Origin of the sequence: Pseudomonas sp. PA-6-3C (genome assembly GCF_021605825.1) — a bacterium.
GTDB lineage: Bacteria > Pseudomonadota > Gammaproteobacteria > Pseudomonadales > Pseudomonadaceae > Aquipseudomonas > Aquipseudomonas edaphica.
Window position 1 is genome coordinate 1 of sequence record NZ_WKDV01000011.1, and the last position, 54,660, is coordinate 54,660.

The following is a 54,660-nucleotide window of genomic DNA, read 5'->3' on the forward strand; positions in this document are numbered from 1 at the left end:
AGTTTGGGGTGATGTTGGGGGTGGTGGCTGGGGTGATTCACTGGCTCGGAGCGCCGCGCCGCATTCAAGAACTGGCGTAAATCTCAGATCAAATGGAGATCAAAACTGTGGGAGCGGGCTTGCCCGCGATAGCGGTGGACCAGGCAATACCTAGCCAGCAGGTGTACCGCTATCGCAGGCAAGCCAGCTCCCACAGGGGATTGCGTTTCAAGTCAGGTAATGCTCGTTCCCACGCTCTGCGTGGGAATGCCGCCTGGGACGCTCTGCGTCCCCAAGTGGGCCTGACGCAGAGCGTCACCGCATGCATTCCTTTGCTGCGCGTGGGAACGATCAAATTCGAACGATCAAAGGGGATCCACTGTGGGAGCTGGCTTGCCTGCGATAGCCGTGGGTCAGTTGGCAGATGGGTAGCTGATACACCGCTATCGCAGGCAAGCCAACTCCCACAGTGGATTGCATTTCAAGTTGAGTAATAAAAAAGGCGACCTTTCAAAGGTCGCCTTTTGTTATTGCGCGTATTGCTTGCTCAACCCCGGCGGCACGCCATGCACATCGGTGTCTTCCCACGGCCCGTTCGGGCTGATGGAGCGGCTCCAGCCGTTGCTCCAGCGGTAGTAGGTGCGCTGGCGGTAGAAGGTGTCGGGCTGTTCGTCCAATACATACACCTGCATCTTGCCGTCCCAGTGGCTGGCGGCGCCCGGTGGAGGGGCGAAGGTCGGCGATTTGCTTGGCACAGGTTTCGGCGACGGTGTTACCGGGCCGGAAGGCTTGGTGCCCGGTTGGGTCGACGGGCCAGACGGTGGGATGGTCGGGCCGGTGGGTGCGGGAGGCCGATGGACCGCACAAGCGCTCAGCCCCAATACCAGGCTGAGCAAGGTGATACGTGCAAATGCGGTCATAGGCGTTTCCTCGATTTACTTGTCCGGAGTGTCAATGGTCAGTTGCTGCAGCGCAGTGGTAGTGCTGGCCAAAGGTTGGCTGCGGCCGATCCACTCGCCAGTGGTCGGCTGACCGGCCCGGGATATGCGCGCAACCAGTTGGACTTCGGGGAAGTTCGACAGTTTCAACTGCGGCATCATTGCGTCCGCATCGCCCAGTTCGACGGTGACCGGCAGTTCAGCCACGGTGACACGCTTGGCTGCCAGCGGTGCCGGCGGGCCGTTTACCGCACGGGCGAAGATGAACACGCTGTCGGTGGGCAGGGCTTTGGCCTTCACATCAGGTGCCAGGTCCACGCGCACTTTCATCACGGTTTTTGCCGCAACCGTGCCACCGCTTTCCTTGAGCTTCTCGGCCGCGCGGTCGATACCGCCTTGCAGCGCGACACGGGAGTTGTCTTGCGCTGGCAACTGGGCCAGCAGGCGGTTCCAGTAATCGATGGCTTCCTGATAACGCTGACCTTCAAAGGCGGCGATACCCAGCAGGCCAAGGCTGGTGACTTCTTTGGGGTCGAGCTTCAAGGCTTCATCGGTCAGCGCCTGCACCTTGGGCGACCATTGTTTATTGTCGGCAAAGTACTGCGCCTGCGCCCATTGGCCGAGCAGTTCGGGCTGGCGACCGGCGAGTGCGACGGTGCGCTCGAAGATTTTCGCGGCATCGGCGGAACGGTCCTGAGCCATGTAGGCGCGACCGAGGAAGTACAAGCCTTCCGCCGAGTCAGGCTGGGCGGCGGCGGCGCGCTCCAGGCGGCGGGTCATGTCTTGCATCGACACCGGCGGCTGGGAGAATTCGCGGGTCAGCTCGACCTTGTCGCTCGCCCCGTAATGCAGGTACAGCGCAACGCCCAGGACCGGCACGAGAAACGCCGCCAACAACGGCAGTGGTTTGCCCAGGCGCGATTCGCGGGGCTTTTCCACGCCCTCGGTGTCGGCCAGCAACTCACGCGCAGCCTCGGCGCGGCCGGTGTCGAGCTGGGCGGCATTCAGCACGCCTTCGTCCTGCTGCACTTGCAGCTCGGCTACGCGTTCCTGGTAGAGCGCCACGTTCAGTGCGGTGCGGTCCTCTTCACGCTGGGCACGGCGGCCGCGCAGTACAGGGATCAACAGAAAACTCAGGGCAATCAGGAGCAGCAACCCTGCTGCGAGCCAAAAATCAATCATCAGTCTTGGTGTCCAGCAATTGGTCGAGGCGTTTGCGTTCATCCGGGGAGAGCGCATCGGAACCATCAGTAGGCGCAGCGCGGCGACGGCGCACGATCACGGCCATCACCACCACGCCGGCCAGCAACAGCCCGGCGGGGCCGAACCAGAGCAACGCAGTCTTGCCGGTAAGGGCCGGTTTGTAGCGCACGAAATCACCGTAGCGGTCGACCATGAAGTCGATGATCTGCTGGTTGTCCTTGCCCTCCCCCAGCATGCGGAAAATCTCTTTGCGCAGGTCGGCGGCGATCGGGGCGTTGGAGTCGGCGATGTCCTGGTTCTGGCACTTGGGGCAGCGCAGTTCCTTGGTCAATTCGCGAAAACGCTCACGGTCACCGTCCTTGGCGAACTCGTAGGTGTCGATGGCCGCATGGGCGACGCCAACCAGTCCAAGTGCAAGAACCGCAGCGGCTAACAGACGCTTCATGGCTTGGCCTCATCGACCAGTGCCTGGTACTTGGCGGCCAGTTGCTCGCGCCAGACCACTTCGTCGATCACGCCAACATACTTGTCGCGGATCACGCCTTTGGCATCGATGAAGAAGGTTTCCGGCGCGCCGTATACACCGAGGTTGAGACCGAGGTTGCCGTCCTCATCGCGGATATCCAACTGGTAGGGGTTATGGAACTCGGCCAGCCACTTCAAGGCGGCAGCATTGTCGTCCTTGTAGTTGATGCCGTAGATCACCACGCCCTGCTCGGCCAGTTTGTTCAGTACCGGGTGTTCAACGCGGCAGGAAATGCACCAGGTGCCCCACACATTGACCAGCGCCGGTTTACCCAGCAGGTCGGCCTGGGTCAGGGTTTTGTCGCCCTGCACGGTCTTCAGGCTGAACGCAGGGAAGGGTTTACCGATCATCGCCGAGGGCAACTCGGCCGGATCGAGGTACAAGCCGCGATACAAGAACACTGCCATCACCAGAAAGGCCGCCAGCGGCAACACCATCAACCAACGCTTCATGCCGCCGCTCCTTGCAGGCCGAGGGCTTCACGCACACGGCTTTTGACCTTGACGCGATAACGCCGGTCCAGCGCGGCCAGCAACCCGCCGAAACCGGTGAGCAAACCGCCGAACCAGATCCAGCGCACAAACGGTTTGACGTGCACGCGCACCGCCCAGGCGCCGTCGCCCAGCGGCTCACCCAATGCCACATAGAGGTCACGGGTGAAACCGGCGTCGATACCCGCTTCGGTCATCATCGAGCTTTGCACGGTGTACAGGCGTTTCTCCGGGTGCAGCACCGCCACTTCCTTGCCGTTGCGCACGACACGAACAGTGCCTTTGTCGGACGTGAAGTTCGGGCCTTCGAAGTGCTTGGCGCCTTCGAAAATGAAGTGGTAACCGGCCAGGTCCATGGACTCACCCGGCGCCAGGCGCAGGTCGCGCTCAGCGCTGTTCTGGCTGGACAGCACCACGCCGAGGGCGCACACGGCGATGCCGATGTGGGCGACTTGCATGCCCCAGTAGCTGCGGGTCAACGTCGGCAAGCCTTTGATCAGGCCTTTGTGACGGGTCTTGTCGAAAATATCGCGAACGCCGGCCAGCAATACCCAGGCAGCCAGCAGGAAAGTGGCGAGCACCGCCCAATTGAAATCGCCGTAGGCGAACCCGGCGATCACTGCCAGGGCCACGCTGCCCAGCAGCACCGGCATCAGCATGCCGGCCAGCCATTTGACCGGCGTGTCTTTCCAGCGCACCAGCACACCAACGGCCATGACCACCATCAACAGGCCCATCAACGGGATAAACAACGCGTTGAAGTACGGCGGCCCGACGGACAGCTTGGCGCCGCTCAAAGCGTCCAGCACCAAGGGGTACAGGGTGCCGAGCAGGATCATCGACGCGGCCACCACCAGCACCAGGTTATTGCCCAGCAGCAGGGTTTCCCGCGACCACAGGTTAAAGCCGACCTGGCTCTTGACCACGGGTGCGCGCAACGCAAACAGGGTCAGCGAGCCACCGACTACAAACAGCAGGAAGATCAGGATGAACACGCCGCGCTCCGGGTCGGACGCAAACGCATGCACCGAGGTCAACACGCCCGAACGCACCAGGAAAGTACCCAGCAGGCTGAGGGAAAACGCGGCGATGGCCAGCAACACGGTCCAGCTTTTGAACACGCCGCGTTTTTCGGTGACGGCCAGCGAGTGAATCAGCGCGGTGCCCACCAGCCAGGGCATGAACGAGGCGTTTTCCACCGGGTCCCAGAACCACCAGCCGCCCCAGCCGAGTTCGTAGTAGGCCCACCACGAACCGAGGGTGATACCGATACCGAGGAACGCCCAGGCCACAATGGTCCATGGCCGCGACCAGCGCGCCCAGGCCGCATCGAGGCGCCCGCCGAGCAAGGCGGCGATGGCAAACGCAAAGGCCACGGAGAAACCGACGTAGCCCATGTAGAGCATCGGCGGGGGCACGATCAGGCCGATGTCTTGCAACAACGGGTTGAGGTCATGCCCATCCATCGGGATCTGCGGCAGGATGCGCGTGAACGGGTTGGAGGTCATGATCAAAAACAGCAGGAAGCCGATGCTGATCATGCCCATCACCGCCAACACGCGGGCCAGCATGACCTGCGGCAGTTGGCGCGAGAACACCGATACGGCAAAGGTCCAGCCGCCAAGGATCAAGGCCCACAGCAGCAACGAACCTTCGTGGGCGCCCCACACGGCGCTGAACTTGTAGTACCACGGCAGCGCGCTGTTGGAGTTATTGGCGACATAGGCGACGGAAAAGTCGTCGGTCATAAAGGCGTAGGTCAGGCAGCCAAACGCGAACACCAAAAAGGCAAACTGGCCCCAGGCGGCCGGCTGCGCCAGGCTCATCCACAGGCGGTCGCCGCGCCAGGCGCCGAGCAACGGCACCACGGCCTGGACGATGGCGAAGCACAGGGCGAGGATCATCGCCAACTGGCCCAGCTCCGGAATAAACAGTGCGGACGTCATGGCTTAGCCCTCCTTGGCAGGTGCTGGGGCCGATTGGCCGCTGTCTTTCAACGCCTTGGCCACTTCCGGCGGCATGTACTTCTCATCGTGCTTGGCGAGTACTTCATCGGCCACCACCACGCCGTCGGCGTTGAGCTTGCCCAGGGCGACGATGCCCTGGCCTTCACGGAACAGGTCCGGGAGGATGCCGCGATAGGTGATGGTCACGGCTTTGTTGAAGTCGGTGACCACAAAGGTCACGTCAAGGGAATCACCGGAACGCTTCAAAGAGCCCTTCTCTACCATGCCGCCGGCGCGGATGCGCGTGTCGACAGGCGCTTCGCCATTGGCGATCTGGGTCGGGGTGTAGAACAGGTTGATGTTCTGCTGCAAGGCGCTCAGGGCCAGGGTCACGGCAATGCCGACGCCGGCCATGATGGCGAGGATGATCAACAGACGCTTTCTACGCAGCGGATTCACTTATCGGTCTCCCGGCGCAAACGACGCGCCTCTTGTTGCAGGTAACGCTTGCGGGCCAGGATCGGCGCGGCAACGTTGAGGGCCAGCACTGCCAGGCAGATGCCATAGGCCGTCCAGACATACAGGCCGTGATGGCCCATGGCGAGAAATTCACTGAACGAGTTGAAGTTCATCCGCGCGCTTCCAGGCTGTTTTGCACTTCGGTCTTGACCCAACTGGTGCGGGCTTCACGCTTGAGCACTTCGAGGCGCATGCGCATCAGCAGCACGGCGCCGAAGAAGCAGTAGAACCCCAGCACCATCAGCAGCAGCGGCGCCCACATTTCCACGGGCATCGCCGGTTTTTCGGTGAGGGTGAAGGTGGCGCCCTGGTGCAGAGTGTTCCACCACTCCACCGAGTATTTGATGATCGGAATGTTGATTACGCCGACAATCGCCAGCACCGCACAGGCCTTGGCCGCGCTGTCGCGGTTGCTGATGGCATTGCCCAGGGCGATGAGGCCGAAGTACAGGAACAGCAGGATCAGCATGGAGGTCAGTCGCGCATCCCACACCCACCACGAACCCCAGGTGGGTTTGCCCCAGATCGCGCCGGTGACCAGCGCCACGGCGGTCATCCAGGCGCCGATGGGCGCGGCGCATTGCAGGGCCACGTCGGCCAGTTTCATCTTCCACACCAGCCCGACGATGCCGCACACCGCCAGCATCACATAGCAGGACTGCGCCAGCATGGCGGCGGGCACGTGGATATAGATGATGCGAAAGCTGTTGCCTTGCTGGTAGTCCGGCGGCGCGAAGGCCAGGCCCCAGACCAGGCCGATGCCGATCAGCAAAATGGCGGCGATGCTCAACCACGGCAGCAATTTGCCGCTGATGCCGTAAAACCATTTGGGCGAGCCGAGCTTGTGAAACCAGGTCCAGTTCATTGCTGTTTCCATCACGGTGGCTGTGCGTCATTGCGCAAAGCTCAGGGTCTTTACTGGCCAAGGCATAACACTTGGCCAGACCTCATTATTCGCCGACGCTGATCTTCAGGCCAGCCGCTATAGCAAAGGGTGTCAGGGTTACCGCCAGGGCGGTCAGGCTGCCAAGCCACAGGAGGTAACCGGTCGCCGGCATGCCCATGAGCGCGGCCTGCAAGGCGCCGCTGCCCAGGATCAACACCGGGATGTACAAAGGCAGAATCAGCAGGGCCAGCAACAGGCCACCCCGCTTCAAACCGACGGTCAACGCTGCGCCCACCGCCCCCAACAGGCTGAGCACCGGCGTACCGAGTAACAAGGACAGGAGCAACACCGGCAGGCACTCGACGGGCAAGCCGAGCATCATCGCCAGCAGCGGCGAGAGCAATACTAGCGCCAAGCCGGAAAAAACCCAGTGTGCCAGCACCTTGGCCAGTACCAGAAGTGGCAAGGGGTGCGACGAAAGGACCCACTGCTCGAGGGAACCGTCTTCAAAATCACTGCGAAACAGCCCGTCCAGCGAGAGCAGCACCGATAAAAGCGCGGCCACCCACACCAGTCCCGGGGACAAGGTTTGCAACAGTTTAGTCTCGGGGCCGACTGCCAGCGGGAACAGCGCGATGACGATAGCGAAAAATACCAAAGGATTGGCCAATTCGGCCGGGCGACGGCACAACAGGCGGGCTTCACGGGCGACTAACAGCGCGAACACACTCATGCCGACCACCGCCCTAAATCCAGGTCGCAGTAACCGGCGGGCCTGCGCGCCAGCGTGTGGTGGGTGGTGAGCAGCACCAGGCCACCCTGTTCACAGTGCTGTGCCAGGTGTTCTTCGAGTTGGGCGACGCCCTGCTTGTCGAGGGCGGTGAAGGGTTCGTCGAGAATCCACAGCGGCGGGCCAGGCAGATACAAACGTGCCAGCGCCACGCGGCGCTGCTGGCCGGCGGACAAGGTGTGGCAAGGGACATCTTCGAAGCCTTTAAGGCCAACAGCGGCCAAGGCTTGCCAGATGGCATCGCGGGGCGCCGGATGATGCAGGGCGCTGAGCCAGCTGAGGTTTTCTTCCGGCGTGAGCACGTCCTTGATGCCGGCGGCGTGGCCGATCCAGATCAGGTTGCGCGCAAGCTCGGTGCGTTGTTCGTTGAGGGGCTTGCCGTTGAGTCGAACCTCACCGGCCGTCGGCTGCATCAACCCGGCCAGCAGGCGCAGCAAACTGGTCTTGCCGCTGCCATTGGGGCCGCTGATCTGCACCATGTCGCCGCCCGCCAGCCGCAGTTCGAGGTGCTCGAACAGCAGGCGCAGGTCGCGTTCACAGGCAAGCGCTACGGCTTCTAGAAGAGGGCTGGTCAAAAGATCGCGGGCCTTTACGGTTCAAGTCGGCGGTGCAGCGGCCGTTATAGAGAAGTGCACAATAACGGCTTTGGCGACCGATTTTAGAGAGCTGGATCAAATAGTTGTGAGGTTTTTACCGCTCTCTTTGCAGACGGGCGGCATTATACATGTGATGCCCTACTCTAAAGAGGGCAATTTCCCCAGAGACGACGCGCACGATGACCGGTGAGATCAACCTTCCTACGCTGCCGCCAGCACCGACGCCCGGGCCTGCCCCGCTGCCGCCGACCGGCGAGTTGTTGAAACTGCTGGAGCCGCAGACCGGCCTGATCGACCCTGGCAAAACCGCGAACGCCGAGGTGATAGCGCTTAAACAAGGCGGCGATGCATTTCAGCTGTTGCTCAAGTTGACCCTCGAAGGCGGCCGCCAGACATTGGTACAGGCCAGCAGCGCCCAGCCGTTGCCGCTGGGCAGCAACGTGGCGGTGAGCCAGACGCCGACCGGCAACCTGACCATCACCTTGCAGCAAGCCCTGAGCGCCAATGTGGCCGCCCTGACCCGCATCGACACCACGCAACTGCCGGTGGGCACGCTGTTGCAGGCCAAGGTGCTGACCACCCAGATGCTGCCGCAAGGCACCGCGCAACCGGCGATCTATCGCTCATTGGTCAGCGTACTCAATAACGCCCTGGCCGGCACCACGTTGAGTCTGGAAAGCCCGCAGCCGCTGCGGGTCGGCAGCTTGCTCAGCGCCGTGGTGCAAAATGCGCAGACCCTGAATTTCGTGCCGTTGAGCGGTCTCAAGGATCAACTGGCCGTGGCGCAACAGTTGTCGACCCAGCAAAGTCGCCAAGGCTCGCTGGATGTGCTGTTCAACGCGCTGCAAAGCCTGCCTGCCGACGACACCACCTCCAGCGACCTGCGCGCCGCCGCCGCGCGCTTGCTCAACGCCCTGCCCGACCTGGCGCAAGTCAGCAACCCCAAGGTGCTGGCGCAGTTGGTACAAAGTAGCGGCGTGTTTCTTGAAGCCAAACTGCTGGCCGGGCAAGACCCGCAAGTGCCACCGCTGGACATGAAAGGCAGCCTGCTGCGGCTGGTCGCCGAACTGCTGCCGGCGCTGCCCGCCGCCACTAATCTGAACGCCATCCTCGCCGCCAATACCCTGGCCCAGGTACTGCCCAACTTCGTGCGCAACCCGCTCAGCACCCTCGGCCAGATCGGCGCACGACAAGCCCCGGCGGGCTTTCCGCTGCCGGACCGGCTGATGGCCAAACTTGCAGGCGAAGGCGACCTGGAAAACCTGCTGCGCCTGGCCGCCGGGGCCATTTCCCGGCTGCAAAGCCACCAGTTATCGAGCCTGGAGCAAACCGGCACTACCGCCGATGGCCGCCTGCAAACCACTTGGCAGTTGGAAATCCCCATGCGCACCTTGCAGGACATTGTGCCGTTGCAGGTCAAGTTCCAGCGTGAAGAACCGCCGCCGGACAAGGACCAACCGGAGCGCAAGGACAAGAAAGACCCCAAGCAAATGCTCTGGCGCGTCGAGCTGGCCTTCGACATGGAGCCGCTGGGGCCGTTGCAGGTGCAGGCGCAACTGACCCAGGGCAAATTGTCCAGCCAGCTGTGGGCCTCGCGCCCGTTTACCGCCAGCCTGATCGAAAGCCATTTGGGCAGCTTGCGCGAGCGCCTGGTGACCTCGGGCATCAATGTCGGCGACCTGGACTGCCACCTCGGTACGCCGCCACGTGGGCCACGAACCGGATTGGAGCAACGCTGGGTGGATGAAACCGCATGAAAAACTCCCTTCCGCCACGCCAGGCGATTGCCCTCAAGTACGACGGCCAGCAAGCGCCAACCCTGACGGCCAAGGGCGACGATGCCCTGGCCGAAGCCATTTTGAAGTTGGCGCGGGAAAATGAAGTGCCGATCTATGAGAATGCCGAGTTGGTGAAACTGCTGGCGCGCATGGAATTGGGCGACAGCATTCCGGAGGAGTTGTACCGCACGGTGGCTGAGATTATTGCGTTTGCGTGGACGCTCAAGGGCAAATTCCCGGTGGGCTATGACCCGAATGCCGAGCCGGTGGAGCGGGATGTGACTGCGCGTGGGGATGATTACTAGCTGCACACAAATCCAAATGTGGGAGCTGGCTTGCCTGCGATGGCATCAACCGGGTGTACCTGACACTCCGAGGTGTCTGCATCGCAGGCAAGCCAGCTCCCACAGTCGGTCTCTATTGTCAGTTCAGGACTTCACTCAAGGGAATGAAATTGACGCGGTCGCCAATATCGAGTGTCGTCCCCTCCAACACCTCCACAAACCCTTCGGCCCACGCCGCGCTGCGTAGCACGCCGGAGCTCTGGTTGCGGTAGATAATCGCCCGGCCCTGCTCGATACGCCCGCGCAGGTACTCGCGGCGGTTGCCCGGCTGAGGCCACACGAACCCCACCGGCACTTCGAAGCGCAGCGGCGCCACGTCCTGCACGCCTTGGCGGCGCAGCAGATAGGGCCGGGCCAGCAGCGCAAAGGTCACCAAAGTCGACGCCGGGTTGCCGGGCAGGCCAATCACCGGCACACCGCGAAAGTGCCCGAAGGTCAGCGGTTTGCCCGGCTTGATCGCAAGTTTCCACAGGGCCAGTTCGCCCTCTTCGCGCAGGGCGATGCCGAGAAAGTCCGCCTCGCCGACCGAGACACCGCCGGTGGACAGGATCAGGTCGACACTGCCCAGGCTTGCCAGGCGTGTGCGGGTCTTTTCCAGGTCATCCGGAAGAATCCCGGCATCGATCACTTCACAGCCCATGCGCACAAGCCAGCTGCATAACACACGCCGGTTGCTGTTGTAGATCTGCCCCGGCCCCAGCGGCAGGCCGGGTTCGATCAGTTCATCGCCGGTGGACAGCACGGCCACGCGTACCCGGCGCACCACACTTAAACAGTCATGCCCGAGGGAAGCAGCCAGGCCGAGCTCTATCGGGCCAAGCCGGGTGCCTGCGTTAAGCACCAACTCGCCGACCGTGGTTTCCTGGCCTTGGGGGCGGATGTTCTGGCCGGCCCGCAAGCGCTCGGTGAAGCTCACGCGGTCGTCGGCGTGGACCACGGCGTTTTCCTGCATCTGCACACAATCGGCGCCTTCGGGCACCGGCGCGCCGGTAAAGATGCGCGCGCAAGTGCCGGCCGCCAGTGGCTGCGGTGCCTGGCCGGCGAAGATGCGCTGGCTCACGGGCAGCGGCTCGCCGGTCCAGTCCGACAGGCGCAGGGCGTAACCGTCCATGGCGCTGTTGGGCCAAGGCGGCAGGTCGAGGGTGGAGACCAAATCTTGCGCCAATACGCGGCCATCACACTCGGCCAAGGGCTGCACGTCGTGCTCGCGAATCGGCGTTGCTTCAGCCATGTCCAGTAGTTGCTGCAGCGCTTGTTCCACCGGCATCAGTGCACCGGACTTGCCAGGCTTATCCACGGGATTCGCAGGGTTCGGCCTGCTTCAGGTGCGGCACAAAGTTGCACGGGCGGTGGCGGTTATCCAGTTGCTCGGCAAGGATGCCATCCCAACCGGTGCGCACCGCGTTGGTCGAACCCGGCAGGCAGCAGACCAGCGTGCCATTGGCCAGGCCGGCCAGGGCGCGTGATTGGACGGTGGAGGTGCCGATATCAGCCACGGAGATCTGGCGGAACAGTTCGCCAAAACCATCGACCTGCTTGTCCAGCAGGCAGCTGACGGCTTCGGGCGTGCTGTCGCGGCCGGTGAAGCCGGTGCCGCCGGTGATCAGCACCACTTGCACCACGTCTTCGGCGATCCAGTGGGCGACCTGGGCGCGGATTTTGTACAGGTCGTCCTTGAGCAGTACGCGCTCGGCCAGGTTGTGGCCGGCGGCGGCCAGGCGATCGACGAAGACCTGGCCGGAGGTGTCGGTGTCCAGGGTGCGGGTGTCGCTGACAGTCAGCACAGCGATATTGAGGGGTACGAAGGGCGCATCAGCCTTGGCTTTCATGGCTTGGTCCGGTTGTCGAATGAACAGCCCGATGTTATATCACAGGCCCCTATTTGCCTGCCGCTGCGGAACCACCATGTCGCTTGATTCTTCGCCCCTGCCTTACTCGATCCTGCTGCTGGCCGGCGGCCGTGGCCAACGCATGGGCGGCCAGGACAAAGGCCTGCTGCCCTGGCACGGCCAGCCATTGGTTGCACATTTGCAGCGCCTGACCCGACCGCTGACCAATGACCTGATCATCTCGTGCAACCGCAACCATGAGCAGTACGCGCCCTATGCCGACCAGTTGGTGAGCGACGACAGCCCGGACTTCCCCGGCCCGCTGGCGGGCATCCGCGCGGGCCTGGCCGCCGCGCGCCATGCGCATGTGCTGATACTGCCGTGTGACGTACCCAACATCGACGTGAGACTGTTGGCCGATTTGTGTGAGACGGCACACCGCAACCCGCAGGTGCCGGTAATGGTACGCCATGGCGAGTTCTGGGAACCCTTGATCTGCATCATCCCCACCCACCTCAAAACCCAGGTACAACAGGCATGGGACGCCGGTGAGCGCAGCCCGCGCAAGATATTCCTGCAGTTGGGCGGTGTGGGCCTGGAATGCCAAGCTGACGACCCACGCCTGGCCAATCTGAATACACCCGAGCTGTTGCACCCTGGGTCTGGCGTGTCAGAATGAACCTCGCACAAGGAACTTTGTCGACGCCATGCGCGTCACAAGGTCAGCTATTTAAAAGAATTCTCTTGGAGACAAACTCATGACTCAACGGACCATCGCCGCTCTCATGCTTGCACTGGGCCTCGCCACTCTCGCCGGTTGCGCTTCGCCTACAGTGATCACCCTGAATGACGGTCGCGAAATCCAGGCCGTCGACACCCCTAAATACGACAAGGCTTCGGGCTTCTACGAGTTCGAACAACTTGACGGCAAGCAGACCCGTATCAACAAGGATCAGGTTCGCACCGTTAAAGACCTGTAAGTCTTAAGCGTTTGCCCACAAGGCCCGCCATGTGCGGGCCTTGTCGTTTCTGGCGGTTACCAGTCGAGGGTGATGCGGCTGCGAAAATGGCGTTGTTCACCGGTCACCGGGTCAATAAAGCGCACGCCCTGGGCCAGCAGTTTGAGTGGGTTGGCGTAGTCGTCCTCGGCATCTTTGAGCACATCGGGGTAGAACGGGTCGTTGCAGATACTCGCCCCCAGCGCCGTCATGTGCACCCGCAGCTGGTGCTTCTTGCCGGTCACGGGGAACAGGCCGTAGCGCCACAGACCGCCATTTTTCTCGCGCACTTGCACCGCCGTTTCGGTGTTGCTGGCGCCCGGCCCTTCCTGCATGCGAAAGAACGGCTGGCCATCGACCAGGCGACTTTTATGCACCAGCGGGAAGGTCAGGTCGGGTAAGGCCGGGGCAATGGCTTCGTAGAATTTATCGATGCGCCGTGTGGGAAACAGCTGTTGATACGCCGACCGGGTTTGCGGGTTGGCCGAGAACAGCACCAGCCCCGCCGTGTGCCGATCAATGCGATGCAGGGGCACCAGCGCGGGGTTGTCCAGGCGACGAATCAGGCGGCGCAACAGGGTTTGCTCGACGTATTCGCCGGCCGGGGTCACCGGCAGAAAGTGTGGTTTGTCGGCCACTACCAAGTGCTCATCGGCATACAGGATGCTTTCCTGAACCGGGATCACCTTCTCATTCGGCACTTCGCGGAAATAATAAATGCACAGGCCTTCCTTGTAGGCGAGGTCCAGGCTGATTGGCAGGCCATTGATGTCCAAGACGCGGCCACGGGCGACGCGGTCCAGCCAGTGTTCACGGCTGATCGCCGGAAAGTGCTCGCACAGGCAATCGAGCACCGTCGCCCAGGGGCCGGGCGGCAGGTACAAGGTGCTGGCTTGATGCTGGGACGCAGAGAAAGCGGATGTGGACATGCAATGCTCGAAACCTGGATAAACCGGCAGGCATTATCCCGCATGGAACGCGATTGGGCCTAGGGCGGATCTCAGGCCTTGGCCAATTGCGCTCGCAACACCGGCGAGGCGCTGGCCGCCTCGGTAAATTCCTTGAGCCAGCGCAACACGTCCACCGCTTCCCAGCGGCCGGGATCGTAGAGCGCGTACAACAAGCCCTGGTAACCCACCACGTCCAACTGCTTGTGGTAACCGGCGCGCTGGAACAACGCCTCGATCTCGGCAAAGCAGGTATTGAAATGCACTTTGTTAAACGGCGTCTTGCCTTCCGTGACCAGGCCGTCGAGGCGCAGCTCATTCACCGCGTCGCGCACGACGTCGGCGGACATGCGATTGACGCTGCTTTTCAGTTGTTCAACATTCACCACGGGCGTTCCCTCTATTCAATCGCTGTACAAACATACAGTAACTTAATATTCGGAAACTCGCCATCGCGAAAACGCGCCCGGGCGATCAAGAGCACCCGTGCACGACCAGTGGGCCTGCTCAGAGGTTCTGCAACTGAGCACTTATGCGCTGACAATGGCTGCGCAGCACATCCACAAAGTGAATGACGCTGGACGATTCAGGGCGGTGCAACGGCCGCACGACACTCACACAGTAAGAAATCGAATGGGAAAAACGCCGGATCTGCAAACCTCTGCTCACATAGTCCAGCGCAGTGAGCGGATTGACGATTGCAACGCCGACACCCAGGTTGACGGTCGCACACACAGCGCTGGCGTTATGCGTTTCGACCACCAGCCGTCTCTCAATGCCCGCCTGCTGAAAGATCGCGTCGGTTTTGATCCTGTAGGGGTCATCCGCCGCAAGGTAAACAAAGTTTTGCCCATTGAAGTCCTCTGGCGTGAGGACTGCTTTTGCATTAAGCACATGATGAGAAGGCAATACACACACCACATCAAGGTTTAACAAGGTTTCGCTGTGGGTTCCAGGTGGTGTCTCAAGGGTTTCAGTCAGCCCCAAATGATAACGCTGAGCCGTCAGTGACTCTTCCAAGGCAGGAGATTCCTGCGGCGTGACATTGATGCTGACACCCGGGAACTTAATACAAAAATCCTGGCAGACCTGTGGCAGCAAGGCATTCGAAAACGCAGGCTGGCAGGTCAGCGAAATTTGCCCATGGCGAAAGTGCCGGATGGCCTCAGCGGCGTTCTTGACGCGAGCCAGGCCCACATAGCTGCGCTGAACTTCATCGAAGAGCATCAGGCCATGCTCGGTGGGAATCAGTTTCGCGCCCGCGCGTTTGAACAAGGTCAACTGAGTCAAAGTTTCAAAACGACTCAGCTCGCGGCTGATAGTGGGCTGCGAGGTATGCAGCAATGCCGCGGCAGCGGTCGCACTGCCGGTGGTCATGACCGCCCAGAACACTTCCACATGGCGAAAACTGAAATTCATGAGCACACCCACGCGTTGAATTGAAGGGGGCGAACCATATCAGAAATGAATAGATGGCCATCATTTTGATATTTTTTCTTTATTTTTTCGCCATGCACACTTCATCGTCTGCGCCGAGAAAGTTGTCAGTGCGTTTAGTCGGAGTCATCCAATCGAGGTAGGAAGATGGACCATTTTAATTTTATCAACGGCCATTTACATGTAGAGCAAGTGGATGTAAGTGCCATTGTCGAACAGCACGGCAGCCCTGTTTATCTCTATTCAGCACAGACGCTGAAAAATCACTATGCCGTACTACAAAACGCATTTTCTGCACTGGCGCCTTTGATTTGCTTCTCGGTTAAAAGCTGCAGCAATCTCAGCGTCCTCAAGCTCTTGGTCGACCAAGGATCCGGCCTCGATGTGGTCAGTGGCGGTGAACTGTACCGGGCACTGATGGCAGGCGTGACCGCAGACAAGATAGTGTTCGCGGGTGTCGGCAAGTCCCACGAAGAAATCAGCTATGCCGTTGACGTGGGCGTATTCCTTTTCAATGTGGAGTCCGAGGCAGAGTTGCTGCGCCTGGATGCGGTAGCGTCGGCGGCCGGCAAGCGTGTAAAGGTGGCCATTCGGGTCAATCCGGATGTGGTGGATGCCGGTACCCATGAGAAAACGGCCACTGGCGGCCGCCAGACGAAATTTGGCATACCGATTGAACGCGCCTATGAACTGTTTACCCCAAAGCGTTACGCGAGCGTCGATGTGGTTGGCATCCATATACATCTCGGGTCCCCGATCCCATCGGCCCACACCTACTTGTCTGCCATCGACAAGATTGAAGAAATGGTCAACCGGCTTCAGGCCGCTGACTGCCCGATTGAGTTCATCAATATCGGCGGTGGGTTTCCAGCGCAATACGGCAACGAAAGCAATCCCGTCTGTTCACTGACTGAAACGGGAGCGCATATTTGTGAGCGTCTGCAAGAACTGAAACGCCAAGGTCTGCGCTTCATCATTGAGCCGGGCCGTTCGATCAGCGCGAACGCGGGCGTTTTACTCACCACGGTCGAGTACATCAAACAAGGCTGGGATCGCAAGATTGCAATTGTTGATGCGGGTATGAACGTCCTGCTGCGCCCCACTTTATACGGCGCGAATCACGTCATCTGGCCAACCCGATTTGGCGACTTTTCCGGCCATTGGACGGCGTTGAGCGAAAGCGTCCGTAAGGCGGGAGCCGCGCCTCTGGAAGAGGTCGACATTGTTGGCCCCATTTGTGAAACCGGCGATCACTTCGCATTAGGCCGGCCCCTGCCCGTACTGGAAGACGCAAGCTTGTTGGCGATTTTCTCATGTGGCGCTTATGGGATGAGCATGGCCAGCCAATACAACTCCCGAGGGCGCCCACCAGAAGTGCTGGTGGAGGGAGCACACGCCAAATTAATACGGCGGCGCGAAACCCACGATGACTTGATCGCGCATGAGCGCTGCGGTCTGGAGAACACTTAAAACGCTTGAACAACCAAAGCCTGGTGGTCGGCAAGCCACCGGGCTCGCGCTATTTAAGGAAGTTGACCACCTGTTCGGTCTCGAACGGCCAATCCAGCTCCGCCCCTGTATCGGCGCGCCGAAGCACCGGGATGCGCAGTCCGTAAACTTCAATGAGGTCGTCGGGGTCAGTGATATCCACCAACTCCACCAGCAACCCGCCCTCGACGAGCGGCATGATTTCGGCTTCAGCAAGTTCGCAGAGATGGCAACCCAGGGTGCCGAACAACTGGCATTCAGGAAGCATGGCGAATGGACCCGATCAAAAACAGGCAACCATTCTAAGCCCACCCACCTGACTGTGGCGAGCGGGCCAGCATGTTGCCAGACAGTCGATCAATCCTGGCTGACCGCACCAATTTTGTGAATCGACAGATCCGCGCCGTAATACTCCTGCTCCTGACTCAGGCGCAGCCCGTGTACGCGCTTGATCACGCCGTATACCAGCAAGCCGCCGCCCAATGCCACGGCCACGCCCAGCGCGGTGCCGATCAACTGGCTGATCAGGCTGACGCCGCCCAGGCCACCGAATGCGGTCTGGCCAAAGATCCCGCAGGCGATGCCGCCCCACACACCACACAGGCCATGCAGCGGCCATACGCCCAGCACGTCGTCGATCTTCCAGCGATCCTGGGCGGCAATAAAGCACCACACGAACAGCCCACCCGCGACCACACCGGTGACCAACGCGCCCACCGGGTGCATCAGGTCGGAGCCGGCGCAAATCGCCACCAGCCCTGCCAGCGGGCCGTTGTGCAGGAAGCCAGGGTCATTGCGGCCGATCACCAAGGCTGCGACCGTACCGCCGACCATCGCCATCAGTGAGTTGACGGCGACAAGGCCGCTGACACCGTTGAGGGTTTGCGCGCTCATCACGTTAAAGCCGAACCAGCCGACGATCAAAATCCACGAACCCAGCGCCAGGAACGGAATGCTCGAAGGCGCAAACGCGACCAGCCGCCCTTCCCTGTAGCGCCCGTTGCGCGGGCCCAACAGCAACACCGCCGCCAGCGCCAGCCAGCCGCCCATGGCGTGCACCACCACGGAGCCGGCAAAGTCATGGAAGCTGGCGCCAAAGCGCGCGAGCAACCAGGCTTGCAGGCCAAAATTGCCGTTCCACACCATGCCTTCGAAAAACGGGTAGATAAACGCCACGATCAGCGCGGTGGCACACAATTGCGGGGCGAATTTGGCTCGCTCGGCAATGCCGCCGGAAATGATCGCCGGGATCGCTGCCGCGAAGGTCAACAGAAAGAAGAACTTCACCAGGCCATAGCCGTGGTCGGCGCTGATCACCGCCGCCGGCTGCATAAAGCTCACGCCATAGGAGATCCAATAGCCTATAAAGAAATAAGCCAGGGTCGAGATGGCGAAGTCACTGAGGATTTTCGACAGGGCGTTGACCTGGTTTTTCTGGCGCACGGTGCCGACTTCGAGGAACGCGAAGCCGGCGTGCATGGCCAGGACCATGACCGCACCAATCAGGATAAACAGGGTATTGGAGCTGTGGACGAGGGTGTCCACTGCGCTTTGCAAATTTTCCATGGAGGTTGGCAGGCCTGCATTCAAGGCAAAAAGCACCAAAGCGGTTCAAGCCAGGGTTGCGCGCACTAAATTGGCACCACCGGCACCGCCCCTCTTGAGAGGGCGTGAACCGCTTTAGCGCAGCGATCAACACAATGGGCCGTTGCCGACAGGGTTTTTCCGCGAGTTTGTGTGATTTAGGGTAAGGTTTTTCCAGGCATTGGCCTCGATCCGCCCCGACTCGGCGCAAGCCCCAAGGCCTGCGCACCAAGGCAAAGCAAAAGCTGTACCAGACAATTGAAGTGAACCTTCACCGAAACCGGTGACTCGAAACCACACGTACCAAACCAGATCAGCCAATCACGGAGATACCCATGGCCAGAAGAACTGCAAAGACTGCTCAAGAAATACTGATGGCGGATTTCCAAACCCTGGTCAGCGACACCGAAAAGTTGCTCGACGACACCGCCGTACTCGCCGGTGACCAGGCCGATGAGCTGCGCAGCAAGATTCACGAGAGCCTGCTCAAAGCCCGTGAAACCCTGCAACTGACCGAAGATTCCCTGCGTGAACGCGGCCAGGCGGCGGTCACGGCCACCGAAGATTACGTGCAGGCCAACCCTTGGCAGTCTGTAGGCATTGCCGCCGGCGTGGGCTTTTTGATCGGTCTGCTGGCTACAAGGCGCTAACTATCATGTCTATCGGCGAAACCGGCTCGTCCACGGGCACCAGTTCCACTTCACGACGCCTGGGCGCAGCCGTTCTGGGCTTGCTGCACAGCCACGTCGAATTATTTGGCATCGAGTTGCAGGAACAGAAGGCCCGCACCGTGAGCCTGCTGCTGTTTGCAGGCTTGGCGCTGGTGTTTGCGCTGTTATTGCTGGTGGGGTTGTCGACGCTGGTGATGATTCTGGTGTGGGACACCGGCTATCGTCTCACCGGGATTATCTGCCTTTGCGTGTTCTACAGCCTGGCCGCGGCCTTCTGCGGGGTGCGCTTGAAAGCGGCGGTGTTCGATGAGTCCACGCCCTTCCACGCCACCCTTGAAGAGTTGGCCAATGATCGGGAGCGCCTGCTGCCATGAGCATGACTGAAATCCCGCAAAACACCTCGCGCCGGGAAATGCGCAAGGCGTTGATTCGCCTGCGCATGGAAATGCATCGCCAGGAGATCCGTCACGAGTCCCAGCAACTGATGGCGCCGTTGAACAAAATGCGCGACATGCGCCACAACTGGCAAGACAGCCTGGGCATCAAGCACGCGCCGCTGTGGGGCGTGGCGGCGGTGACCCTGATGGGCTTTTTCACCGGCAAGGGCGCCAAGGGCGGCGGCATCAGCAGCCTGACGCGCCTGGTGCGGCTGGGTGCCGGTTTGATCCCGCTGATCAAATTGGCCATGCAGCGTAAAGGCTGAAGCTGGCTGGCTGCATTCTTGCAAACAGAATCGGCCCGGCCCTCGTCACTGAGGGCCGGGCCTTTTTTTCGCCAGCTCTCTTAAGGAGGCCCCGTGATCGACGGGCAACCGCTCGCCTGTTTCCAGCCATTCATCGACACCGCCACCGGGCGCATTGCCGGCGTCGAGGCCCTGGGCCGCTTGCGTCAGGCCGATGGTCACTTGCAGTCGGTAGGCCCGCTGTTTGCCGACCCACGCACACCGGGTGTGGCCCTGCGCCGTCTGGACCGGCAGATCCGCGAAAACGCCTTGAGCCGCCTGCATGAAGCCCCCGCCGACTGGTTTCTGAGCCTGAATATCTCACCGCGCTGGATCAACCGCCTGCGCCCTGGCCAAGCCTTGCCCAGCCTGAAACAAGTGCAGGCCCACAATGTCGATCCGCGGCGCATTGTGTTTGAAATCACCGAGCTGGGCGGCGACATCCAGCGCCTGGCCGAGGTGGTCGCACGCTATCGCGACGCTGGCGCACGCATCGCCATCGATGACTTCGGTGCCGGCTATTCGCAACTCGACCGCGTACTGGCGCTGCAGCCGGACATTCTCAAGCTCGACATGCGCCTGTTCCAGGAAGCCGCCAAAGGCGGGCCGAGCAGTGACGTGGTGCGGGCGCTGGCGCAAATGGCCGAAAAAACCGGCTGCTGGATCATCGCCGAGGGCGTGGAAACCGAGGCGCAACTGAATTTTGCCCTGGAGTGCGGCGCGCGTTATGTGCAGGGTTATCTGTTTGCCCAGGCCCAACTGGACTGGTTTGCGGCCGATGCGTTCGTCGCGCGCTTTGCCCAACTGCGCGGGGTTTACGTGCAACACAAACTCGCCGAGCGTGGCCGTGTGATGCAGTTGCGCGTGCAATTGGCCGAGCTGATGAGCATCCTCCAACGCTGGGCACAGGCCCGCGCGCCGCTCGATCAACTGCCCCAATTGCCGGACTTTCCATGGCTGCTGCGCTTTTACCAGTGCGACCGCCATGGCACCCAGCTGACGCCCAACTTCGAGTGGCGCCAGGATGCCTGGCAGGCCGACAGCCGCTACCTGGGCCACAACTGGTCATGGCGGCCATACTTCTATCACCTGCTCGCCGAAGGCTGGGAGGAGCGGCGCCTGACGCTGTCGTCGACCTACCGCGATGCCACTACCAACCAATACTGCCTCACCGCCGGGCAGTTCTTCGATAACGGTCAGCGCTTGCTGTTAATCGATATCGATGCGGCCGGCCTGTAGATTTTTGCTTGCCGATGCCGCGCTGAACCGGGAAGCTGGGAGGGTCATTCACCGCACGGAGAGTAACCGCCTTGGATTGGCCCACCCTGCTTACCCGCGAACGTCTTGGAAAACCCCTGCACAGCCCGGAAGAACTCGGCCGTAGTCCGTTCCACAAAGACCACGATCGGATTATTTTCTCCGGCGCGTTCCGCCGCCTGGGCCGCAAGACTCAAGTGCACCCGGTGTCCAGTAATGACCATATCCATACACGTCTGACCCACTCCCTGGAAGTCAGCTGCGTCGGCCGCTCCCTTGGCATGCGTGTCGGCGAAACCTTGCGCAGCGCCCTGCCCGACTGGTGCGAGCCAAGCGACCTGGGCATGGTGGTGCAATCGGCTTGCCTGGCCCATGACATCGGCAACCCGCCGTTCGGGCACTCGGGTGAAGATGCCATTCGCCACTGGTTCCAACAGGCGGCCGGACGCGGCTGGCTGGATGACATGAGCAGTGCCGAACGCAACGATTTCCTCAATTTCGAAGGCAATGCCCAAGGCTTCAGGGTGCTTACCCAGCTGGAGTACCACCAGTTCGACGGCGGCACACGGCTGACCTACGCCACCCTCGGCACTTACCTGAAGTACCCCTGGACCGCCCGCCACGCGGATTCGTTGGGCTACAAGAAGCATAAGTTCGGTTGTTATCAGAGCGAGTTGCCGATCCTTGAACAGATCGCCCACAAGCTCGGCCTGCCCCAGCTGGAAGAGCAACGCTGGGCCCGTCACCCGCTGGTCTACCTGATGGAGGCGGCCGATGATATCTGCTACGCCTTGATCGACCTCGAAGACGGCCTGGAAATGGAGCTGCTCGAATATGCCGAAGTCGAGTCGCTGCTGCTCGACCTGGTGGGTGATGATTTGCCCCAGACCTACCGGCAACTGGGCCCGCAGGATTCACGCCGGCGCAAGCTGGCGATCCTGCGCGGCAAGGCCATCGAGCACCTGACCAACGCAGCGGCACGCGCCTTCGTCGAGCAGCAGGACGCATTGCTCGCCGGCACACTGCCGGGCGACCTGGTGGAACACATGCACGGCCCGGCCAAGCGCTGTGTACTGGACGCCAAGGACATGGCGCGCAAGAAAATCTTCCAGGACAAACGCAAGACCCTGCACGAGATCGGCGCCTACACCACCCTGGAAATCCTGCTGAACGCGTTTTGCGGTGCCGCCCTGGAGCAGCATGGCGGGCGCACGCCGTCGTTCAAGAACCGACGCATCCTTGACTTGCTGGGCAACAGCGCGCCGAACCCAGCCTGGTCGCTGCACGCTTCGTTTCTGCGCATGATCGACTTTATCGCCGGCATGACCGACAGCTACGCCACCGAAATGGCACGGGAGATGACCGGGCGATCCAGCCCACAGTAAAACCTTAGGTTATGCCGCCTGCGTCCCGTACAGACTTTACCTACGACGGGAACAGAGCGGCCTGATCGAATTCGCACATCCGCTCGAGGAATAATCGAGCACGCTTCTTGCGAACCCGACACGCAATTCCTACGTCACGCCCCTCTGACTGAGCCATGTGCCTTCTATGCCCATACCCCGTCTTCGAATCCTATTGGTGGAGGATCATCCCTTTCAACTCCTGGCCACGCAGTGCCTGCTCAAAAGCTTCGGTTTCGAACAACTGACCCTTGCGGAAAATGCCGAGCAGGCGATCCGCTCGATGTCTTGCGCCACCCGCCCCTTTGACTTGATGCTGTGCGATCAATGCCTGCCTGACCTGCCTGGGCTGGAACTGGTAGACATTGCCAGCCGCCAACACTTCATCACCGGCGCAATCCTGTTGAGCGGGCTGCCCGCAACAGAGTTGTCCAACCTGACACTCCAGGCCCGGCGGCGCGGGCTGCCCCTGCTTGGTTATTTATTGAAGCCCCTGAATAAAGATGCACTGACAGAGTTGATTGCGCCACTGCTCTCGTTATAACTGTAGGACTATAAACACCGTTCACCGGTAAACAATCGCCGCAAAACCATCGCCGAATCCCAGGCACGGCTCCAAGGCTTACTGATCCAACTATTACTTACATCCGACGACGCAAAGCCTTATCGAACCGTAGGTCGTTACCTTTTATTATGTAGGAATTCTCCTGTTTTATATCTACTCCCCCCAACGCTCGTCCTCCTCCCTCTTCTTCTGAGCTAATGTGCCCGCTTTATTTGCACTTGCATGGAATATGATTATGAACACGGTTTTTATCATTGATGATCACCCGGTTATCAGGCTGGCGATTCGCATGTTGCTGGAACACGAAGGTTATAAAATCGTTGGCGAAACGGACAACGGTTGTGACGCGATACAAATGGTTCGCGAATGCCTGCCCGACCTGATCATCCTGGACATCAGTATTCCAAAACTCGACGGCCTCGAAGTGCTCTGCCGATTCAACGCGATGAACACCTCGATGAAAACCCTGATCCTGACGGCCCAGAGCCCGACGTTGTTTGCCACCCGCTGCATGCGCTCGGGCGCAGACGGCTATGTGTGCAAGGAAGGCGACCTGAGCGAACTGCTGAGTGCCATTCGTGCGGTACTGTCTGGCTACAACTACTTCCCCAGCCAGGCACTCAATTCCAATGGCGCCGACAGCAAGGACGCACTGGAACTTGAGTTATTCAAGGCCGTGAACGACCGGGAACTGATGGTGCTGCAACTTTTTGCACAAGGTCGTACAAACAAAGAAATCGCCAAAGGTATGTTTCTAAGTAACAAGACAGTAAGTACCTACAAAAAAAGGCTGATGCAAAAACTTAAAGCCAAGTCCTTGGTAGAACTTATCGAGATGGCAAAACGAAACGCGCTAGTGTGAGAAAGCGGATGCCAAGGCGTATAAAGGACTATCTGATTATATTATTGGCCGGCCTGTGCTTGAGCACTACCGTGCCCGCGGCCCCTCAAATCGGACCGGAACACTTCACCTTATTGAGCCGCGCGGGTACCGTTCAACTCGATATTCAGCTGGATAAGACCCAGCGCCAGTGGCTAATGTACAAACGCGAGCTGGTACTGGGCACCTCGGCACCCGACTATCCGCCCTTCGACCTCACCTCCAGCGGTCGCGACTATGAAGGCCTGACCGCCGATTACGCAGGGCTGCTGGCCAAAGCCATGGCCCTGCCCGTCAAGGTATTGCGTTATCCGACACGAGACGCCGCGATCCATGCGCTGGAAACCGGGGAAATCGACCTGCTGGGCTCATCCAATGGCTTTGAGGCCGCCAACCCGAAACTCATCCTGTCGCAGCCGTATGCGGTGGACCAGCCCGTACTGGTGACCCGCGAAGGTGAAACGCGCAGTTTAAGCGATGGTCTGGCCGGCCTGCGCTTGAGCCTTGTTTATCACTACCTGCCGCTGAACGAAGTGGAAAAGTTATACCCGCAGGCGGATATCCGCGCCTTTCCTTCCTATCAAAACGCGCTCAATGCCGTGGCGTTCGATCAGGCGGATGTGTTTCTGGGGGACACTATTTCCACCCATTACATGATCAACAAGGGCTACCTCAAAAATATCCACATGGCCAACTTCGGCAAGCATGAAGCCTATGGGTTCAGCTTCGCCTTGCGTCACGATCAGGAGGTTCTACAGAGCATCGTCGACGCGGTGCTGACGGCCGTCCCCGTTAATGAACGAGACAGCATTGCCAAGCGCTGGAGCGCCGGCAGCGACATCTTGCTGACCGACAAGAAACTGCAACTGACCCAGCGTGAAGAGCGCTGGCTCAAAGATCACCCGGTGGTAAAAGTCGTGGTCAATGAGACGTTCGCGCCGCTGACGTTCTTCGATGCCGACGGCAACTTTCGCGGTATTACCGCCGACCTGCTGGAACTGATCCGCCTGCGCACCGGCCTGCGTTTTGAAATACAGCGCAGTCGCGAAGTCAGCACGATGATCGAGCAGCTCACCACGGGTAAAGCCGATATCATCGGGGCCATCGTCCCCAGCACCGAACGCGAGGTTCAGCTCAGCTTCAGCCGCCCGTACCTGGAAAACTCCTACGTCCTGCTGACCCGCAAGGAGCCCGACGCGGCCACAAACCTGGAGCAGATGGCAGGCAAGCGCCTGGCAATCACCCTCGGTAACCCGCTGGAAAAAACCTTGCAAGAAAACTTCCCACAGATTCGCCTGGTGGAAGTCAGCGATACCTTCAAGGCCTCGGAAATGCTGGCTCAGGGAAGCGTGGACGGGGCAGTGAACTCACTGGTCATCGCCAACTATTTCCTGGCCTCCCAGGTGTTCCAGGACAAACTGCAGATCAGCGCCAGCATTGGCACGCTGCCCGCCACCTTCGCCCTGGCCACGCCGCGCGGTGCCGTCGAACTGAGCTCAATCCTGGACAAGGCGCTGCTGAGCATTGCCCCGGACGAAATGGGCGTGATCAACAGCCGCTGGCGCGGTTACACGCCAGCCTCGGACAGTTACTGGCGCAATTACCACCAACTGATTGCGCAAATCATCATTGGCACCGGGTTGCTGCTGCTGATTTCCCTGACCTGGAACGCCTACATGCGCCGCCAGATCAAGCACCGCAAAATGGCCGAGCGCGCCCTCAATGACCAGTTCGAGTTCATGCGCGCACTGGTCAATGAAACACCGCACCCAATCTATGTGCGTGATCGCAAGGGCCTGTTGCAGACCTGCAATGACAGCTACCTGCAAGTGTTCGGGGTCAAACGCGAAGAGGTCATCGGCAAGAGTGTGGTGCAAATGGACATGGCCCTGGCGCCTGAAGCCGCGCAGTACCATGCCGACTACCAACGGGTGGTGGTGGAAGGCACTCCGCTGATCCTTGATCGCACCCTGCACATTCACGGCAAAAAACTCACGATCTACCACTGGATCCTGCCCTATCGCGACTCGGACGGCGAAGTCCAGGGCATCATCGGTGGCTGGATCGATATCAGTGACCGGCGCCAACTGTTCGACGAGTTGCGCACTGCCAAGGAACGCGCCGACGAGGCGAACCGCGCCAAAAGCACCTTCCTCGCCACCATGAGCCATGAAATCCGCACGCCGATGAATGCCGTGATCGGGATGCTGGAACTGACGCTCAAGCGCGCCGATCAGGGCCATCTCGACCGTCCGGCTATCGAAGTGGCCTACAACTCGGCCAAGGACCTGCTGGAGCTGATCGGCGATATCCTCGACATTGCACGTATCGAATCCGGCCGCCTGAGCCTGGCTCCCGAGCGCGTGAACCTGCGCGAAGTGATCGAATCGGTGGTGCGCGTCTTCGATGGTCTGGCCCGCCAGAAAACCCTCAGCCTGTTACTCGAATTCGACCCCAACCTCGACAACACCGCCGTGCTGATAGACCCGCTGCGCTTCAAGCAGGTGCTGTCCAACCTGGTCAGCAACGCGATCAAGTTCACCGAGCGCGGGCAGGTGAAGATCAAGGTGCAGGTGCAAGCCACCGAGCAGCCCCAAGAGGTGCAGATGAAGCTGGTGGTCGAGGACACAGGCATCGGCATCAGCCGGGACGACCAATTGCGCCTGTTCGAACCCTTTGCCCAGGCGGACAACTCCGGGCACCTGGCCAGGAGCGGAGCGGGCCTGGGGCTGGTGATCTGTCGCAGCCTGTGCGAGATGATGGGTGGGCAACTGAGCCTGAGCAGCGTGCCAATGGTGGGCACTCAAGTGCAGGTCAGCCTGAAGATGACCTGCCTCAAGCCCATTGAAGCGCTGGACGAGCTCAAGTCTCAGGCGCCAACAGCCGCGGCGGTGCTCAATGTGCTGGTAGTGGACGACCACCCGGCGAACCGTTTGCTGATGTGCCAGCAATTAGGTTACCTCGGGCACCAGTTCACGGCAGCCCAACATGGCGCCGCCGGGTTTCAGGCCTGGCGCCAGGAGCACTTCGACCTGGTGATTGCCGATTGCAACATGCCCATCATGAATGGCTATGAGCTGAGCCGTTCGATCCGTGAATACGAGCAGCGAGAACAGCAGGTGCCCTGCGTAATCCTCGGTTTCACCGCCAATGCCCAACCCGAGGAGAAACTTCGCTGTGCGCAGGCGGGCATGAATGACTGCCTGTTCAAGCCCATCAGCCTCACTGCACTGGAGCAGCAACTGGCGCAGATCAAACCCCGATCCAGCGGCCAGCGGCTGGAACTCGATTGCCTGGACGCACTGACCGGAGGCGACCCGCAGTTGAGCCAGCGTTTGCTTGCGCAACTGTTAAGCAGCAGCCGTCAGGACCGCGAGGACCTGGTGGCCTTGATGGCCCGCCAGGCAGCGCCCCAGGCGATCATTGAGCAAGCCCACAAGATCAAGGGCGCCGCGCGCATCGTCCAGGCAAGTGCATTGGCCGCGCAATGCGAAGCACTGGAGCTGGCCTGCGCCCGCAACGAGGAGCGCCCCACGATAGACATGGGGGTCAAGGCCCTGGAAAAACTCATGCTGGAGCTGGAGAGGACGCTGCAAGTACAGCTGCATAAGCTGGACAGCCAATAACGGCGGCCGACCCTCTCCTGCGGGATCAGCAGTCGGTCAACCGCAGGAAAATCGCCGCCAACTGCTCGATGCCCGCCTGGTCCTGCGCGGTAAAACGGGCCAGCGACGGGCTGTCCAGATCCAGGACACCCACCAGTAGGCCATCCTTGACCAAGGGCACCACCAGTTCGCTGTTGGAGGCACTGTCACAGGCAATATGGCCTGGGAACGCATGCACATCTTCCACCCGCTGGGTTTGCCGGGATGCCGCCGCCGCGCCGCAGACGCCACGCCCGAAGGGGATACGCACGCAAGCGATCTGGCCCTGGAACGGGCCAAGCACCAGTTCTTCATTGCGATTGAGGTAGAAGCCCGCCCAGTTCAAGTCGTCCAACTGGTTGAACAGGAACGCCGAGAACTGCGCACTGTTGGCGATAAAGTCACGCTCATCGGCGAGCAGCGATTCCAACTGCGCGCAGAGCATGGCGTAGCCATCCAGGCCGGTGCCGGCCTGTTGTAAATCGATCATGGTTGACGCTCCAACAACTTGAGACCCACCCAGTAACGGGCGAATTGATACGCGCAACGGCCGTTGCGGTTGCCACGCCCGGTGGCCCAGCGCACGGCCAGGATGTCGAGGGCTTCATCACGCTGCCACTGCAAGCCGGCCTTGCTGGCCAGTTCGCCGATCCAGTGTTCGACCACGTCCAGGAAGTGTTCCTGGCTGAACGGATAGAACGACAGCCACAGGCCAAAACGGTCGGACAAGGCGATCTTGTCTTCCACCGCCTCGCTGGGGTGCAACTCACCGTCCACGCGCTTCCAATTGTCGTTGTCGCTCTGGTTTTCCGGTACCAGGTGACGACGGTTGGAGGTGGCATACAGCAACACATTTTCCGGCGCTTGCTCAAGGGAGCCGTCCAGTACGCTCTTGAGTACGCGATAATCGCCCTCACCCGCTTCGAAAGACAGGTCGTCACAGAACAGGATGAACCGTTGCGGCAGCTTGAGCAGTTGCTCGACCACGCGCGGCAGGTCAGCCAGGTGATCGCGCTCGATTTCAATCAGGCGCAAACCGGCCTTGGCATGCTGGGCCAGCAAAGCACGCACCATGGAGGATTTGCCGGTGCCGCGCGAGCCCCACAGCAACGCATGGTTGGCGGGCAGGCCATCGAGAAATTGCTGAGTGTTGCGAGCCAGTTGCTCACGTTGCTTGTCCACGCCGATAAGGTCGGACAGGCGCATGTCCAGGCTCACTTCCAGCGGGAGCAAAAAGCCAGTACGGCCTTCGCGCTGCCAACGGGCGGCGAGGCAGTTATTCCAATCGATGGCTTGGCGCGGTGCAGGTAACAGCGGTTCCAGGCGCGCAAGGACCGCATCGGCCCGCTCAAGAAAGGCATTCAATCGAGAATCCACGATTATTCCTCTGGCAAGTTCTTGCAAAAGATGGCGTATTGGCAACCCTGTGGCAGACCCCACGAGGCTGCGTATAAAACGATTCATGCCGGCCAAGCCAAAGCCTGTGGATGTTCAGCTATGCTTGCCGGGCGAAGGGAAACGTGAAGTGGTTCAACACCCGATGGATATCAAGTTCGCCCACCGCTTGTCTTATAAACAAGCTCGATTGACTGTGCTGGTCGGTTTCGTCTTGGGAACCTTGCTCAGCCTGATCCAAATCGGCATTGATTATGCCAGCGAAGACGCCTCGATCAACCGTGAAATACGCTCACTGATCGAAATCAGCCATAACCCTGCCTCACGTATCGCCTACAACATTGATGCCGAACTTGCCCAGGAACTGACCCTGGGCCTGTTGCACTCGCCGGCCATCACCCACGCGCAACTGGTCGATAACAATGGCGTGGTACTGGCCGACGTGAACCGGCCGCGCAAAGAGAGCGCCTACCGGCCCATCAGTGACTTCCTGTTTGGCGCCAACCGCTTGTTTGAAGATCGACTGTTCCTGAGCCACATGCCCGAGGATTCCCTCGGCGTGCTGCGCCTGGACGTCGACACCTACGCCTTTGGCAGCCGTTTCCTGCACCGCGCCGAGATAACCTTGCTCAACGGGTTCGCCCGCAGCCTGCTGCTGACAGGCATTCTGCTGGGCCTGTTCTACGTGATGCTGACTCAGCCACTGGTGCGCATCATCCGTGCCCTGAGCACCAGCAAGCAGGCCCGCCTGGATTGCCCGCCGGGTCACGAAAACGATGAAATCGGCGTGCTGGTGAACGTCGCCAACCAGCAATTCGAAAACATGCAGACCGAAATCCAGCAACGGCGCCATGCCGAGGACCGCCTCACCGAGTACCTGGGCCAACTGGAAGATATCGTCTCGGCACGCACTCTGGAGCTTAAGGCCAGCAACCAGCGCTTGAGCCAATCCAACGATGAACTCGAAGCCGCCAAATTGACCGCCCTGGCCATGGCCCAGGCGCGCGCCGCGTTCCTGGCCAATATGAGCCATGAGATCCGCACGCCGCTCAATGGCTTGCTGGGCATGATCGCGCTGTCGCTCGACAGCCCGCTGAACGCCGAACAACGCCAGCAACTGTCCATCGCCCACGATTCGGGCAAGGTGCTGGTGGAACTGCTCAACGATATCCTCGACCTGTCGAAATTCGACGCCGGCCAGTTGGAGCTCGAACGCATCCCGTTCGACCTCGGCTCATTGGTGGAAGACACCGCCAACCTGCTGTCGCAGAACGCGGCGCCGAGTGTCGAGTTGACCTGCCTGATCGACCCGCTGTTTCCTGCGCAAGTCATTGGCGACCCGACACGGGTGCGGCAAATCGTCAGCAACCTGCTTTCCAATGCCTTGAAGTTCACCCGCTTCGGGCGTGTGGATGTGCGCCTCAGTGCCGAGGATGGCCGGGTAAAAATCGAAGTCTGTGACACCGGCATCGGCATTGCCCAGGAAGCGCAGGTGAAAATATTCCAGCCGTTTACCCAGGCCGGTGCGGGTATCACACGCCAGTTCGGCGGCACCGGGCTGGGGCTGGCGTTGACGCATAACCTGTGTGAAGCGATGAAGGGCCGCTTGAGCATCAGCTCGGAAGTCGGTTTTGGCAGCCAGTTCTGCGCCGACCTGCCGCTGCCCACACATTTGCCGGCCGCACGACAAGCGCCGCTGTTGGGCGAAGTCATCGCCATCACCAACACCGGGAGTGGCCTGGCGGAATTGCTCGGCACCTTGCTGCCGGCTTGGGGGCTGGCGCTGCGCTGTTACTCCCAGGATGACGACCTGACCGGGCTGGCCCCCGACCTGCTGATCACCGATTGCCCGGAGTGCCTGTTCCGCCTGCGCCCTGGCATCAGCGCGCCGATCCTGCTGGTGACGGCCTATGGCAACTTCATGCCCAGCGAAGAAGTCGCGGCTCTGATGCCGCTGCAGCAACAGGCACGCCCGTTGAGCCGCAACGCGCTGTATCAGATTCTGCAGCGCAACCTGCGCAGCGAGGCGCAACTGATCCTCGACCCTGTCCAGATGGAAGCCGTGCCCCTGGCACATCGCGCGCGCATCCTGCTGGTGGAGGACAACCCGGTCAATCAATTGGTAGCCAAGGGCATGCTCAGCAAGCTCGGCTGCGAAGTGATTGTGGCTGCCCATGGCGGCGAGGCGCTCAAGTTGCTGGAGGAGCAGCGCTTCGACATGGTGTTGATGGACTGCAATATGCCGGTAATGGACGGCTACGAGGCCAGCCGGCAGATTCGCCGCAGCGGGCGCTGGCCGGAGCTGCCTATCGTCGCCCTGACCGCCAACGCCCTGGCGGAAGAACGCGAGCGCTGCCGGGCGGCGGGAATGGATGACTACCTGGCCAAACCGTTTCGTCGCGAAGAGCTCAAAGCCCTGCTGGACCTGTGGGTGCCGAACTCGACAAGTTTTTGATCTGCGCCAGCAGCTCGTCCAGACCATTGCGCAACACGTCGGCCTGGTTCAAGTCCACACCGCTGTCGCACAGCAGCCGGGTTTTCAGGGCATGGGCCTGGTCGCGCAACTGTACGCCCGCGGGGCTCAGGCTCAGATGCACCTCGCGCTCATCCAGCGCGCTGCGCCGGCGCTGCACCAGCGCCAGCTGTTCCAGGCGCTTAAGCAGCGGCGTCAGCGTGCCAGAGTCCAGCATCAGGCGCTCGCCCAGGGCCTTGACCGTGGGTTGCGTTGGGGTCGCGCAGTGCCATTCCCACAACACCAGCATCGCCAGGTATTGCGGGTAGGTCAGGCCCAACTGATCGAGCATGGGCTTGTAAGCCCGCGTCACCGCTCGGGACGCGGCATAGAGCTTGAAACACAGCTGGTCGTCCAGCGCCAGGGACACGCGGGGCAAGTCGGTCATTTGAGCAGAGCTTCAATCTCTTGGGTCAGGGCTTCGGGCTTGGTGGTCGGGGCAAAACGCTTGACCACCTTGCCATCACGGCCGATCAGAAATTTGGTGAAGTTCCACTTGATACCTTTGGAGCCCAGCAGCCCCGGCGCTTGTTTTTTAAGTTGCACGAACAGTGGGTGGGCGTCGCTGCCATTCACGTCGATCTTCTTGAACAGCGGGAAGCTGACGCCGAAGTTCAGCTCGCAGAACTCGGAAATCGCCCCTTCGTTGCCTGGCTCCTGTTTGCCGAACTGATTGCAGGGAAAGCCCAGCACCACCAGACCCTGGTCCTTGTACTGCTGCCACACTTGCTCCAGGCCTTTGTACTGTGGGGTGAAACCACATTTGCTGGCGGTGTTGACCACCAAAATGGCCTTGCCGGCAAAATCGGCCAAGGTCTTTTGCTCACCCTTGATGGTGGTGCACGGGATGCTCAGCAGGTTGTCGCTCATGGCAGCGCCTCGGATACGGAGAAAGAGCTATAAAGGTAGTAGGCAATTCAATTGCGTGCAATTTAATTGACCGCAGTGATGCCTGCACATAGATCGTTCCCACGCTCCGCGTGGGAATGCAGCTCAGAACGCTGTGCGTTCGCTTCTAAAGTCGTGACGCGGAGCGTCACAGGAGGCGTTCCCACGCGGAACGTGGGAACGATCAGTCAGCGTGGAACGAGGTCCAGGCACACCGAGTTGATGCAGTAACGCAGGCCGGTGGGCGGCGGACCGTCCGGGAACACATGCCCCAGGTGCGCGTCGCACTTGGCACAGGTGACTTCGGTGCGGATCATGCCGTGGCTGATGTCACGGATCTCGATCATCGCGCTGTCGGCAATCGGCGCGTAGAAACTCGGCCAGCCGCAGCCGGAATCAAACTTGGTGGTGGAATCGAACAGCGGCTCATTGCAGCAAATGCAGTGGTACACGCCATCAGTCTTGGTGGCATTGTATTTGCCGCTGAAAGGTCGCTCGGTGCCTTTGAGACGGCACACGTTGTACTGCTCCGGATCGAGCATCGCCTTCCATTCTTCAACGGTTTTCTGCAACTTATCCATCGATACACCTCGGCAACTGAAAAACCCTGATCTGTGTCTTTTCCATGGATCAGGCGGCACGTATGATTGCGCCTCTTCAAAACGCCAGTCTGGCACCCGCGCTACCGGCATTCAAACGTATTTATGGGTGCGAGCCCCGCAGGTTTCGCAGTACGGTAGTGTCCACGCCGTCTGGATCGTTCATTTTCAGGATCACATCGCCATGCAGGTCAGCAAATCGAACAAGCTCGCCAACGTCTGCTACGACATTCGCGGCCCGGTGCTCAAGCACGCCAAACGCCTGGAAGAGGAAGGCCATCGCATCCTCAAGCTGAACATTGGCAACCCGGCGCCTTTTGGTTTCGAAGCGCCGGACGAAATCCTCCAGGACGTGATCCGCAACCTGCCGACAGCCCAGGGCTACAGCGACTCCAAGGGCCTGTTCAGCGCGCGTAAAGCCGTGATGCAGTACTACCAGCAAAAGCAGGTCGAAGGTGTCGGCATCGAAGACATCTACCTGGGTAATGGCGTGTCCGAGCTGATCGTGATGTCCATGCAGGCCTTGCTCAACAATGGCGATGAAGTGCTGGTGCCGGCGCCCGACTACCCGCTGTGGACCGCTGCCGTGACCCTCGCCGGCGGCCACCCGGTGCACTACCTGTGCGATGAAGGCGCGGACTGGTTCCCGGACCTGGCCGACATCAAGGCCAAGATCACCCCGAACACCAAGGCCCTGGTGATCATCAACCCGAACAACCCCACCGGCGCCGTCTATTCCAAAGAAGTGTTGCTGGGCATGCTCGAACTGGCGCGCCAGCACAACCTGGTGGTGTTCTCCGACGAGATCTACGACAAGATCCTCTACGACGACGCCGTGCACATCTGCACCGGCTCCCTGGCACCGGACCTGCTGTGCCTGACCTTCAATGGCCTGTCCAAGTCCTACCGGGTGGCGGGTTTCCGCTCCGGCTGGATCGCCATCTCAGGCCCCAAGCACAATGCCCAGAGCTACATCGAAGGCATCGACATGCTGGCCAATATGCGCCTGTGCGCCAACGTGCCGAGCCAACATGCGATCCAGACCGCTCTCGGCGGCTACCAGAGCATCAACGACCTGGTCTTGCCCCAGGGCCGTCTATTGGAGCAACGCAACCGCACCTGGGAACTGCTCAACGCGATCCCGGGCGTCAGCTGCGTGAAACCCATGGGCGCGTTGTATGCCTTCCCACGCATCGACCCGAAAGTCTGCCCGATCCTCAACGACGAGAAATTCGTGCTCGACCTGCTGCTGTCGGAAAAGCTGCTGGTGGTGCAGGGAACGGCGTTCAACTGGCCGTGGCCGGATCACTTCCGCGTGGTGACCTTGCCGCGTGTGGATGACCTGGACATGGCCATTGGTCGCATCGGCAACTTCCTCAAGTCCTATCGCCAGTAACCTAAAAGTCGCGGTACGACCGCCATTCGGTCGTACAGCGAGTATCTGGCAACACTTCTCTAGCCTGCCTTCCCTCCTCGCTCGCCGCTGCACACCACGCACCGGTCAACCCCTTGTAATTACAGGGCGCCAAGCCATGAGCGGGGTGATCACCCGTCACTTTCCAGGTCAGAAATTCCCTTCAAGGCTCTACATTGATGCTGTAGGACACAGTTTGAAATAGTCGCTCGGTTGAATCACCTTAGGCCGCACCTTATATACCCCGCAGTACGCGACATATTAAGCATGAGGAGAACTCTACAACCATGATGCGCATCCTGCTGTTCTTGGCCACTAACCTGGCGGTCGTGCTGATTGCCAGCATCACCCTGAGCCTTTTCGGCTTCAACGGGTTCATGGCGGCCAACGGGGTTGATCTGAACCTCAATCAGCTGCTGGTTTTCTGTGCGGTCTTTGGTTTTGCCGGCTCGCTGTTTTCGCTGTTCATCTCCAAATGGATGGCGAAGATGAGCACCAGCACCCAGGTCATCACCCAGCCACGCACCCGGCATGAACAATGGTTGCTGCAAACCGTTGAGCAACTGTCCCGCGAGGCCGGCATCAAGATGCCTGAGGTCGGGATCTTCCCCGCCTATGAAGCCAACGCCTTCGCCACCGGCTGGAACAAGAACGACGCGCTCGTTGCGGTGAGCCAGGGCATGCTCGAACGCTTCTCCTACGACGAAGTGAAGGCCGTGCTGGCCCACGAGATCGGCCACGTAGCCAATGGCGACATGGTCACCCTGGCGCTAGTACAAGGCGTGGTGAACACCTTCGTGATGTTCTTCGCACGGATCATCGGCAACTTTGTCGACAAGGTGATCTTCAAGAACGAAGAAGGCCGTGGTATCGCTTACTTCGTGGCGACCATCTTTGCTGAAGTGGTGCTGGGCTTCCTGGCCAGTGCGATCACCATGTGGTTCTCACGCAAACGCGAGTTCCGCGCAGACGAAGCCGGCGCCCGCCTGGCCGGCACCGGTGCAATGATCGCAGCGCTGCAACACCTGCGCTCCGAACAGGGCCTGCCGGTACACATGCCCGACAGCCTGACCGCGTTTGGCATCAACGGTGGCATCAAGCAAGGCTTTGCCCGCTTCTTCATGAGCCACCCGCCACTGGAGGAGCGTATCGACGCGCTGCGTCGTCGGGGCTGATACGACACAGAAAGGGGCGATTTGATCGCCCCTTTTTTGTAGGTGCTGATAACGCCATCGCGGGCAAGCCCGGCTCCCACATTGGAACGCATTCACTGTGGGAGCTGGGCTTGCCCGCGATGGCGATGCAATAGTCAACGCAGAGTCAGTTGATACACACGCTCCTCCAGCCGCGTAACGCCGTCCTGCACAAACTTCCAGCTCTCGCCCAGGATGTCTTGCTCTTCAAGTACAGTCAGGCTCCAACGCAAGCCCAGCAACACCCTGACTTCCTCGTCAGTCACCGCAAATGGCGGCCCAGCCTTCTGCGTCTGATCATAGTCCAGGGTGATCAGCAGCCCCTTGCAACCAGGGCGCAGAAGCGTATTCAGATGCTCAGCATATTGCGCCCGCATCAGCGGCGGCAGAGCGATCAACGCCGCGCGATCATAGAGTGCTGTGCAATCGCTCACCGCCTCGGCGTCGACAGCGAAGAAGTCGCCGCACCACACCTCGATCAAGCCGGACGCATACACCTTGAACGCGCCTTGCTGGCGGATATGCGGCGTCAACGATTGCTCATTGAAGAAGGCTTCAACCGCCTGCTCCGACAATTCCACGCCCATTACGCGATACCCATGGCTTTCGAGCCAGATCATATCCAGGCTCTTGCCACACAACGGCACCAGCACTTTTGCGCCAACCGGCAGTACCAGTTTCGGCCAATGCCGTTGCAGGTAAGGGTTGACGTCAGGCAGGTGAAAGCCAATCTGATTGCGCGCCCAGCGCTCTTGCCAAAACTTAGGCTCCATAAATCACCCTGAAAAATCGATCAAAAGGCGCTAAAACTTATATTAGATTTAGATCAATGATCTGATTGAAGATGGGCCTATGTTAACCCTCAGGACCCGACTTATGCTCCCCAGCCTGTTTATCTCCCACGGTTCGCCCATGCTCGCCCTGCAACCCGGTGCCAGTGCCCCGGCGCTGCGCCGTTTGGCGGCTGAACTGCCACGGCCAAAGGCGATTGTGGTGGTATCGGCGCACTGGGAAAGCGACCAATTACTCGTCACTGGCAGCGCCGCCCCGCAAACCTGGCACGACTTCGGTGGGTTCCCTCCCGAACTGTTTGCCGTGCAGTACCCGGCGCCGGGCAACCCGCAGTTGGCCGCGCAAATCGTCGGGCTGCTGCAAGCCGATGGCCTCGACGCGCAACTCGATGAACGCCGCCCCTTCGACCACGGCACCTGGGTGCCGCTGTCACTGATGTACCCGGCGGCGGATATTCCAGTGGTGCAGGTTTCCTTGCCTAGCCGCATGGGCCCGGCGTTGCAAACCCGAGTCGGGCATGCCCTGGCGAGCCTGCGCGAACAGGGTGTGCTGCTGATCGGCTCCGGCAGCATCACCCATAACCTGGGTGAGCTGAACTGGCGCGCCGGCCCTGAGAGCATCGAGCCGTGGGCGCGGGATTTTCGCGATTGGGTGGTGGATAAACTTGCCGCCAACGATGAAGCGGCCCTGCACGACTACCGCCGCCAGGCGCCGCATGCCGTGCGCAACCATCCCAGCGATGAGCATTTGTTGCCGTTGTACTTTGCACGGGGCGCCGGGGGCGATTTCAGTGTGGCGCATCAGGGGTTCACCTTGGGCGCGCTGGGGATGGACATCTATCGTTTCGGCTAACAGAGATCTAAAGGTGGGAGCTGGCTTGCCTGCGATAGCGGTGGTTCAGTTAGCCTATTTGCCACTGATACACCGCTATCGCAGGCAAGCCAGCTCCCACATTTGATCGGGTGCTGATCCGAAAGAAATGCCAGGCATAAAAAATCCCCGAACCAGTCGGGGATTTTTTATATGCGATCAATCAGCACAAAGGCGGATCAATCTTCGCGGTAGCGACGCAGCTTCAGCTGCTTACCGGCAACGCGAGTGTCTTTGAGCTTGGCCAGCAGTTTTTCCAGACCGTCTTCCGGCAGCTCCACCAGGGAGAAGCTGTCACGAACCTGGATGCGACCGATGGCTTCACGTGCCAGGCCACCCTCATTGAGGATAGCGCCCAGCAGGTTCTTGGCGGCGATGCCATCACGCGCGCCCAGCGCGGTGCGGCAGCGAGCACGACCTTCAGCCAATGGAACCGGAGCGCGACGCTCACGATCACCACGGTCTGGACGGTCACCGGTACGCTCTGGACGATCACCGCGTGGCGCGTTGTTCGGTACCAGTGGGCGTTCTTTCTCGATCGCTGCCAGGGTCAGGGCCTGACCGTTGGTGGCTTTGCGCAGCAGAGCTGCAGCCAGGGCACGTGGGGTGCAACCGATATCGGCAGTCAGGCGGTCCAGCAGGTCGCCGTGGGTCGATTCAGCGTCAGCCACCAGCGGCGACAAGCTGTTGGTCAGTTTCTTGATGCGAGCATCGAGAACGGCCTGGGCATCCGGCAGGCGGACTTCGGCAACTTTCTGACCGGTTACACGCTCGATCACTTGCAGCATGCGGCGCTCACGCGGAGTCACCAGCAGCAGTGCACGACCTTCGCGACCCGCACGGCCGGTACGGCCGATACGGTGAACGTAGGACTCTGGATCGTAAGGCATGTCAACGTTGAACACGTGAGTGATACGTGGAACGTCGAGGCCACGGGCGGCAACGTCGGTCGCCACAACGATGTCCAGACGGCCATCCTTGAGGGAGTCGATCACGCGCTCACGTTGGTTCTGGGCAATGTCACCGTTCAGCGCAGCGGCTTTATAGCCTTTGGCTTCCAGGGCACTGGCCAGGTCCAGGGTCGCTTGCTTGGTGCGCACGAACATGATCAGGGCGTCGAAGTCTTCGACTTCCAGCAGGCTCAATACAGCCGAGGTCTTCTGGTCAGCGTGAACCAACAGGTGAGCCTGTTCGATCGCGGTAACGGTCTGAGTCTTGGTCTGGATCTTCACGTGTTGCGGATCGCGCAGGTGGCGTTCGGCAATGGCACGGATCGACTGTGGCAGGGTGGCCGAGAACAGTACGGTCTGACGGGTCGGTGGCAGCGCTTTAAAGATGACTTCCAGGTCATCCATGAAGCCCAGCTTCAACATTTCGTCAGCTTCGTCCAGAACCAGGTGGTTCACGGTCGACAGCACTTTCTCGTCACGACGCAGGTGGTCGCACAGACGGCCCGGCGTGGCGACAACGATCTGTGCGCCGTTACGGATTGCTTTAAGTTGTGGGCCCATAGGCGCGCCGCCGTAAACGGCCACAACGGTTACGCCTGGCATTTGCTTGGCGTAGGTTTCAAAAGCGGTTGCTACTTGCAGCGCCAACTCACGGGTTGGCGCCAGGATCAGGGCTTGCGGCTCGCGCTTGGCAGGATCGATGCAGTGCAGGATAGGCAGGGCGAACGCGGCGGTTTTACCGGTACCGGTTTGCGCCTGGCCAATCATGTCCTGGCCGGCCATGATGATCGGGATCGATTGCTGCTGAATAGCCGAAGGTTCTTCATAGCCGGTCGCGATGACGGCAGCAAGAATGTTCGGGTTAAGATTAAAAGCGGCGAAGCCGCCGGTTTCCTGGGTCATGGGTCTGCCTCTAAGTGCATCCGCAAAGACCCATGCTCCAAAGCTGCGCATGCCGTGTTGAGACTCAAGAGTCGCCCTGGCTGCTTTGTCGGCGGGGATTTGCGAAAACGAATGAATGAAAAAGATTCGTCAAGGGAGAGTCCGCTGTGCGGACGTGCAGCCGAAGCTGACTTCGGGGAATTGCGCTACCTAAACGCGGCCCGGTTAAAGGCCGGCGCGCACTATACCGGAAATAGCTGAAAAAGGGAGCTTTTTTTATCCGAAAGTGCCGATATACCGCGCTGCGTCACCTTCTTTGCGTATACCCGTGCCAAGGTCTATTTTTCAAAGGCCCGGCCCTGTTGGTCACAACACTTAAACGGTTCACCTGCCCATTAAGGCCCACTGGTCTAAAACCCTACCCAAGCTCCCGAGGCCACCCCCGATGAATCAAGCCAGCAGCAGTCGCGTCAGCCGTGAATTACTGGGTCATGTCCTGCTGTTGGGACTGGATCGAGTGGCCAAGCGCAATGCCTTTGACCTGGACCTGCTCAATGAGCTGAGCCTGGCCTATGGCGAATTTGATCGAAACGACGATGCTCGCGTGGCCGTGGTATTCGCCCACGGCGAACATTTTACTGCCGGGCTGGACCTGGCCAATGTCAGTGGCGTGATGTCGGGAGGCTGGCAACCACCGTTGGGCGGCTGCGATCCGTGGGGCGTGTTTGCCGGCCCCCGCGTCAATAAACCGGTGATCGTCGCGGCCCAGGGTTACTGCCTGACCATCGGCATCGAATTGATGCTGGCGGCGGATATCAACCTCTGTGCCAGCAATACGCGCTTTGCGCAGATGGAAGTGCAGCGCGGGATTTTCCCGTTTGGCGGCGCGACCCTGCGCTTCCATCAGATCGCCGGCTGGGGCAACGCGATGCGCTGGCTGCTGACCGGCGATGAGTTCGACGCCCATGAGGCGCTGCGTCTGGGGCTGGTGCAGGAAGTGATGGCCAGTGAAGACCTGCTGCCGCGCGCCATCGAACTGGCCAGCCGCATTGCCCGCCAGGCACCGCTGGGCGTGCAGGCGACGTTGATGTCGGCGCGCCAGGCGCGCATGGAAGGTGAAGCCGTGGCGGCGGCCGGGTTGCAGGTGGTGGTGGAGAAACTGTTGAACAGTGAAGATGCCAAAGAAGGTGTGCGGGCGATGGTTGAGAAGCGGCCGGGGGTGTTCAAGGGGATTTGAGTAGGCTGTGCGGGCCTCATCGCGGGCAAGCCCGCTCCCACAGGTGGAATGCATTTCAACCGGAAAATGCTATTCAACTGTGGGAGCCGGGCTTGCCCGCGATGGCGTCAGTACAGGCAACTAGGTCGCCGGCCGAATCGCCTTGATCAACGCCTGCAACGAATACCCCAACCGCGGCGCCAACGCCTCGGCGCGGTCCGACAACGCTGCCATATCCAGTTCCTGATCCAGCTCCGAAGGCACCAGCAAAATCACATTGCCCTCCTTCACCGGCAGTTCCCAGTAATGCCGGTGATACAACCCGCGCAACAACGCCGCGCCCAATGGTTTACCGTCATCGGTCGCCCACTGGTTGATCACCAGCCAGCCACCCGGGTTGAGTTTTTTCTGGCAGTTTTCCAGAAAGGTCCAGGCCAGGTGCCCGACGCCTGGGCCAACATCCGTATACAAGTCGACGAAAATCAAGTCGGCCGACTCGGCGGTATCGAGCAATTGCAACGCGTCACCAATACGGATGTACAAGCGCGGGTCGTCATCCAGCCCCAGGTACTCGATGGCCAGGCGCGGCACATCCGGGCGCAGCTCGATGGCCTCGACGTCTTCCAGCGGCAGAAACTTGAGGCACGCCTGGGTCAGCGTACCGGCGCCCAGGCCGAGGAACAGCGCGCTTTCCGGTTGCTCATGGCACAACGCGCCAATCAACATCGCGCGGGTGTAGTCGTACTCCAGCCAGCTCGGGTCGGCGGTAAACACGCAGCTTTGCTCGATGGCATCGCCAAACTCGAGAAAACGGTAATCAGCCACTTCGAGCACACGAATCATGCCGAAATCATCATGGACTTCAGCCAGCAGGCGCTCGACACGCTCCTCGCTCATCACTACTCCTAAAGGGTTTACCGCACGGCAAAGGCGCGATTGTCGGCCAAGCGGCGGCAACAGGTCACGCACTAATTGCTGCTAACATTGGCGCCCGACCGTCAATCAACCTATCGAGTTCATGATGAGCCAACCCTGGAGCCCCGACAGCTGGCGCGCCCTGCCGATCCAGCAACAACCCCAGTACCCGGACGCTGCGCACTTGCTGCAGGTGGAGCAAAGCCTGGCCAGCTACCCGCCACTGGTGTTTGCCGGGGAAGCCCGCGAATTGCGCCGTCAGTTTGCCGAAGTGACCCAGGGCCGCGCCTTCCTGTTGCAAGGTGGTGACTGCGCCGAAAGCTTTGCCGAGTTTTCTGCGGCAAAAATCCGCGACACCTTCAAGGTGCTGCTGCAGATGGCGATCGTGATGACCTTCGCCGCCGGTTGCCCGGTGGTCAAGGTTGGACGCATGGCCGGCCAGTTTGCCAAGCCGCGTTCGGCCAACGATGAAACCATCGACGGCGTCACCCTGCCCGCCTACCGTGGCGACATCGTCAACGGCATCGGCTTCGACGAAAAAAGCCGCGTGCCAGACCCGGACCGCCTGCTGCAGTCTTACCACCAGTCCACTGCCACCCTGAATTTGCTGCGCGCGTTTGCCCAGGGCGGGTTTGCCGACCTGCACCAGGTGCACAAGTGGAACCTGGACTTTATCGCCAACTCCGCGCTGGCCGAAAAATACAGCCAACTGGCCGATCGCATCGACGAAACCCTGGCGTTCATGCGCGCCTGCGGTATGGACAGTTCGCCGCAATTGCGCGAAACCAGCTTCTTCACCGCCCACGAAGCGCTGCTGCTGAACTATGAACAGGCCTTCGTGCGCCGCGACAGCCTGACCAACGACTACTACGACTGCTCGGCCCATATGCTTTGGATCGGCGACCGCACCCGTCAGCTGGACGGTGCCCACGTCGAGTTCCTGCGCGGGGTCAACAACCCGATCGGGGTCAAGGTCGGCCCGAGCATGAAGCCTGAGGACCTGATCCGCCTGATCGACATCCTCAACCCGGACAACGACCCAGGCCGCCTCAACCTGATTGCGCGCATGGGCGCCGGCAAGGTCGGCGACCACCTGCCCAACCTGATTCGTGCGGTACAGCGCGAGGGCAAGCAGGTGCTGTGGAGTTCGGACCCGATGCACGGCAACACCATCAAGGCCAGCAGCGGCTACAAGACCCGCGACTTTGCGCAGATTCTTGGCGAGGTGAAGGAGTTCTTCCAGGTCCACCAGGCCGAGGGCAGCTATGCCGGCGGGATCCATATCGAGATGACCGGGCAGAACGTCACCGAATGCATTGGCGGCGCGCGGCCGATTACCGAAGATGGCTTGTCTGACCGTTATCACACGCATTGCGACCCACGGATGAATGCCGATCAGTCGCTGGAATTGGCGTTTTTGATTGCCGAGACGTTGAAGCAAGTCAAACGCTGACTCATGGGTTTGATGGGCTTGTTGTGGCGAGCGGGCTTGCCCCGCGTTGGGTGGCGAAGCCACCCTGAAACCAGCCAGCCCGTTCTTCCAGATATACCGAGGTGTTTGTAATGGGGCTGCTTCGCAGCCCAACGCGGGGCAAGCCCGCTCGCCACAAAAGCCCTCGACAACTCATATTTGCAACATCGCCACCCGAAGCCGCACCGCGCTCGGCCGCTGGCAGTTGAGCTGCACCTGCTCCAACCCAAGCCAGCCCGCCATCTGCCGCAGATTCAGGGCCAACGCCTGCATCCCTTCCTCATCCAGCCCCGGTTCTTCTTCATGTACCGCGTGTACCGCCAGGCGCCCATTGGCGCGTTCGGCGCGCAGGTCAACCCGCGCGGCAATCCGCTCATTGTGCAAAAACGGCAGCACGTAGTAGCCATACACCCGTTTGTGTTGCGGGGTGTAGATCTCCAGCCGGTAACGAAAATCGAACAGACGCTCGGTGCGGCTGCGCTCCCAGATCAATGAATCGAACGGCGAGAGCAAGGCGCTTGCGGGCACTTTGCGTGGCACTTTGGGTTCAGGCAGGCAGTAAGCCGCCTGCTTCCAGCCCTGCACCTGGCACACCTGCAACTGCCCATCCTCGACCAACTCGGCCAGGCGGCCACGGCTGTCGGCGGGGTCCAGGCGGAAATAGTCGCGCAGGTCTTTTTCGGTGGCGACGCCCAATGCAGTCGCGCTGTGCAGCAGCAAACCGCGCTGAGCTTCGGCTTCGCTCACAGACGCTTGAAGAATATCGGCGGGAATGACCCGTTCCGGCAAATCATAGAGCCGCTCAAAACCGCGCCGGCCCGCGACGGTGACCAAACCGGCGGCGAACAGCCATTCCAGTGCGTGTTTTTCCTCACTCCAATCCCACCAGGGGCCGGCACGCTCCTCGCGGGTCGACAAGCTGCCCGCACCCAATGCGCCTTGCTGCTCGACGGTGTGCAGCACGCGCTGAATGGTGGCCTGCTGCTCACGCCCAAAGCGCGCCATCTGCGAATAGATGCCCTGCCCTAACTTTGCCCGCTCCATGCGCCAGCGCATCAACGGGTACAGCGCCATGGGCAGCAAGGAGGCCTCATGGCCCCAATACTCAAACAACGAGCGGCGCCGGCCCTGGCTCCAGGCAACGTGTTCAAGGATCAACGGGGAGTAATGGCCCAAGCGCGAAAACAGCGGCAGGTAATGCGAACGCACCACGGCGTTGACCGAATCGATCTGCAATACCCCCAACCGCTCAATCAAACGGTTGAGGTGCGCAGCCTTGATCAATGCTGGCGCTTGGCGCCCGGAAAATCCCTGGGCCACCAGCGCCATGCGGCGTGCTTGCTTGAGGGAAAACGACAGGTCGACGGGCATGGGTCTCTCCGTGTGAGCTCGCCGACCACCCTACTGCATCCTGGCTTATTTTCGCAGCGGGTCTTGCCAGAAATGCAGATGACGCTCCTGCTCGACATCGCTGCGGTTAAGCCCAATATCCTTAAGCGCTTCATCGCTCAAGCTTGCCAGGGCATGGCGCTCCTCATGCAGCGCCTGCCAGCGGGCAATGCTGCGAAGCAGCACGGAAAACGGGCGCTTGCCCAGCAACACAAAACCTTTCTGACCTTTCATCTTCTCGCCCTCCAGTGGGGATGGCGCAAGTGTGTGCCTGGCCTTATGATCAATCCAACGAATGTTTCTTATGCAATACATCTCTGAGATTGATCAATTGTCCAGCTACCCAAGCATTGACACCGACGTACTGCGCACCTTCGTCGCCATCGCCGACCAGGGCGGTTTTACCCGCGCCGGCGAGTTGGTCAACCGCACGCAATCGGCGGTGAGCATGCAGATGAAGCGGCTGGAAGAAGACGTGCTGCAACGCAAGTTGTTCGAGCGCGATGGCCGCCAAGTAAGGCTCACGCCGGAAGGCGAGGTATTACTGGGTTATGCACGGCGCATCCTGAAACTGCACAGTGAAGTGTTCAACACCTTGCGCGAGCCACATATGGTGGGATTGGTGCGCATCGGCACGCCGGATGACTACGTGATGCGCTTTCTGCCGGGCATTCTCAAACAGTTTTCCAAGGCCTACCCGCTGATCCAGATCGAGATGCACTGTGAGTCGTCATCGGTGTTGATGCAGCGCAGAGACTTGGCGCTGACCGTCATCAGCCGTGAACCCGGCAAGGAAATCGGCGAGTTGTTGCGCACCGAGCGCATGGTGTGGGCGGCCGCGCCCTGCTTCTGCGTGGACGAGCACGATGCATTGCCCCTGGCCGGTTCCGGTACTGACTGCCTTTACTACCAGTGGACCCGTGCAGCGCTGGATGCGGCCGGGCGTGATTATCGCATGGCCTACCACAGCTCTAATGTGGCGGCGATCCAGGCGGTGGTTAACGCTGGCCTGGCAGTGATGGTGTGCATGGAAAGCCTGGTGACCGACGACTTGCGAATCCTGAGCAGCGACGACGGCTTCCCGCCACTGCCCTCGATGAACCTGCACTTGTTACGCAACCCGGCAATGACCTCGCCGATCACCGAATGCCTGGCGCAATACATCGTCGAAGGCTTCAGACTTTAAAGGTCAACATCACCGCGCACACCGCCAGGAAAGCGCAGAACAGCCCGCGCAACACACGCTCCGGCAACGCATGGGCGACTTTCACGCCCCAACTGATGCTCAGCAGGCCACCCACCGCCAGCGGCACGCCGATCATCCAGTCCACCTCATGGTGCCAGGCGTAGGTGACCAGCGTCACACTGGTGCTGGGCAATGCCAGAGCCAGCGACAAACCTTGCGCAACCACTTGGGTGGTGCCGAACAGGCTGGTCAGTACCGGCGTGGCAACCACCGCGCCGCCCACGCCGAACAAGCCGCCCATGGAACCGGACGCAGCACCCAGCACGCCAAGCCATGGCCAGGAATAACGCATTTGCGCAGACGGCGGTGCGTTGCGGGTGAACAGGCGCAGCAGGTTGTACGCCGCCAGCGTCAGCAAGAACGCGATGAAGCCGATGCGCATGGCCCCGGCGTCCAGGCCCACCGCCCAGATCGAACCCAGCCAGGCAAAGCTGAAGCCCATGACCCCCAGCGGCAGCGCGTGACGCAATTCAATCCGGTTGCGTTGATGGTAACGCCACAACGCCAGCATCACGTTGGGCACGACCATCACCAAGGCCGTGCCTTGGGCAATCTGTTGATCCAGGCCGAACAACACGCCCAGTACCGGAATTGCGATCAGCCCGCCACCAATGCCAAACAAGCCGCCGACCGTACCGAGCGCCGCGCCCAATACCAGATACATCGCCAAATCCATCACCGCTCACCACTCCAGAAGCCCAGGCCTTGCATGCTACGCAGTCGGCTATAGCGTGGAAACGCACAGCAACGCACAATGGCTGTGCCAATCTCGCATAAGCGCACACCCATGAACCCCAACACTCTGACCGAGCAACTGAGCCTGTTTCTGGATGTATTGGAGACCGGCAGTTTTTCCGCCGCCGCGCGCCGCCACCCACTGACACCCTCGGCGGTAGCGCGGCGCATCGACAGCCTGGAAAGCTCGGTGGGCAGCCGCCTGTTCCAGCGCAGCACCCACGCGGTGCTGCCCACGCCGGCGGGCCTGGCCTTCGCCGAGCGGGCGCGGCGGATCGTCAGCGAATTGCAGCTGGCCCGTGCCGAAGCCGTGTCCTTGAGCCATGCGCCGGAAGGCTTGATCCGGGTGGACGCCCCGGCCGCCTTTGGTCGACGGCACTTGGCGCCGGTAATTGCCGACTTTTTGAATGTGTACCCTGGGCTCGATGTGCACCTGCACTTGATCGACAGCTTTGTCGATATGCAGGGCGCGCACCTGGGCAAAGTCGATTTGGTGCTGCGCGCCGGGCATATCGTTGACACTCGCCTGGTGGCCACGCCCCTGGCGAGCATTGTGCGCATCGCCTGTGCCAGCCCGGCATACCTAAAAAGCCATGGCACGCCCAGCCACCCACGCGAGCTGAGCGAGCACGATGGCCTGGACTGGGACGGCCTGGCGCCGATGTTCGCGTGGCGCTTCGAACTGGATGGGCGCCGCACCCTCTACCGGCCGCGGCGTATCCGCATGAGCGCCAACAACGCCGAAGCCCTACTGTCTGGCGCCCTTGCCGGGCTGGGTATCGCCCACCTGCCCACGTGGCTGGCCAGCGAATACCTGGTGCGCGGCGAGTTGCTGCCGCTGTTTTGCGAAAAAGGCCTGCCCAGCCCGGAAACCGCTGGCATCTACGCGTTGCGCCTGGAACAGCAACCGAATGCGCGCAGCCGTTTGCTGCTGGAATACCTCAAATCGCGTTTCAGCCCTGTGCCGCCATGGGATCTGGCGCTGCAAAGCGGCCTGGTCTGACCGGTGCGCCAGAATTATCTGGCGCATTAAAGGTTTGCCCGCTAGATTCCTGGGCATACACGCTTTTTAAGGCAGCACCATGAGTAAAAATCCCAACCCGTGCGAAAACCTGATGCTGGACAACCAGCTGTGTTTCGCCCTGCACTCCACCTCGTTGCTGATGACCAAAGTCTACAAGCCGCTGCTACAAGCCCTCGGCCTGACCTACCCGCAGTACTTGGCCATGATGGTGCTGTGGGAAGAGGATGGCTTGACCGTCGGCGAAATCAGCCACCGCTTGCTCACCGACCCGGGCTCCCTCACGCCATTGCTCAAACGCCTGGAAGCCGAAGGCCTGCTCAGCCGCACCCGCAAGCGTGAAGATGAGCGGGTGGTGGTGGTGGAACTGACCGAAGCGGGACGTGCCTTGCAGGAAAAGGCGATGGGGATTCCGCAGTGCATTCTGGGGGCGAGCGGTATGCAGCTTGAGCAGTTGCGCAAGCTGCAGGCGGATCTGATTGCGTTGCGTAGTAATTTGCAGGGCGCTGTCTGACGCGATTTTCCAAACACTAAAAATCTGAATGTGGGAGCGGGCTTGCCCGCGATAGCGTTGTGTCAGTCGCCAGATGTGCTAACTGATTCACCGCCATCGCGGGCAAGCCCGCTCCCACATTTTGGGATCTTTGTACTCAACAAAACATTTTTTATATTTATCTTGCGCGCTAAATATTAGCGCTATATATTCGCCTCACCAACTACTTAGCGCGCAAACATTTAGCGCTAAACAACAAGAGGACGATACCATGCAAACGCTCTATACCGCAGTAGCCACCGCCACCGGCGGCCGTGATGGTCGCGCTGTTTCCAGCGACAACATCCTCGACGTCAAACTCTCCACCCCAAAAGAACTGGGCGGCGCTGGCGGCCAGGCCACCAACCCCGAGCAACTGTTCGCCGCCGGCTATTCGGCCTGCTTTATCGGCGCGCTGAAATTCGTCGCCAGCCAGACAAAACGCAAAATCCCGGATGACGCCTCGATCACCGCCCACGTCGGCATCGGCCAAATCCCCGGCGGTTTCGGCCTGGACATCGACCTGCACATCAGCCTGCCGGGCCTGGCACAAGACGAGGCGCAAAGCCTGGTCGACGCCGCGCACCAGGTCTGCCCGTACTCCAACGCCACCCGTGGCAACGTCGATGTGCGCCTGCACGTGACGGTCTGATTTACAAGCGCGCACAAAAAAGCCCGACACCAGGTCGGGCTTTTTTTGTCGTACGGTTTGGCCAGAATTACTTCTTGGCGCGACCTTTGTACGAACCACCTTCACGGGTGTCGATCTCGATCATGTCGTCGATTTCGATGAAATCAGCAACCTGCAGCTCGGTACCGTTAGCCAGTTTGGCAGGCTTCATCACCTTGCCCGAAGTGTCGCCGCGAGCGGAACCTTCGGTGTAGGCAACTTTACGCACGATGGTGGTCGGCAGCTCTACGGAAACCAGACGGTCTTCGAAGAAGATCGCTTCGCAGACGTCTTCCATGCCTTCTTCCACGAACGGCAGAACGGCTTCGATATCTTCAGCGTTCAGCTCGTACATGGTGTAGTCGGTGGTGTCCATGAACGTGTAGGTGTCGCCGCTGATGAAGGACAGGGTCGCTTCTTTGCGGTCGAGGATCACGTCGTCCAGTTTGTCATCGGCGCTGTAGACGATCTCGGTCTTGTAACCGGTCAGCAGGTTCTTCAGCTTGGTCTTCATGATTGCGCTGTTACGACCAGACTTGGTGAACTCAGCTTTCTGAACCAGCCAAGGGTCGTTTTCGAGACGGATCACTGTACCGGGTTTCAGTTCTTTACCAGTTTTCATTGCATATATCCGAAATTTGGATGGGATTTACAAAATTCAAGGTGGCGTATCATATCCAACTTTCATAAAACTGTACCAGCGCCGTCGCAAGATCGGCCTGCAAGCCTTGTTCCAGACACCAGGTTTGCGCGTGCAGGTGTACCTCCGGCCAGTGTTCCATGAGCATTTTCCACGCTTGTGCCATATCGCCATCAGCGTTCCAGGCTTGCCACAGGGTCACCACAGCGACCTTGGCGGCGGGCGACAACGCGGCGGTGTACAGCGCCAGAAAGGCGTCGAGCTTGTCCAGGTGGATGTCTTCGTCCTGGCGGTAGATGTGCCACAGCAACGGCCGCCCCGCCCATTGGGCACGCACGAACGAGTCTTCGCCGCGCACGGCGTTGAAGTCGCAGCACCACAGCAGGCGGTCATATTGTTCCTGGCGCACGAACGGCAGCACCTGCACGGTCAGCGCATCGCGTTGATGCACATCGCCCACCGCCAGCGCCTCGACATCGAGCCAGCGCTGCACGTCGCCGAGGATGCGGCCTTCCGGCACCAACAGATGAGTGGCATGCCCATCCGTCGCCAACACGTCCAGCCAGCTGGCGAGCCCGGCATTTTCATAGGCAAACAACGACATCAGCCGCGCACCGGCTGCCGGAACGACGCCTATCGACTGCAGGAATTGTTGTCGCGCTGCGCCGTCATGCTGAAATGCCTGACGCTGCTCCAACAACCCGCCTTCACGCAAAAGCCCGCCCGTGCCCGGACGAAACCCCGGAAAGAAGAAGTACTTTTGCACGCCCTTGAACTTCACCGACGGCAGGCGGTGGCAACCCACCACCCAGTCTTCGGCGCTGAGGTAATCCAGGTTCATCCACAACGGCGTGCGTTCGCGCGCGGCCATGGCCTCCATATAATCGGGCGGCAACTGGCAAGCGAAGGCGGCGATCACAACGTCGGCGGGTGGCGTCTGCGGCCAGTCGGCCGACCAGTGACGCACTTCAACGCCTTCCTGCCATTGCTGATCGCGCTGCACCTCGATTTCGGGGCACATGCGTTCGAAGGCGCGCAGGTCGTCGACCCATAAGCGCACTTCGCACGCATGCTCAACCACCAACTGCCGGGCCAGGCGCCAGGTCACGCCGATGTCGCCGTAGTTGTCGACGACGCTGCAAAAAATATCCCAGCGGGCTTTCATTCCGGGCTCCAACATTCAAAGGCTCGATTGTCCGCATAAATGCGCCGATGCAGAAGGCTTGATCGCGATTATTCTGCACAGTGGCTGTGCGACAATCGCCGCCACGCCGTCAATGCCTGCCAGGAGGCCAACATGTCTGAACGTCCGTTGTCGCTGTTCAAGCTCAGTGCTGCCGTGGCCTTTGGCCTGTGGCTGGGGTTTATCGCCATTGTGCTGACCGCCTGGCTGGTCTCGCGCTACCTGTTCCCGCAAAGCCTCGCACCCGTGGCTCAAGCGGTTCAACAAGCCGTTCAACAGATGGGCAAACCGGCCGCTGTGGCGCCGGAGCCGCCGAACCGTATGTTCGAGCAATACACCGAGAACCTGCGCAAGCAGGAACAACAACAAACCCTGGACCAGGCGCGCAACAATGCGCGCAACCTGTCTAACCCCAAATGCCAGTTCTGGCTGCAACAAGACCAGAACGCGCCCAATGAAAAGAGCAAGGCGAATGTCCTGCAATTTTGCGAATGACCCAGCACACCCATGAATAAACATGCCGTTCACCAGTTGATCCTGGAAAAACTCAGCGTCGACCTCGACATCGCTCAGCGTGCCGCACAGACCGCCTACGAAACCGCGACCCACGAAGAAAACATCGCGGAGAACAAGTACGACACCTTGGGGCTGGAAGCTTCCTACCTCGCGGCCGGGCAAGCCAAACGCGTCGAAGAGATCAAGCAAGCGCTGGCGTTGTGCCAGAACCTGCAACTACGCGCCTACGATGATCAACGCGGGATTGAGGTCGGCACGCTACTAGGCCTGGAGGACGAGAACAGCCGCCAGCAGTGGCTGTTCCTGGCGCCGGATGCGGCAGGCTTGAAAGTCGATGTGGTGGGCCAGCCGGTGACCGTCATCACCCCGCGCTCGCCCCTGGGCAAAAGCCTGCTGGGCAAGTTCGAGGGTGATGAGGTGGAGATTCTGGTGGCGGGCGCCCGGCAACACTTCACGGTTACCGAGGCCAAGTAAACCACTCTAAGCACAGGGGCTTACCGTGGCGAGGGAGCTTGCTCCCGCTCGGGTGCGCAGCGCCCGCAAGCTTTTTGGGGCCGCTTCGCAGCCCAGCGGGAGCAAGCTCCCTCGCCACACCTGCAATAATCAATATCAGTGGACGGGCAATTCAACGCCGTCAAACAGCTCTTCCAGTTCCTGCTTGTTATGGCACTGGATCGCCTTGGCCATGACTTCACGGGTCAGGTGCGGTGCAAACTTCTCGATGAAGTCGCACATGAAACCACGCAGGAAGGTGCCACGGCGGAAGCCGATCTTGGTCACGCTGGACTCGAACAATTCGCTGGCGTCGAGCACGACCAGGTCTTTATCGAGGTTGGTGTCGACCGCCATTTTGGCGACGATACCCACACCCAGGCCCAGGCGCACGTAGGTCTTGATCACGTCGGCGTCAGCGGCGGTGAACACCACTTTCGGCGTGAGGCCGCGATGGCTGAAGGCTTCATCGAGCTTGGAGCGGCCGGTAAAGCCGAACACATAAGTGACGATCGGGTATTCAGCCAGGGCTTCGAGGGTCAGCTTCGGCAGCTTGGCCAACGGGTGGCCCTGGGGCACGACCACGCAACGGTTCCAGCGGTAGCACGGCATCATCACCAGGTCGCCGAACAGCTCAAGGGCTTCGGTGGCGATGGCAAAATCGACGGTGCCGTCAGCGGCCATCTCGGCGATCTGCATCGGCGAACCCTGGTGCATGTGCAGGGCCACATCGGGGTATTGCTTGATGAAATCGCGGATCACCGGCGGCAAGGCATAACGCGCCTGGGTGTGGGTGGTGGCGATCGACAGGGTGCCTTTCTTCTCGTTGGAGAATTCCTGGGCGATCTGCTTGATGCTTTCGACTTTGCGCAGGATCTCGCCGGCGGTGGTGATAATGCGCTCACCGGCCGGGGTCACACGGGTCAGGTGTTTGCCGCTGCGCGCGAATACTTCGACGCCCAGCTCGTCTTCGAGCAGGCGGATCTGCTTGCTGATACCGGGTTGCGAGGTGTAAAGGCTTTGAGCGGTAGCGGAAACGTTGAGGTCGTGGTGCGCCACTTCCCAGATGTAGCGCAGTTGTTGAAGCTTCATATATGTCCCTCAAAGCGGATAGACGCCACGGGTATCAGCGACGGTATATAACTATATTAAAGGTCAGACAGATAAATCTAGAACTTTTTATCGTTTTTACCCATCACGTGTCATCAGTGCGTCGACGCTGCAGCGACGGCACCATGTAAACCGGCACTGTGGCCAGTTGCAGTACCCGCGCCGCCGTGCGCCCAAGCGGTGTGGCGGTCGCGGTTGTGTGGCTATGACTACCTACGATCAACAGGTCAACGGAAAGTTTACGCAGTTGGTCGAGAATCACCTCGCACGGGTCCCCCTGGATCACGCGCACCGAGCGAATCAACTGCAGGTCTTGCTCGCCCTCCCCCAACTCCTCGCGAAAACTGTCGAGCACCCGTTGCTCAATGGTCGCCATCACCGTGTTCAGGCCCTGGCTCTGCCATTCACTCAGGGCCTTCTCATCAAGGTAGCTTTGCAACACCGATTCGGCGAACAACCCGATCGGCTCGACCACATGAATCACATACAAATCCGCCTTGAACGTCCGGGCCAGCGCCAGCGCATGTTGCATGACATACGGCGCATACAGACCGAGGTCCGTGGCATACAACATCGAACGAATCATAGAACCTCCTGGACTGCCAGGATGGCGGGGATTGATTGAGCTTAGCAGCTAGCTCTCGGTCTGGATTTTCAACTCATTGCTGATGCCATGGGGCACATGCCCGGTGGTTACCACCTCCCTGGCTTTCTCACAATGACCGGCCTGGTCGTCGAAAAACACATCGGCGGCGAACGCCTCCAAAAACGCGGATTTCTCCAGGCCGCCAAGGAACAGTGACTCATCCAGGCGGATGTCCCATTCGCGCAAGGTGCGAATCACCCGCTCATGGGACGGCGCCGAACGCGCGGTGACCAGGGCGGTGCGGATCGGGCAGGCGTCGTCCGCGAACTCGCGCTGCAACAGGTTGAGCGCCGCCAGGAAGCCCTTGAACGGACCGCCGTGCAAAGGCTCGCGTGCCGACTCGCGCTCGCTGGCATGAAACGCCTCTATCCCACCGACCTGATACACGCGCTCCGACTCATCGGAAAACAGCACCGCATCGCCGTCGAATGCAATGCGCAGTTCTTCACTCGATGCCCGGCGCGCGCCGCCGGACAGAATCGTCGCCGCAGCGAAACCAGCATCCAGGGCGCTGCGCACATCTTCAGCATGGGTCGACAAAAACAAATGGCAACCAAACGCGGCCAAATAAGGATATGGACTACGCCCTCCTACGAAAGCGGCGCGGGAAATATCCAGGCCGTAATGCTGGATCGAATTGAACACGCGCAAACCGGTGTCGGCGCTGTTGCGTGACACCAGCACCACTTCGACGCGGGCACGCCCGAGGCTGGCGTTAAGGCTAAGGAGCTTTTTGACCAGCGGGAAGGCGTCGCCGGGTTCGAGGGTTTCTTCCTCGTGTTCGATCTGGTATTTGCGATACGCCTCCACCCCTTCGTTCAGGTAGATCTTGTGGCTGTCGCTCAGGTCGAACAGTGCCCGCGACGAAATCGCCAGCACCAGTTTGTCGCCCAATCCTTTCGCCATAGTGTTTCTCCCCAATTCAGCGATTGCGCCGATCAATAAAACTCAAGGCCTGGTAGAGCGCCTGCATGCATGGCAATTCACAGCCCGCCGCTTTGGCAGCGGCCAATGGCCGGGCGTAGATCGCCGCCAGTTCCAGCGGGCGTTTGTGCACGTGGTCGTGGTACATGCTGGGCAGGTAGTCAGCCATGGTGTCGGTCATGGTGAGCATTTGCTCGACGTAACTGCCGGGAATTTCATGGCCACAGGCGTGGGCGCCCTTCACCACTTCAGTCATCAGGGCCTGGATCAGTTCGCGGCTGGACTCATCGGCCATCATCGCGCTGGTGCCGGTGCCCAGCAATACCGAGAGGCCATTGAACGGCACATTCCAGACCAATTTATGCCACCGCGCCTGGTGCACATTGGCCATGGCCTGGGACTCGATGCCGGCCTGGTGAAACAGCGCGGCGCCCTCCTCGACAATGGCCTTCTGCTGCGCCTCATCGTTGGCCGCCGTGCCACTGTGATAGCCAAGATTCACCCGGCCCAACGCCTGATGCTCGACGACACCCGGCCCGGAACGATGCACGCCGATGTAACACAAGCCGCCCAACAGGTGCAGCGACGATGGCAGGTGTTCGCGCAGGCTGTCTTCAACATCGAGGCCGTTTTGCAGGAGCACTACCTTGGCGCCCGGTGCGGCGACCTGGGCAAGGGTTGGGGCCAGCTCCACGTTGCCGGTGGATTTGGTGCCGACCAGCAGCCAGTCGCACGCCGGCATATCGGCAGCCTGGGCATAGGCCTGCACAGGGTGCAGGTGCAACTTGCCGTGCACAGTACTGTTGAGGTGCAGGCCATGCTCGGCGACCGCCGCATATTCACTGCGCAACAGAAAGTGCACATCGAACCCGGCACGCGCCAGCATCAGGCCGTAAAAACCACCGATGGCGCCGGTGCCGATAATGCCGATGCGGGGCGACTGTGCTGTCATGGCAGATCCTCTGGAGTACGGGTAAGTGCTTGATTAATCGCGTCCGCAAGGTCGGGCCGGGTAAGACGCGCCTGTAATTGCCCAAGG

General features: G+C 60.5%; 60 protein-coding genes (1 of these 60 only partly in view). 25 read left to right on the forward strand and 35 right to left on the reverse strand.

Going from position 1 to position 54,660, the window contains the following annotated elements; translation table 11 throughout:
* Positions 1-506: 506 nt before the first annotated feature.
* The 10 genes from GIW48_RS09670 to ccmA form a co-directional block, all read right to left on the reverse strand.
* The gene (locus GIW48_RS09670; protein ID WP_236461101.1) at positions 507-899 is read right to left on the reverse strand and encodes a hypothetical protein; all 393 of its coding nucleotides are present in this window, start codon (positions 897-899) and stop codon (positions 507-509) included.
* A gap of 15 nt (positions 900-914) precedes the next feature.
* Positions 915-2,099, reverse strand: a complete 1,185-nt coding sequence (gene ccmI, locus GIW48_RS09675) for a c-type cytochrome biogenesis protein CcmI (RefSeq protein ID WP_017136201.1) — start codon at positions 2,097-2,099, stop codon at positions 915-917.
* A complete protein-coding gene (locus GIW48_RS09680; protein ID WP_017136200.1) occupies positions 2,092-2,565 on the reverse strand; it encodes a cytochrome c-type biogenesis protein in 474 nt (157 codons plus the stop codon). Before GIW48_RS09680 ends, ccmI begins: the two co-directional genes overlap by 8 nt.
* Complete coding sequence (locus tag GIW48_RS09685) at positions 2,562-3,098, reverse strand: DsbE family thiol:disulfide interchange protein (RefSeq protein ID WP_017136199.1); 537 nt, start codon at positions 3,096-3,098, stop codon at positions 2,562-2,564. The genes GIW48_RS09680 and GIW48_RS09685 overlap by 4 nt, the downstream gene beginning before the upstream one ends.
* Complete coding sequence (locus GIW48_RS09690; protein ID WP_236490669.1) at positions 3,095-5,083, reverse strand: heme lyase CcmF/NrfE family subunit; 1,989 nt, start codon at positions 5,081-5,083, stop codon at positions 3,095-3,097. Before GIW48_RS09690 ends, GIW48_RS09685 begins: the two co-directional genes overlap by 4 nt.
* Before the next feature lie 3 nt (positions 5,084-5,086).
* Positions 5,087-5,542 carry a cytochrome c maturation protein CcmE gene (gene ccmE, locus GIW48_RS09695; RefSeq protein WP_236461099.1) on the reverse strand — a complete coding sequence of 152 codons (456 nt, stop codon included), beginning with the start codon at positions 5,540-5,542 and terminating at the stop codon, positions 5,087-5,089.
* Positions 5,539-5,715, reverse strand: coding sequence for a heme exporter protein CcmD (ccmD, locus tag GIW48_RS09700; RefSeq protein WP_017136196.1), 177 nt, complete (start codon positions 5,713-5,715; stop codon positions 5,539-5,541). Before ccmD ends, ccmE begins: the two co-directional genes overlap by 4 nt.
* A complete protein-coding gene (locus tag GIW48_RS09705; protein ID WP_138451783.1) occupies positions 5,712-6,467 on the reverse strand; it encodes a heme ABC transporter permease in 756 nt (251 codons plus the stop codon). The genes ccmD and GIW48_RS09705 overlap by 4 nt, the downstream gene beginning before the upstream one ends.
* 85 nt (positions 6,468-6,552) lie before the next feature.
* Positions 6,553-7,221 carry a heme exporter protein CcmB gene (gene ccmB / locus GIW48_RS09710; RefSeq protein ID WP_014717701.1) on the reverse strand — a complete coding sequence of 223 codons (669 nt, stop codon included), beginning with the start codon at positions 7,219-7,221 and terminating at the stop codon, positions 6,553-6,555.
* Complete coding sequence (ccmA, locus tag GIW48_RS09715; RefSeq protein WP_236461097.1) at positions 7,218-7,853, reverse strand: cytochrome c biogenesis heme-transporting ATPase CcmA; 636 nt, start codon at positions 7,851-7,853, stop codon at positions 7,218-7,220. The genes ccmB and ccmA overlap by 4 nt, the downstream gene beginning before the upstream one ends.
* Positions 7,854-8,053: 200 nt before the next feature.
* On the opposite strand from ccmA, the gene fliK reads away from it, so the two are divergent.
* Together fliK and GIW48_RS09725 are read left to right on the forward strand one after the other, a co-directional pair.
* Positions 8,054-9,631 (forward strand): flagellar hook-length control protein FliK, encoded by a 1,578-nt coding sequence (fliK, locus tag GIW48_RS09720; protein ID WP_138451779.1) that lies wholly within the window; start codon positions 8,054-8,056, stop codon positions 9,629-9,631.
* Complete coding sequence (locus tag GIW48_RS09725) at positions 9,628-9,957, forward strand: EscU/YscU/HrcU family type III secretion system export apparatus switch protein (protein ID WP_099549057.1); 330 nt, start codon at positions 9,628-9,630, stop codon at positions 9,955-9,957. The genes fliK and GIW48_RS09725 overlap by 4 nt, the downstream gene beginning before the upstream one ends.
* A gap of 118 nt (positions 9,958-10,075) precedes the next feature.
* Here the strand turns inward: GIW48_RS09725 and GIW48_RS09730 are convergent, their stop codons facing one another.
* Together GIW48_RS09730 and moaB are read right to left on the reverse strand one after the other, a co-directional pair.
* On the reverse strand, positions 10,076-11,263 hold the full coding sequence (locus GIW48_RS09730; protein WP_170039029.1) for a molybdopterin molybdotransferase MoeA: 1,188 nt from the start codon (positions 11,261-11,263) through the stop codon (positions 10,076-10,078).
* A gap of 22 nt (positions 11,264-11,285) precedes the next feature.
* Positions 11,286-11,825: a molybdenum cofactor biosynthesis protein B gene (gene moaB, locus GIW48_RS09735; RefSeq protein ID WP_017136189.1), complete on the reverse strand. Its 540-nt coding sequence runs from the start codon at positions 11,823-11,825 to the stop codon at positions 11,286-11,288.
* A gap of 76 nt (positions 11,826-11,901) precedes the next feature.
* On the opposite strand from moaB, the gene mobA reads away from it, so the two are divergent.
* The gene (mobA, locus tag GIW48_RS09740) at positions 11,902-12,504 is read left to right on the forward strand and encodes a molybdenum cofactor guanylyltransferase MobA (RefSeq protein WP_236461095.1); all 603 of its coding nucleotides are present in this window, start codon (positions 11,902-11,904) and stop codon (positions 12,502-12,504) included.
* 79 nt (positions 12,505-12,583) lie between these two features.
* The gene (locus GIW48_RS09745) at positions 12,584-12,805 is read left to right on the forward strand and encodes a YgdI/YgdR family lipoprotein (protein WP_017136187.1); all 222 of its coding nucleotides are present in this window, start codon (positions 12,584-12,586) and stop codon (positions 12,803-12,805) included.
* 56 nt (positions 12,806-12,861) lie between these two features.
* On the opposite strand, the gene GIW48_RS09750 is transcribed toward GIW48_RS09745, so the two are convergent.
* The 3 genes from GIW48_RS09750 to GIW48_RS09760 form a co-directional block, all read right to left on the reverse strand.
* On the reverse strand, positions 12,862-13,752 hold the full coding sequence (locus GIW48_RS09750; protein ID WP_177033534.1) for a pseudouridine synthase: 891 nt from the start codon (positions 13,750-13,752) through the stop codon (positions 12,862-12,864).
* 71 nt (positions 13,753-13,823) lie between these two features.
* Positions 13,824-14,159: a hypothetical protein gene (locus tag GIW48_RS09755; protein WP_003189932.1), complete on the reverse strand. Its 336-nt coding sequence runs from the start codon at positions 14,157-14,159 to the stop codon at positions 13,824-13,826.
* A gap of 118 nt (positions 14,160-14,277) precedes the next feature.
* The gene (locus GIW48_RS09760; RefSeq protein WP_177033536.1) at positions 14,278-15,189 is read right to left on the reverse strand and encodes a LysR family transcriptional regulator; all 912 of its coding nucleotides are present in this window, start codon (positions 15,187-15,189) and stop codon (positions 14,278-14,280) included.
* 165 nt (positions 15,190-15,354) lie between these two features.
* Here GIW48_RS09760 and lysA point away from each other — a divergent pair, with 165 nt between their 5' ends.
* Complete coding sequence (gene lysA, locus GIW48_RS09765; protein ID WP_236461093.1) at positions 15,355-16,677, forward strand: diaminopimelate decarboxylase; 1,323 nt, start codon at positions 15,355-15,357, stop codon at positions 16,675-16,677.
* A gap of 49 nt (positions 16,678-16,726) precedes the next feature.
* Here lysA and GIW48_RS09770 read toward each other — a convergent pair whose 3' ends face one another.
* Positions 16,727-16,963, reverse strand: coding sequence for a glutaredoxin family protein (locus tag GIW48_RS09770; protein WP_177033540.1), 237 nt, complete (start codon positions 16,961-16,963; stop codon positions 16,727-16,729).
* Positions 16,964-17,052: 89 nt separating this feature from the next.
* Positions 17,053-18,261: an ammonium transporter gene (locus GIW48_RS09775; protein WP_138450029.1), complete on the reverse strand. Its 1,209-nt coding sequence runs from the start codon at positions 18,259-18,261 to the stop codon at positions 17,053-17,055.
* A gap of 353 nt (positions 18,262-18,614) precedes the next feature.
* On the opposite strand from GIW48_RS09775, the gene GIW48_RS09780 reads away from it, so the two are divergent.
* The 8 genes from GIW48_RS09780 (at position 18,615) to GIW48_RS09815 (ending at position 27,402) form a co-directional block, all read left to right on the forward strand.
* Entirely contained in the window at positions 18,615-18,929 is a 315-nt protein-coding gene (locus GIW48_RS09780; RefSeq protein ID WP_017136182.1) for a DUF883 family protein, read from the forward strand.
* A gap of 5 nt (positions 18,930-18,934) precedes the next feature.
* Entirely contained in the window at positions 18,935-19,324 is a 390-nt protein-coding gene (locus GIW48_RS09785) for a phage holin family protein (protein ID WP_017136181.1), read from the forward strand.
* Entirely contained in the window at positions 19,321-19,653 is a 333-nt protein-coding gene (locus GIW48_RS09790; protein WP_017136180.1) for a hypothetical protein, read from the forward strand. Before GIW48_RS09785 ends, GIW48_RS09790 begins: the two co-directional genes overlap by 4 nt.
* 93 nt (positions 19,654-19,746) lie before the next feature.
* Positions 19,747-20,910, forward strand: coding sequence for an EAL domain-containing protein (locus tag GIW48_RS09795; protein WP_169985702.1), 1,164 nt, complete (start codon positions 19,747-19,749; stop codon positions 20,908-20,910).
* Between the two features lie 71 nt (positions 20,911-20,981).
* Positions 20,982-22,313, forward strand: coding sequence for a deoxyguanosinetriphosphate triphosphohydrolase (locus GIW48_RS09800; protein WP_017136178.1), 1,332 nt, complete (start codon positions 20,982-20,984; stop codon positions 22,311-22,313).
* Between the two features lie 166 nt (positions 22,314-22,479).
* Positions 22,480-22,875, forward strand: coding sequence for a response regulator (locus GIW48_RS09805; protein WP_017136177.1), 396 nt, complete (start codon positions 22,480-22,482; stop codon positions 22,873-22,875).
* A gap of 256 nt (positions 22,876-23,131) precedes the next feature.
* The gene (locus GIW48_RS09810) at positions 23,132-23,758 is read left to right on the forward strand and encodes a response regulator transcription factor (RefSeq protein WP_017136176.1); all 627 of its coding nucleotides are present in this window, start codon (positions 23,132-23,134) and stop codon (positions 23,756-23,758) included.
* Positions 23,759-23,766: 8 nt separating this feature from the next.
* On the forward strand, positions 23,767-27,402 hold the full coding sequence (locus GIW48_RS09815) for a transporter substrate-binding domain-containing protein (RefSeq protein WP_099549064.1): 3,636 nt from the start codon (positions 23,767-23,769) through the stop codon (positions 27,400-27,402).
* A 25-nt stretch (positions 27,403-27,427) separates the two neighbouring features.
* Here GIW48_RS09815 and GIW48_RS09820 read toward each other — a convergent pair whose 3' ends face one another.
* Positions 27,428-27,910 carry a GAF domain-containing protein gene (locus tag GIW48_RS09820; RefSeq protein ID WP_017136174.1) on the reverse strand — a complete coding sequence of 161 codons (483 nt, stop codon included), beginning with the start codon at positions 27,908-27,910 and terminating at the stop codon, positions 27,428-27,430.
* Entirely contained in the window at positions 27,907-28,797 is an 891-nt protein-coding gene (locus tag GIW48_RS09825; protein ID WP_017136173.1) for an ATP-binding protein, read from the reverse strand. Before GIW48_RS09825 ends, GIW48_RS09820 begins: the two co-directional genes overlap by 4 nt.
* Positions 28,798-28,960: 163 nt before the next feature.
* Here GIW48_RS09825 and GIW48_RS09830 point away from each other — a divergent pair, with 163 nt between their 5' ends.
* Positions 28,961-31,270, forward strand: a complete 2,310-nt coding sequence (locus GIW48_RS09830) for a hybrid sensor histidine kinase/response regulator (protein WP_177033546.1) — start codon at positions 28,961-28,963, stop codon at positions 31,268-31,270.
* Here GIW48_RS09830 and GIW48_RS09835 read toward each other — a convergent pair.
* The 3 genes from GIW48_RS09835 to msrB form a co-directional block, all read right to left on the reverse strand.
* Positions 31,224-31,715: a MarR family winged helix-turn-helix transcriptional regulator gene (locus GIW48_RS09835; protein ID WP_017136171.1), complete on the reverse strand. Its 492-nt coding sequence runs from the start codon at positions 31,713-31,715 to the stop codon at positions 31,224-31,226. The genes GIW48_RS09830 and GIW48_RS09835 overlap by 47 nt on opposite strands.
* Positions 31,712-32,197: a glutathione peroxidase gene (locus tag GIW48_RS09840; RefSeq protein WP_099549066.1), complete on the reverse strand. Its 486-nt coding sequence runs from the start codon at positions 32,195-32,197 to the stop codon at positions 31,712-31,714. The genes GIW48_RS09835 and GIW48_RS09840 overlap by 4 nt, the downstream gene beginning before the upstream one ends.
* A gap of 206 nt (positions 32,198-32,403) precedes the next feature.
* Positions 32,404-32,796 (reverse strand): peptide-methionine (R)-S-oxide reductase MsrB, encoded by a 393-nt coding sequence (gene msrB / locus GIW48_RS09845; protein WP_017136169.1) that lies wholly within the window; start codon positions 32,794-32,796, stop codon positions 32,404-32,406.
* Between the two features lie 202 nt (positions 32,797-32,998).
* Between msrB and GIW48_RS09850 the strand changes: the two genes are divergently transcribed.
* Together GIW48_RS09850 and htpX are read left to right on the forward strand one after the other, a co-directional pair.
* Positions 32,999-34,210: a pyridoxal phosphate-dependent aminotransferase gene (locus GIW48_RS09850; RefSeq protein WP_017136168.1), complete on the forward strand. Its 1,212-nt coding sequence runs from the start codon at positions 32,999-33,001 to the stop codon at positions 34,208-34,210.
* Between the two features lie 305 nt (positions 34,211-34,515).
* Complete coding sequence (htpX, locus tag GIW48_RS09855; RefSeq protein WP_017136167.1) at positions 34,516-35,403, forward strand: protease HtpX; 888 nt, start codon at positions 34,516-34,518, stop codon at positions 35,401-35,403.
* A 134-nt stretch (positions 35,404-35,537) separates the two neighbouring features.
* Here the strand turns inward: htpX and GIW48_RS09860 are convergent, their stop codons facing one another.
* Positions 35,538-36,194, reverse strand: coding sequence for a thiopurine S-methyltransferase (locus GIW48_RS09860; protein WP_138451883.1), 657 nt, complete (start codon positions 36,192-36,194; stop codon positions 35,538-35,540).
* 103 nt (positions 36,195-36,297) lie between these two features.
* Here GIW48_RS09860 and GIW48_RS09865 point away from each other — a divergent pair, with 103 nt between their 5' ends.
* Positions 36,298-37,065 carry a DODA-type extradiol aromatic ring-opening family dioxygenase gene (locus GIW48_RS09865; protein ID WP_236461091.1) on the forward strand — a complete coding sequence of 256 codons (768 nt, stop codon included), beginning with the start codon at positions 36,298-36,300 and terminating at the stop codon, positions 37,063-37,065.
* 197 nt (positions 37,066-37,262) lie between these two features.
* On the opposite strand, the gene GIW48_RS09870 is transcribed toward GIW48_RS09865, so the two are convergent.
* Positions 37,263-38,936, reverse strand: coding sequence for a DEAD/DEAH box helicase (locus GIW48_RS09870; RefSeq protein WP_017136163.1), 1,674 nt, complete (start codon positions 38,934-38,936; stop codon positions 37,263-37,265).
* A 424-nt stretch (positions 38,937-39,360) separates the two neighbouring features.
* Between GIW48_RS09870 and GIW48_RS09875 the strand changes: the two genes are divergently transcribed.
* On the forward strand, positions 39,361-40,152 hold the full coding sequence (locus GIW48_RS09875; protein WP_236461089.1) for a crotonase/enoyl-CoA hydratase family protein: 792 nt from the start codon (positions 39,361-39,363) through the stop codon (positions 40,150-40,152).
* Positions 40,153-40,272: 120 nt separating this feature from the next.
* Here GIW48_RS09875 and GIW48_RS09880 read toward each other — a convergent pair whose 3' ends face one another.
* On the reverse strand, positions 40,273-41,028 hold the full coding sequence (locus tag GIW48_RS09880; RefSeq protein ID WP_017136161.1) for a spermidine synthase: 756 nt from the start codon (positions 41,026-41,028) through the stop codon (positions 40,273-40,275).
* Between the two features lie 124 nt (positions 41,029-41,152).
* On the opposite strand from GIW48_RS09880, the gene GIW48_RS09885 reads away from it, so the two are divergent.
* Positions 41,153-42,499: a class II 3-deoxy-7-phosphoheptulonate synthase gene (locus GIW48_RS09885; RefSeq protein ID WP_017136160.1), complete on the forward strand. Its 1,347-nt coding sequence runs from the start codon at positions 41,153-41,155 to the stop codon at positions 42,497-42,499.
* 171 nt (positions 42,500-42,670) lie between these two features.
* On the opposite strand, the gene GIW48_RS09890 is transcribed toward GIW48_RS09885, so the two are convergent.
* Together GIW48_RS09890 and GIW48_RS09895 are read right to left on the reverse strand one after the other, a co-directional pair.
* The gene (locus GIW48_RS09890) at positions 42,671-43,888 is read right to left on the reverse strand and encodes a winged helix-turn-helix domain-containing protein (RefSeq protein WP_236461088.1); all 1,218 of its coding nucleotides are present in this window, start codon (positions 43,886-43,888) and stop codon (positions 42,671-42,673) included.
* Between the two features lie 45 nt (positions 43,889-43,933).
* Positions 43,934-44,140 carry a DUF1127 domain-containing protein gene (locus tag GIW48_RS09895; protein ID WP_026013616.1) on the reverse strand — a complete coding sequence of 69 codons (207 nt, stop codon included), beginning with the start codon at positions 44,138-44,140 and terminating at the stop codon, positions 43,934-43,936.
* A 70-nt stretch (positions 44,141-44,210) separates the two neighbouring features.
* On the opposite strand from GIW48_RS09895, the gene GIW48_RS09900 reads away from it, so the two are divergent.
* Positions 44,211-45,092 (forward strand): LysR family transcriptional regulator, encoded by an 882-nt coding sequence (locus GIW48_RS09900; RefSeq protein WP_032865497.1) that lies wholly within the window; start codon positions 44,211-44,213, stop codon positions 45,090-45,092.
* Here GIW48_RS09900 and GIW48_RS09905 read toward each other — a convergent pair.
* Positions 45,082-45,831: a sulfite exporter TauE/SafE family protein gene (locus tag GIW48_RS09905; RefSeq protein WP_017136156.1), complete on the reverse strand. Its 750-nt coding sequence runs from the start codon at positions 45,829-45,831 to the stop codon at positions 45,082-45,084. The two genes, GIW48_RS09900 and GIW48_RS09905, sit on opposite strands and share 11 nt — an antisense overlap.
* 108 nt (positions 45,832-45,939) lie before the next feature.
* On the opposite strand from GIW48_RS09905, the gene GIW48_RS09910 reads away from it, so the two are divergent.
* The 3 genes from GIW48_RS09910 to GIW48_RS09920 all read left to right on the forward strand — a co-directional run bounded on the left by GIW48_RS09910 (position 45,940) and on the right by GIW48_RS09920 (position 48,092).
* Entirely contained in the window at positions 45,940-46,890 is a 951-nt protein-coding gene (locus GIW48_RS09910; RefSeq protein WP_017136155.1) for a LysR family transcriptional regulator, read from the forward strand.
* A 79-nt stretch (positions 46,891-46,969) separates the two neighbouring features.
* A complete protein-coding gene (locus GIW48_RS09915; RefSeq protein ID WP_017136154.1) occupies positions 46,970-47,422 on the forward strand; it encodes a MarR family winged helix-turn-helix transcriptional regulator in 453 nt (150 codons plus the stop codon).
* Positions 47,423-47,672: 250 nt separating this feature from the next.
* Positions 47,673-48,092 carry an organic hydroperoxide resistance protein gene (locus GIW48_RS09920; protein WP_056857183.1) on the forward strand — a complete coding sequence of 140 codons (420 nt, stop codon included), beginning with the start codon at positions 47,673-47,675 and terminating at the stop codon, positions 48,090-48,092.
* A gap of 67 nt (positions 48,093-48,159) precedes the next feature.
* Here GIW48_RS09920 and GIW48_RS09925 read toward each other — a convergent pair whose 3' ends face one another.
* A complete protein-coding gene (locus GIW48_RS09925) occupies positions 48,160-48,732 on the reverse strand; it encodes an elongation factor P (RefSeq protein WP_017136152.1) in 573 nt (190 codons plus the stop codon).
* Positions 48,733-48,781: 49 nt separating this feature from the next.
* Positions 48,782-49,915 carry an elongation factor P maturation arginine rhamnosyltransferase EarP gene (earP, locus tag GIW48_RS09930; RefSeq protein ID WP_017136151.1) on the reverse strand — a complete coding sequence of 378 codons (1,134 nt, stop codon included), beginning with the start codon at positions 49,913-49,915 and terminating at the stop codon, positions 48,782-48,784.
* Between the two features lie 132 nt (positions 49,916-50,047).
* Here earP and GIW48_RS09935 point away from each other — a divergent pair, with 132 nt between their 5' ends.
* Both GIW48_RS09935 and GIW48_RS09940 read left to right on the forward strand, forming a co-directional pair.
* On the forward strand, positions 50,048-50,428 hold the full coding sequence (locus GIW48_RS09935) for a hypothetical protein (protein WP_026013615.1): 381 nt from the start codon (positions 50,048-50,050) through the stop codon (positions 50,426-50,428).
* Positions 50,429-50,440: 12 nt separating this feature from the next.
* Positions 50,441-50,923 carry a GreA/GreB family elongation factor gene (locus GIW48_RS09940; RefSeq protein WP_069788694.1) on the forward strand — a complete coding sequence of 161 codons (483 nt, stop codon included), beginning with the start codon at positions 50,441-50,443 and terminating at the stop codon, positions 50,921-50,923.
* Between the two features lie 135 nt (positions 50,924-51,058).
* Here GIW48_RS09940 and cysB read toward each other — a convergent pair whose 3' ends face one another.
* The 5 genes from cysB to GIW48_RS09965 all read right to left on the reverse strand — a co-directional run.
* A complete protein-coding gene (cysB, locus tag GIW48_RS09945) occupies positions 51,059-52,033 on the reverse strand; it encodes an HTH-type transcriptional regulator CysB (protein WP_003189876.1) in 975 nt (324 codons plus the stop codon).
* A gap of 103 nt (positions 52,034-52,136) precedes the next feature.
* Positions 52,137-52,637, reverse strand: coding sequence for a universal stress protein (locus GIW48_RS09950; protein ID WP_017136149.1), 501 nt, complete (start codon positions 52,635-52,637; stop codon positions 52,137-52,139).
* Between the two features lie 48 nt (positions 52,638-52,685).
* Positions 52,686-53,603: a 5'-nucleotidase gene (locus GIW48_RS09955; protein ID WP_017136148.1), complete on the reverse strand. Its 918-nt coding sequence runs from the start codon at positions 53,601-53,603 to the stop codon at positions 52,686-52,688.
* A 16-nt stretch (positions 53,604-53,619) separates the two neighbouring features.
* Positions 53,620-54,573, reverse strand: a complete 954-nt coding sequence (locus tag GIW48_RS09960; RefSeq protein ID WP_017136147.1) for a putative 2-dehydropantoate 2-reductase — start codon at positions 54,571-54,573, stop codon at positions 53,620-53,622.
* Positions 54,570-54,660, reverse strand: the 3' portion of a protein-coding gene (locus tag GIW48_RS09965) for a hypothetical protein (RefSeq protein ID WP_017136146.1). 296 nt of this gene lie beyond the right edge of the window; the window shows 91 of its 387 coding nt (coding positions 297-387); the start codon falls outside the window, past its right edge; its stop codon occupies positions 54,570-54,572. Before GIW48_RS09965 ends, GIW48_RS09960 begins: the two co-directional genes overlap by 4 nt.

Excerpts from the sequence above, each read along its gene's own strand:
- GIW48_RS09670 (WP_236461101.1), bottom strand. The coding sequence starts at position 899 with ATGACCGCATTTGCACGTATCACCTTGCTCAGCCTGGTATTGGGGCTG.
- ccmI (WP_017136201.1), bottom strand. The coding sequence starts at position 2,099 with ATGATTGATTTTTGGCTCGCAGCAGGGTTGCTGCTCCTGATTGCCCTG.
- GIW48_RS09680 (WP_017136200.1), bottom strand. The coding sequence starts at position 2,565 with ATGAAGCGTCTGTTAGCCGCTGCGGTTCTTGCACTTGGACTGGTTGGC.
- GIW48_RS09685 (WP_017136199.1), bottom strand. The coding sequence starts at position 3,098 with ATGAAGCGTTGGTTGATGGTGTTGCCGCTGGCGGCCTTTCTGGTGATG.
- GIW48_RS09690 (WP_236490669.1), bottom strand. The coding sequence starts at position 5,083 with ATGACGTCCGCACTGTTTATTCCGGAGCTGGGCCAGTTGGCGATGATC.
- ccmD (WP_017136196.1), bottom strand. The coding sequence starts at position 5,715 with ATGAACTTCAACTCGTTCAGTGAATTTCTCGCCATGGGCCATCACGGC.
- GIW48_RS09705 (WP_138451783.1), bottom strand. The coding sequence starts at position 6,467 with ATGAACTGGACCTGGTTTCACAAGCTCGGCTCGCCCAAATGGTTTTAC.
- ccmB (WP_014717701.1), bottom strand. The coding sequence starts at position 7,221 with ATGAGTGTGTTCGCGCTGTTAGTCGCCCGTGAAGCCCGCCTGTTGTGC.
- fliK (WP_138451779.1), top strand. The coding sequence starts at position 8,054 with ATGACCGGTGAGATCAACCTTCCTACGCTGCCGCCAGCACCGACGCCC.
- GIW48_RS09725 (WP_099549057.1), top strand. The coding sequence starts at position 9,628 with ATGAAAAACTCCCTTCCGCCACGCCAGGCGATTGCCCTCAAGTACGAC.
- GIW48_RS09730 (WP_170039029.1), bottom strand. The coding sequence starts at position 11,263 with ATGCCGGTGGAACAAGCGCTGCAGCAACTACTGGACATGGCTGAAGCA.
- moaB (WP_017136189.1), bottom strand. The coding sequence starts at position 11,825 with ATGAAAGCCAAGGCTGATGCGCCCTTCGTACCCCTCAATATCGCTGTG.
- mobA (WP_236461095.1), top strand. The coding sequence starts at position 11,902 with ATGTCGCTTGATTCTTCGCCCCTGCCTTACTCGATCCTGCTGCTGGCC.
- GIW48_RS09745 (WP_017136187.1), top strand. The coding sequence starts at position 12,584 with ATGACTCAACGGACCATCGCCGCTCTCATGCTTGCACTGGGCCTCGCC.
- GIW48_RS09750 (WP_177033534.1), bottom strand. The coding sequence starts at position 13,752 with ATGTCCACATCCGCTTTCTCTGCGTCCCAGCATCAAGCCAGCACCTTG.
- GIW48_RS09760 (WP_177033536.1), bottom strand. The coding sequence starts at position 15,189 with ATGAATTTCAGTTTTCGCCATGTGGAAGTGTTCTGGGCGGTCATGACC.
- lysA (WP_236461093.1), top strand. The coding sequence starts at position 15,355 with ATGGACCATTTTAATTTTATCAACGGCCATTTACATGTAGAGCAAGTG.
- GIW48_RS09770 (WP_177033540.1), bottom strand. The coding sequence starts at position 16,963 with ATGCTTCCTGAATGCCAGTTGTTCGGCACCCTGGGTTGCCATCTCTGC.
- GIW48_RS09775 (WP_138450029.1), bottom strand. The coding sequence starts at position 18,261 with ATGGAAAATTTGCAAAGCGCAGTGGACACCCTCGTCCACAGCTCCAAT.
- GIW48_RS09780 (WP_017136182.1), top strand. The coding sequence starts at position 18,615 with ATGGCCAGAAGAACTGCAAAGACTGCTCAAGAAATACTGATGGCGGAT.
- GIW48_RS09785 (WP_017136181.1), top strand. The coding sequence starts at position 18,935 with ATGTCTATCGGCGAAACCGGCTCGTCCACGGGCACCAGTTCCACTTCA.
- GIW48_RS09790 (WP_017136180.1), top strand. The coding sequence starts at position 19,321 with ATGAGCATGACTGAAATCCCGCAAAACACCTCGCGCCGGGAAATGCGC.
- GIW48_RS09805 (WP_017136177.1), top strand. The coding sequence starts at position 22,480 with ATGCCCATACCCCGTCTTCGAATCCTATTGGTGGAGGATCATCCCTTT.
- GIW48_RS09810 (WP_017136176.1), top strand. The coding sequence starts at position 23,132 with ATGAACACGGTTTTTATCATTGATGATCACCCGGTTATCAGGCTGGCG.
- GIW48_RS09815 (WP_099549064.1), top strand. The coding sequence starts at position 23,767 with ATGCCAAGGCGTATAAAGGACTATCTGATTATATTATTGGCCGGCCTG.
- GIW48_RS09820 (WP_017136174.1), bottom strand. The coding sequence starts at position 27,910 with ATGATCGATTTACAACAGGCCGGCACCGGCCTGGATGGCTACGCCATG.
- GIW48_RS09830 (WP_177033546.1), top strand. The coding sequence starts at position 28,961 with ATGGATATCAAGTTCGCCCACCGCTTGTCTTATAAACAAGCTCGATTG.
- GIW48_RS09835 (WP_017136171.1), bottom strand. The coding sequence starts at position 31,715 with ATGACCGACTTGCCCCGCGTGTCCCTGGCGCTGGACGACCAGCTGTGT.
- GIW48_RS09840 (WP_099549066.1), bottom strand. The coding sequence starts at position 32,197 with ATGAGCGACAACCTGCTGAGCATCCCGTGCACCACCATCAAGGGTGAG.
- msrB (WP_017136169.1), bottom strand. The coding sequence starts at position 32,796 with ATGGATAAGTTGCAGAAAACCGTTGAAGAATGGAAGGCGATGCTCGAT.
- GIW48_RS09850 (WP_017136168.1), top strand. The coding sequence starts at position 32,999 with ATGCAGGTCAGCAAATCGAACAAGCTCGCCAACGTCTGCTACGACATT.
- htpX (WP_017136167.1), top strand. The coding sequence starts at position 34,516 with ATGATGCGCATCCTGCTGTTCTTGGCCACTAACCTGGCGGTCGTGCTG.
- GIW48_RS09860 (WP_138451883.1), bottom strand. The coding sequence starts at position 36,194 with ATGGAGCCTAAGTTTTGGCAAGAGCGCTGGGCGCGCAATCAGATTGGC.
- GIW48_RS09865 (WP_236461091.1), top strand. The coding sequence starts at position 36,298 with ATGCTCCCCAGCCTGTTTATCTCCCACGGTTCGCCCATGCTCGCCCTG.
- GIW48_RS09870 (WP_017136163.1), bottom strand. The coding sequence starts at position 38,936 with ATGACCCAGGAAACCGGCGGCTTCGCCGCTTTTAATCTTAACCCGAAC.
- GIW48_RS09875 (WP_236461089.1), top strand. The coding sequence starts at position 39,361 with ATGAATCAAGCCAGCAGCAGTCGCGTCAGCCGTGAATTACTGGGTCAT.
- GIW48_RS09880 (WP_017136161.1), bottom strand. The coding sequence starts at position 41,028 with ATGAGCGAGGAGCGTGTCGAGCGCCTGCTGGCTGAAGTCCATGATGAT.
- GIW48_RS09885 (WP_017136160.1), top strand. The coding sequence starts at position 41,153 with ATGAGCCAACCCTGGAGCCCCGACAGCTGGCGCGCCCTGCCGATCCAG.
- GIW48_RS09890 (WP_236461088.1), bottom strand. The coding sequence starts at position 43,888 with ATGCCCGTCGACCTGTCGTTTTCCCTCAAGCAAGCACGCCGCATGGCG.
- GIW48_RS09895 (WP_026013616.1), bottom strand. The coding sequence starts at position 44,140 with ATGAAAGGTCAGAAAGGTTTTGTGTTGCTGGGCAAGCGCCCGTTTTCC.
- GIW48_RS09900 (WP_032865497.1), top strand. The coding sequence starts at position 44,211 with ATGCAATACATCTCTGAGATTGATCAATTGTCCAGCTACCCAAGCATT.
- GIW48_RS09910 (WP_017136155.1), top strand. The coding sequence starts at position 45,940 with ATGAACCCCAACACTCTGACCGAGCAACTGAGCCTGTTTCTGGATGTA.
- GIW48_RS09915 (WP_017136154.1), top strand. The coding sequence starts at position 46,970 with ATGAGTAAAAATCCCAACCCGTGCGAAAACCTGATGCTGGACAACCAG.
- GIW48_RS09920 (WP_056857183.1), top strand. The coding sequence starts at position 47,673 with ATGCAAACGCTCTATACCGCAGTAGCCACCGCCACCGGCGGCCGTGAT.
- GIW48_RS09925 (WP_017136152.1), bottom strand. The coding sequence starts at position 48,732 with ATGAAAACTGGTAAAGAACTGAAACCCGGTACAGTGATCCGTCTCGAA.
- earP (WP_017136151.1), bottom strand. The coding sequence starts at position 49,915 with ATGAAAGCCCGCTGGGATATTTTTTGCAGCGTCGTCGACAACTACGGC.
- GIW48_RS09935 (WP_026013615.1), top strand. The coding sequence starts at position 50,048 with ATGTCTGAACGTCCGTTGTCGCTGTTCAAGCTCAGTGCTGCCGTGGCC.
- GIW48_RS09940 (WP_069788694.1), top strand. The coding sequence starts at position 50,441 with ATGAATAAACATGCCGTTCACCAGTTGATCCTGGAAAAACTCAGCGTC.
- cysB (WP_003189876.1), bottom strand. The coding sequence starts at position 52,033 with ATGAAGCTTCAACAACTGCGCTACATCTGGGAAGTGGCGCACCACGAC.
- GIW48_RS09950 (WP_017136149.1), bottom strand. The coding sequence starts at position 52,637 with ATGATTCGTTCGATGTTGTATGCCACGGACCTCGGTCTGTATGCGCCG.
- GIW48_RS09955 (WP_017136148.1), bottom strand. The coding sequence starts at position 53,603 with ATGGCGAAAGGATTGGGCGACAAACTGGTGCTGGCGATTTCGTCGCGG.
- GIW48_RS09960 (WP_017136147.1), bottom strand. The coding sequence starts at position 54,573 with ATGACAGCACAGTCGCCCCGCATCGGCATTATCGGCACCGGCGCCATC.